The organism is Streptomyces sp. NPDC051776, assembly GCF_040681345.1.
GTDB lineage: Bacteria > Actinomycetota > Actinomycetes > Streptomycetales > Streptomycetaceae > Streptomyces.
The window spans coordinates 1-57,671 of sequence record NZ_JBFAYQ010000031.1; the positions used below are offsets into that span (position 1 = coordinate 1).

Annotated in this window: 43 protein-coding genes, 4 tRNA genes and 3 pseudogenes (1 of these 50 running past the window's edge); 14 read left to right on the forward strand and 36 right to left on the reverse strand. The window is 72.0% G+C overall.

Annotated features, from left to right (window positions below; all coding sequences use genetic code 11):
* Window positions 1-242 precede the first annotated feature (242 nt).
* Window positions 243-317: transfer RNA gene (locus AB0M26_RS22195), tRNA-Asp, on the forward strand.
* Between the two features lie 116 nt (window positions 318-433).
* Complete coding sequence (locus tag AB0M26_RS22200) at window positions 434-691, forward strand: DUF6274 family protein (protein WP_365263551.1); 258 nt, start codon at window positions 434-436, stop codon at window positions 689-691.
* A gap of 379 nt (window positions 692-1,070) precedes the next feature.
* Here AB0M26_RS22200 and bldC read toward each other — a convergent pair whose 3' ends face one another.
* On the reverse strand, window positions 1,071-1,277 hold the full coding sequence (bldC, locus tag AB0M26_RS22205) for a developmental transcriptional regulator BldC (protein WP_003949541.1): 207 nt from the start codon (window positions 1,275-1,277) through the stop codon (window positions 1,071-1,073).
* A 467-nt stretch (window positions 1,278-1,744) separates the two neighbouring features.
* Window positions 1,745-2,581: a hypothetical protein gene (locus tag AB0M26_RS22210; protein ID WP_365263552.1), complete on the reverse strand. Its 837-nt coding sequence runs from the start codon at window positions 2,579-2,581 to the stop codon at window positions 1,745-1,747.
* Window positions 2,582-2,772: 191 nt separating this feature from the next.
* Between AB0M26_RS22210 and AB0M26_RS22215 the strand changes: the two genes are divergently transcribed.
* Both AB0M26_RS22215 and AB0M26_RS22220 read left to right on the forward strand, forming a co-directional pair.
* Complete coding sequence (locus tag AB0M26_RS22215; protein ID WP_365263553.1) at window positions 2,773-3,879, forward strand: Glu/Leu/Phe/Val dehydrogenase dimerization domain-containing protein; 1,107 nt, start codon at window positions 2,773-2,775, stop codon at window positions 3,877-3,879.
* A 309-nt stretch (window positions 3,880-4,188) separates the two neighbouring features.
* The gene (locus AB0M26_RS22220) at window positions 4,189-4,446 is read left to right on the forward strand and encodes a DUF3073 domain-containing protein (RefSeq protein ID WP_365263554.1); all 258 of its coding nucleotides are present in this window, start codon (window positions 4,189-4,191) and stop codon (window positions 4,444-4,446) included.
* 116 nt (window positions 4,447-4,562) lie between these two features.
* On the opposite strand, the gene purM is transcribed toward AB0M26_RS22220, so the two are convergent.
* The 4 genes from purM to AB0M26_RS22240 all read right to left on the reverse strand — a co-directional run bounded on the left by purM (window position 4,563) and on the right by AB0M26_RS22240 (window position 10,782).
* Window positions 4,563-5,636: a phosphoribosylformylglycinamidine cyclo-ligase gene (purM, locus tag AB0M26_RS22225; protein ID WP_365263555.1), complete on the reverse strand. Its 1,074-nt coding sequence runs from the start codon at window positions 5,634-5,636 to the stop codon at window positions 4,563-4,565.
* A gap of 36 nt (window positions 5,637-5,672) precedes the next feature.
* Window positions 5,673-7,232 (reverse strand): amidophosphoribosyltransferase, encoded by a 1,560-nt coding sequence (gene purF / locus AB0M26_RS22230; protein ID WP_365263556.1) that lies wholly within the window; start codon window positions 7,230-7,232, stop codon window positions 5,673-5,675.
* A gap of 433 nt (window positions 7,233-7,665) precedes the next feature.
* A complete protein-coding gene (locus AB0M26_RS22235; RefSeq protein WP_365263557.1) occupies window positions 7,666-9,411 on the reverse strand; it encodes a hypothetical protein in 1,746 nt (581 codons plus the stop codon).
* A 573-nt stretch (window positions 9,412-9,984) separates the two neighbouring features.
* Entirely contained in the window at window positions 9,985-10,782 is a 798-nt protein-coding gene (locus tag AB0M26_RS22240; RefSeq protein WP_365263558.1) for a sterol carrier family protein, read from the reverse strand.
* A 116-nt stretch (window positions 10,783-10,898) separates the two neighbouring features.
* Here AB0M26_RS22240 and AB0M26_RS22245 point away from each other — a divergent pair, with 116 nt between their 5' ends.
* Entirely contained in the window at window positions 10,899-11,294 is a 396-nt protein-coding gene (locus AB0M26_RS22245) for a nuclear transport factor 2 family protein (RefSeq protein WP_365263559.1), read from the forward strand.
* Window positions 11,295-11,642: 348 nt separating this feature from the next.
* On the opposite strand, the pseudogene AB0M26_RS22250 reads toward AB0M26_RS22245, so the two are convergent.
* From AB0M26_RS22250 to purS, 5 genes and pseudogenes are all read right to left on the reverse strand, one after another.
* Window positions 11,643-12,437: pseudogene (locus AB0M26_RS22250) on the reverse strand (M23 family metallopeptidase); the annotation flags it as partial.
* 43 nt (window positions 12,438-12,480) lie between these two features.
* A complete protein-coding gene (locus tag AB0M26_RS22255) occupies window positions 12,481-12,993 on the reverse strand; it encodes a helix-turn-helix domain-containing protein (RefSeq protein WP_365263560.1) in 513 nt (170 codons plus the stop codon).
* Window positions 12,994-13,163: 170 nt separating this feature from the next.
* A complete protein-coding gene (gene purL, locus AB0M26_RS22260; protein ID WP_365263561.1) occupies window positions 13,164-15,413 on the reverse strand; it encodes a phosphoribosylformylglycinamidine synthase subunit PurL in 2,250 nt (749 codons plus the stop codon).
* An 88-nt stretch (window positions 15,414-15,501) separates the two neighbouring features.
* Complete coding sequence (gene purQ, locus AB0M26_RS22265; RefSeq protein WP_365263562.1) at window positions 15,502-16,233, reverse strand: phosphoribosylformylglycinamidine synthase subunit PurQ; 732 nt, start codon at window positions 16,231-16,233, stop codon at window positions 15,502-15,504.
* On the reverse strand, window positions 16,230-16,481 hold the full coding sequence (gene purS, locus AB0M26_RS22270) for a phosphoribosylformylglycinamidine synthase subunit PurS (protein ID WP_365263563.1): 252 nt from the start codon (window positions 16,479-16,481) through the stop codon (window positions 16,230-16,232). The genes purQ and purS overlap by 4 nt, the downstream gene beginning before the upstream one ends.
* Window positions 16,482-16,772: 291 nt before the next feature.
* Between purS and AB0M26_RS22275 the strand changes: the two genes are divergently transcribed.
* From AB0M26_RS22275 to AB0M26_RS22295, 5 genes and pseudogenes are all read left to right on the forward strand, one after another.
* Window positions 16,773-17,090, forward strand: a complete 318-nt coding sequence (locus tag AB0M26_RS22275) for an Lsr2 family protein (protein ID WP_365263564.1) — start codon at window positions 16,773-16,775, stop codon at window positions 17,088-17,090.
* A 162-nt stretch (window positions 17,091-17,252) separates the two neighbouring features.
* Window positions 17,253-17,324: transfer RNA gene (locus AB0M26_RS22280), tRNA-Gly, on the forward strand.
* Between the two features lie 77 nt (window positions 17,325-17,401).
* Window positions 17,402-17,477 (forward strand) — tRNA-Gly (locus AB0M26_RS22285).
* 216 nt (window positions 17,478-17,693) lie between these two features.
* Window positions 17,694-18,297 (forward strand): annotated as a pseudogene (locus AB0M26_RS22290) (response regulator transcription factor).
* 34 nt (window positions 18,298-18,331) lie between these two features.
* Window positions 18,332-18,404 (forward strand) — tRNA-Gly (locus AB0M26_RS22295).
* Window positions 18,405-18,541: 137 nt separating this feature from the next.
* On the opposite strand, the gene AB0M26_RS22300 is transcribed toward AB0M26_RS22295, so the two are convergent.
* The 4 genes from AB0M26_RS22300 to purD all read right to left on the reverse strand — a co-directional run bounded on the left by AB0M26_RS22300 (window position 18,542) and on the right by purD (window position 25,416).
* Window positions 18,542-19,441, reverse strand: coding sequence for a phosphoribosylaminoimidazolesuccinocarboxamide synthase (locus AB0M26_RS22300; RefSeq protein ID WP_365263614.1), 900 nt, complete (start codon window positions 19,439-19,441; stop codon window positions 18,542-18,544).
* Window positions 19,442-19,563: 122 nt separating this feature from the next.
* Entirely contained in the window at window positions 19,564-21,189 is a 1,626-nt protein-coding gene (locus tag AB0M26_RS22305; RefSeq protein WP_365263565.1) for a N,N-dimethylformamidase beta subunit family domain-containing protein, read from the reverse strand.
* A gap of 264 nt (window positions 21,190-21,453) precedes the next feature.
* Entirely contained in the window at window positions 21,454-23,469 is a 2,016-nt protein-coding gene (locus AB0M26_RS22310; protein WP_365263615.1) for a hypothetical protein, read from the reverse strand.
* A 693-nt stretch (window positions 23,470-24,162) separates the two neighbouring features.
* A complete protein-coding gene (gene purD / locus AB0M26_RS22315; RefSeq protein ID WP_365263566.1) occupies window positions 24,163-25,416 on the reverse strand; it encodes a phosphoribosylamine--glycine ligase in 1,254 nt (417 codons plus the stop codon).
* 689 nt (window positions 25,417-26,105) lie between these two features.
* Between purD and AB0M26_RS22320 the strand changes: the two genes are divergently transcribed.
* Window positions 26,106-26,858 (forward strand): SLATT domain-containing protein, encoded by a 753-nt coding sequence (locus AB0M26_RS22320; RefSeq protein WP_365263567.1) that lies wholly within the window; start codon window positions 26,106-26,108, stop codon window positions 26,856-26,858.
* Between the two features lie 191 nt (window positions 26,859-27,049).
* Here the strand turns inward: AB0M26_RS22320 and AB0M26_RS22325 are convergent, their stop codons facing one another.
* The 5 genes and pseudogenes from AB0M26_RS22325 to AB0M26_RS22345 all read right to left on the reverse strand — a co-directional run bounded on the left by AB0M26_RS22325 (window position 27,050) and on the right by AB0M26_RS22345 (window position 33,576).
* Window positions 27,050-27,700, reverse strand: coding sequence for a hypothetical protein (locus AB0M26_RS22325; RefSeq protein WP_365263568.1), 651 nt, complete (start codon window positions 27,698-27,700; stop codon window positions 27,050-27,052).
* A gap of 292 nt (window positions 27,701-27,992) precedes the next feature.
* Complete coding sequence (locus tag AB0M26_RS22330; RefSeq protein WP_365263569.1) at window positions 27,993-30,227, reverse strand: glycosyltransferase family 2 protein; 2,235 nt, start codon at window positions 30,225-30,227, stop codon at window positions 27,993-27,995.
* Between the two features lie 20 nt (window positions 30,228-30,247).
* Window positions 30,248-31,006, reverse strand: a pseudogene (locus AB0M26_RS22335) (dolichyl-phosphate beta-glucosyltransferase); the annotation flags it as partial.
* 222 nt (window positions 31,007-31,228) lie between these two features.
* Entirely contained in the window at window positions 31,229-31,945 is a 717-nt protein-coding gene (locus tag AB0M26_RS22340; protein ID WP_365263570.1) for a GntR family transcriptional regulator, read from the reverse strand.
* Window positions 31,946-32,214: 269 nt separating this feature from the next.
* On the reverse strand, window positions 32,215-33,576 hold the full coding sequence (locus tag AB0M26_RS22345; RefSeq protein ID WP_365263571.1) for an aspartate aminotransferase family protein: 1,362 nt from the start codon (window positions 33,574-33,576) through the stop codon (window positions 32,215-32,217).
* Window positions 33,577-33,998: 422 nt separating this feature from the next.
* Between AB0M26_RS22345 and AB0M26_RS22350 the strand changes: the two genes are divergently transcribed.
* Complete coding sequence (locus tag AB0M26_RS22350) at window positions 33,999-35,933, forward strand: DUF4328 domain-containing protein (RefSeq protein WP_365263572.1); 1,935 nt, start codon at window positions 33,999-34,001, stop codon at window positions 35,931-35,933.
* A gap of 202 nt (window positions 35,934-36,135) precedes the next feature.
* Entirely contained in the window at window positions 36,136-37,776 is a 1,641-nt protein-coding gene (locus tag AB0M26_RS22355; RefSeq protein ID WP_365263573.1) for a serine/threonine-protein kinase, read from the forward strand.
* Between the two features lie 321 nt (window positions 37,777-38,097).
* On the opposite strand, the gene AB0M26_RS22360 is transcribed toward AB0M26_RS22355, so the two are convergent.
* Together AB0M26_RS22360 and AB0M26_RS22365 are read right to left on the reverse strand one after the other, a co-directional pair.
* Entirely contained in the window at window positions 38,098-38,958 is an 861-nt protein-coding gene (locus AB0M26_RS22360) for an arylamine N-acetyltransferase (protein WP_365263574.1), read from the reverse strand.
* Window positions 38,959-39,344: 386 nt separating this feature from the next.
* A complete protein-coding gene (locus AB0M26_RS22365) occupies window positions 39,345-40,628 on the reverse strand; it encodes an adenylosuccinate synthase (RefSeq protein WP_365263575.1) in 1,284 nt (427 codons plus the stop codon).
* A 167-nt stretch (window positions 40,629-40,795) separates the two neighbouring features.
* On the opposite strand from AB0M26_RS22365, the gene AB0M26_RS22370 reads away from it, so the two are divergent.
* Complete coding sequence (locus AB0M26_RS22370; RefSeq protein ID WP_365263576.1) at window positions 40,796-41,824, forward strand: hypothetical protein; 1,029 nt, start codon at window positions 40,796-40,798, stop codon at window positions 41,822-41,824.
* Between the two features lie 274 nt (window positions 41,825-42,098).
* Here the strand turns inward: AB0M26_RS22370 and AB0M26_RS22375 are convergent, their stop codons facing one another.
* From AB0M26_RS22375 to AB0M26_RS22440, 14 genes are all read right to left on the reverse strand, one after another.
* On the reverse strand, window positions 42,099-43,316 hold the full coding sequence (locus tag AB0M26_RS22375) for a cytochrome P450 (RefSeq protein ID WP_365263577.1): 1,218 nt from the start codon (window positions 43,314-43,316) through the stop codon (window positions 42,099-42,101).
* Window positions 43,317-43,325: 9 nt separating this feature from the next.
* Entirely contained in the window at window positions 43,326-43,994 is a 669-nt protein-coding gene (locus AB0M26_RS22380; protein WP_365263578.1) for a response regulator transcription factor, read from the reverse strand.
* Window positions 43,991-45,298 (reverse strand): histidine kinase, encoded by a 1,308-nt coding sequence (locus tag AB0M26_RS22385; RefSeq protein WP_365263579.1) that lies wholly within the window; start codon window positions 45,296-45,298, stop codon window positions 43,991-43,993. Before AB0M26_RS22385 ends, AB0M26_RS22380 begins: the two co-directional genes overlap by 4 nt.
* A 461-nt stretch (window positions 45,299-45,759) precedes the next feature.
* Window positions 45,760-46,830: an alpha/beta hydrolase gene (locus AB0M26_RS22390; RefSeq protein ID WP_365263580.1), complete on the reverse strand. Its 1,071-nt coding sequence runs from the start codon at window positions 46,828-46,830 to the stop codon at window positions 45,760-45,762.
* A 117-nt stretch (window positions 46,831-46,947) separates the two neighbouring features.
* Complete coding sequence (kynU, locus tag AB0M26_RS22395; protein WP_365263581.1) at window positions 46,948-48,309, reverse strand: kynureninase; 1,362 nt, start codon at window positions 48,307-48,309, stop codon at window positions 46,948-46,950.
* The gene (locus AB0M26_RS22400) at window positions 48,302-49,168 is read right to left on the reverse strand and encodes a tryptophan 2,3-dioxygenase family protein (RefSeq protein ID WP_365263582.1); all 867 of its coding nucleotides are present in this window, start codon (window positions 49,166-49,168) and stop codon (window positions 48,302-48,304) included. The genes kynU and AB0M26_RS22400 overlap by 8 nt, the downstream gene beginning before the upstream one ends.
* A 280-nt stretch (window positions 49,169-49,448) precedes the next feature.
* Window positions 49,449-49,862: a DUF3151 domain-containing protein gene (locus AB0M26_RS22405; RefSeq protein ID WP_365263583.1), complete on the reverse strand. Its 414-nt coding sequence runs from the start codon at window positions 49,860-49,862 to the stop codon at window positions 49,449-49,451.
* A 206-nt stretch (window positions 49,863-50,068) separates the two neighbouring features.
* Window positions 50,069-51,745 carry an MFS transporter gene (locus AB0M26_RS22410; RefSeq protein ID WP_365263584.1) on the reverse strand — a complete coding sequence of 559 codons (1,677 nt, stop codon included), beginning with the start codon at window positions 51,743-51,745 and terminating at the stop codon, window positions 50,069-50,071.
* A gap of 149 nt (window positions 51,746-51,894) precedes the next feature.
* Window positions 51,895-52,917 (reverse strand): class II fructose-bisphosphate aldolase, encoded by a 1,023-nt coding sequence (gene fbaA / locus AB0M26_RS22415; protein ID WP_365263585.1) that lies wholly within the window; start codon window positions 52,915-52,917, stop codon window positions 51,895-51,897.
* A 249-nt stretch (window positions 52,918-53,166) separates the two neighbouring features.
* Window positions 53,167-53,706, reverse strand: a complete 540-nt coding sequence (gene pyrE, locus AB0M26_RS22420; RefSeq protein WP_365263586.1) for an orotate phosphoribosyltransferase — start codon at window positions 53,704-53,706, stop codon at window positions 53,167-53,169.
* 25 nt (window positions 53,707-53,731) lie between these two features.
* Entirely contained in the window at window positions 53,732-54,547 is an 816-nt protein-coding gene (locus AB0M26_RS22425; protein WP_365263587.1) for an aldose 1-epimerase, read from the reverse strand.
* 88 nt (window positions 54,548-54,635) lie between these two features.
* The gene (locus AB0M26_RS22430; RefSeq protein ID WP_365263588.1) at window positions 54,636-55,712 is read right to left on the reverse strand and encodes an SRPBCC domain-containing protein; all 1,077 of its coding nucleotides are present in this window, start codon (window positions 55,710-55,712) and stop codon (window positions 54,636-54,638) included.
* 178 nt (window positions 55,713-55,890) lie between these two features.
* A complete protein-coding gene (locus AB0M26_RS22435; protein ID WP_365263589.1) occupies window positions 55,891-56,541 on the reverse strand; it encodes a hypothetical protein in 651 nt (216 codons plus the stop codon).
* A gap of 37 nt (window positions 56,542-56,578) precedes the next feature.
* Window positions 56,579-57,671 carry the 3' portion of a spermidine synthase gene (locus tag AB0M26_RS22440; RefSeq protein ID WP_365263590.1) on the reverse strand. The gene runs 665 nt beyond the window's last position, so the window shows 1,093 of its 1,758 coding nt (coding positions 666-1,758); its start codon lies beyond the right edge, outside the window; its stop codon occupies window positions 56,579-56,581.

Consider the following 57,671-nt stretch of genomic DNA (forward strand, 5'->3'; position numbering starts at 1 on the left):
GCTACCTCGCCGGCCTCCACCTCCGTGCCTCCATGATCTGGATCAACGACCTCCTGAAGGCGACTGGCTGATCACAACATCACACAGGCCCTAGGGGTAGCGCCGCTGGTCCTGGCGCGATGACCCCGTGGCGGGACTGCGGCACGGTGGCTCCCGCGTCGCCAGGAGTGGGTTCGACCGCCCTCCTGAACTGCTGTAGAGTTTCTTCTCGCGGCGAGGCACCGGTTCAGCCGCGAAAACCTGGTCCTGTGGAGCAGTTTGGAGTGCTCGCCACCCTGTCAAGGTGGAGGCCGCGGGTTCAAATCCCGTCAGGACCGCTTCGACGCACAAGGCCCGGATCCTCTGGATCCGGGCCTTGTGCGTGTCTTGACTCGGGCGCGTACCAGAGGTACCCCAGACAACAGGGGATGCGGGGTACGGGAGGTATGCGCGCATGATGCCGACTGCGAAGCATGAGACCAGGGCCCTGTTGCGAGCTCATCTGTCGGCTGCGACCGGCTATCGACACCTCACTCGCCATTGCCCGATATGCCACCAGTTGCAGCGTCTTGCGATGGAGCCCACGGCAGCCGAGACGGCAGCGAACCGGAATACCCCGGAGGCAGCCGAGAACCCCTGTGAAGAGGGGCGCGAGCACTCCCGGGTCCAGGAGCGGAACCTCCATGAGGACGAGGGCCCTTCGGCCCATTGACCCTGGGACCGCTGGCTCGCGAGGCTCTCTACCGCACCCCAAGGCAACGGGACAAGCGGATGCTCATGTGATGGGAGTCACCAAAGAAGTTTCTAAACTTGCGGAACTCGACCCCCCTTCCCGCCCATCAATTTAATATGTGCAATTGCACTTGCTGGGAAAGCCTACCCGCGAGTCACCGAAGCGCGTAAGGGGCACATCCGGCCACCCCCCGCGGCGGACACAAAAAGATCGCGCTGGACCCGGCGGAGTCCAGCGCGATCGACGACGCACCCTCGATGCCGAGGAGATGGGCCTGTTGGGGCAGGCGCTCGTCGTATGGAGCTGTTGGGGCATTACGGGCTTGGGGGAACCCTGCATCGCCCCGCTATGGAGTTGTTCAGGCCTCGCTGCGCTGCTGCGGAATGCCTGCGAGCAGCGCACGCACCTCCGCTTCGCGGTAGCGGCGGTGCCCTCCGAGCGTGCGGATGGACGTGAGCTTGCCTGCCTTGGCCCAGCGCGTGACCGTCTTCGGGTCCACACGGAACATGGTGGCAACCTCAGCCGGGGTCAGCAGCGGCTCGGCATCAGGGGTGCGAGCGGTCATGAGCGGCCTCCTCGGGAGAACCGAACCATCACGGTTCTTTCCTCTAAATTCTGCACCTTGACCCGCGTTGCCCGAAATGGCGCACGCAGGCCGAGTCGGTTATAGGACGAACGGCTTGTCCTCGGCACTACAACTACACCATCTGTCCAGCCGCGTCGGCCAAACCGATGGATTTGCCCTCTCAGGTGTTCAACCTCGACGGAAGCCGATGGACCATGCCATAACGGACAGTCACGCGTCCGTGACGATCAGTCACAGCAAGTCTGGGGTCTTCGTCAGACCCCAGGAACAGAGTGCAATGCCAATCTTCCGCCCATAGTTGGACGAAGGGAGCCCTCCGGACTCCTTGTCCTATTTTGGCACGAGGGTATGGGATCAGGGCAAGACCCGTCTTAGTGCTGTCCGTCACGCTTGTGGCAATGGCCGGACCCGGAACGAGGCTCCCGGTACGCGGAACGCGGTCCGCATCAGCTCGCGAACTGCCGCTCCCGCACCGCACGCCAGCGGTCCGTCAGCCGCTCGTACGCCCGGCCGGCGCGGGCCCCGTCGCCCTCGCGCAGCGCCTGCAGTCCCTCGGCCACGTCCGCGGCCGAGTGGTCCTCGGCGAGCTGCCCTTCCGGTAGAGCATGCACCAAGCCGCCGTAGTCCAGCTCCACCAGCGACCGCGGATGGAATTCCTCGAGCCACCGGCCGACCCCTTCCAGACCGTCGATGAGCGGTCCTTCGTCCATGGAGTCGCGCAGGACGCGCAGTGCTCGGGCCACCCGCCGCCGCGCCTCCACCATCGGTGTCCGGTAGCGCAGCAACGACTCTGTGGCGTCCTTCACATACTCACGCTCGCCGGACGAGAAGAGCGCGAACCACAGGACCGGTACATGCCAGGTGGCCGTACGGATCCACGGGCGCGCATCCGGGTTGCGCTCCAGCCACCGTTCGTAATCGGCCGCCGCCTGGCGCCGCACCACCGCCGGCAGAACCGCCTCCAGTACGGGCTTGGGAAGTTGCTCCGCCAACTCCTCCAGGGCCAGCCACCCGCGCAGCCGGGTGCGCCAGGGGCAGACGCACGTCACCCCGTCCACCACCGCGACGAAGGCGTCACTGCTCTCGTGCACGGGCACGGGAATCGGAGGTACGGGCAGCAAGTCGGCGAGCGAGCGCCGGAGTTCGTCCTGCGCGGTGGGGATCTCCTTGCGCTCGGCGTAGCGATACCAATGGGACCGCTCGGGCTCGGGAAACGCGGCCAGCGGTTCGTAGACCCGCAGGTACGCCGCATACGGGACCACCACCGAAGACGCCACGCCCACGCGCCCACTCCTCCGCTCGCCGCCGGGAGTTGCCCCCGCTGACGCTATTGATCGTCCCACGTGTGTACGCCACACGGAGGTGATCCAGGGCACCTCGGTGCCGCGAGGGCCCGGCAGGATCTACGCTGTGGCCACCGGGCCCTCTCCCACCCCAGGAGGGCGTCTCCTTCGCGTCTCCAGGAGTCACCACCGTGACCGACGTACGTCACACCGCCGACGATCTCGGCGTGCTGTCCACCCTGTTCCGATCCGAGCAGGGGGGCCATGAGCAGGTCGTCCTCTGTCAGGACCGCGACAGCGGCCTGAAGGCCGTGATCGCGATCCACTCGACTGCCCTGGGCCCGGCCCTCGGCGGCACCCGCTTCCACGCGTACGCCTCCGAGGAGGAGGCCGTCCTGGACGCCTTCAACCTCGCGCGCGGCATGTCCTACAAGAACGCCCTGGCCGGTCTCGACCACGGTGGTGGCAAGGCCGTGATCATTGGGGACCCGGATGTGATCAAGACAGAGCGACTGCTGCTCGCTTACGGCCGGTTCGTTGCCTCGCTCGGTGGCCGCTACGTCACCGCCTGCGACGTCGGCACATACGTCTCGGACATGGACGTCGTTTCCCGTGAGTGCCGGTGGACGACCGGCCGCTCCCCGGCCAACGGCGGTGCCGGCGACTCCTCCGTGCTGACCGCCTTCGGTGTCTTCCAGGGCATGCGGGCCAGCGCCCAGCACCTGTGGGGCGACCCGACGCTGCGCGGCCGCAGGATCGGCATCGCGGGCGTGGGCAAGGTCGGGCACCACCTCGTCGAGCACCTCCTGGAGGACGGCGCCGAGGTCGTGATCACGGATGTGCGCCAGGACTCGGTGGACCGGGTGCGCACCAAGCACCCGCAGGTGACGGCGGTGGCCGACACGGACGCCCTGATCCGTACGGAAGGCCTGGACATCTACGCCCCGTGCGCGCTCGGCGGGGCCCTCGACGACGCGACCGTCCCGGCCCTCACCGCAAAGGTCGTCTGCGGCGCGGCCAACAACCAGCTCGCGCACCCCGGCGTCGAGAAGGACATCGCCGACCGCGGCATCCTGTACGCGCCCGACTACGTCGTGAACTCCGGTGGCGTGATCCAGGTGGCGGACGAGCTGCACGGCTTCGACTTCGACCGGGCCAAGGCCAAGGCGACCAAGATCTTCGACACGACGCTGGCCATATTCGACCGTGCCAAGGCCGACGGCATTCCGCCCGCAGCCGCAGCAGACCGCGTGGCCGAGCAGCGCATGGCCGAGGCTCGCGCGCGCAGGACGGCCTGATCGGTACACCCAGGCGGTCCGAAGGGAGAAACGGCGCGAACGGCCCGCCGACGGGTGACGAGACATGACTCACCACCCGTCGGCGGGTCGGTCCCGAGCAGAAGGTAAAATCAGAGCTGACCAGCGAGGACGGGGCTCCTCGCGGGTTGTCCGGCGTGTCGCGTCCTGCGGGCGACGTACCGTACGGCCGCGGAAGCAGGTACCGTTGAAGCCCTACGGACCGGTCTCTCCCTGGAGAGCCCGCTCCGACTCATGAACGCGTGTCAAGACTCTGGGGCCGTCGAGCCCCGTCGTTGAGGGGGTCGAGCCATGGGGCGCGGCCGGGCCAAGGCCAAGCAGACGAAGGTCGCCCGCCAGCTGAAGTACAACAGCGGTGGGACGGATCTCTCACGCCTGGCCGAGGAGCTGGGCGCATCGACTTCGAGCCAGCCGCCGAATGGCGAGCCGTTCGAGGACGATGAGCTGGACGACGACCCGTACGCACAGTACGCGGAACGCTACAACGATGAGGATGACGAGGACGACGACGAGTCGTCCGAGCAGTCCGCATACCGTCGGCGTGCTTGACGTCGCGCACGGCAGACGCCGTATCGCGCGCACAGCGAGCCCGACCACAGCACGACCACTCACCCGGTCCGGGGCTACCCCCCGGACCGGGTTCTGTGCTGCCCTTGCGGGTGCCCTCAGCCGGCGTAGTCACCGGTCAGGGCCACTGCCTCGGACCTGTCACCGCGCTCGGTGACCTCACCCGCGAGCCAGGCGTCGACGCCGCGGTCCGCGAGAGTTGCCAGCGCGATGTCCACCGAATCCCGGGGCACGACCGCGACCATGCCGACGCCCATGTTGAGCGTCTTCTCCAGCTCGGACCGGGCGACGTCACCGGCACGCCCGACCAGCTCGAAGACCGGGCCCGGGGTCCAGCTGGAGCGGTCGATGCTCGCGTGCAGGCCGTCGGGCACGACACGTGCCAGGTTGCCGGCGAGCCCGCCGCCGGTGATGTGCGAGAAGGCGTGCACCTCGGTCGTACGGGTCAGGGCCAGGCAGTCCAGAGAGTAGATCTTGGTGGGCTCGAGGAGCTCCTCGCCGAGGGTGCGTCCGAACTCCGGGATCTCGCGGTCCAGGGACAAGCCGGCACGGTCGAACACGACGTGACGGACGAGCGAGTACCCGTTCGAGTGAAGTCCGGAGGACGCCATGGCGATCACCGCGTCCCCCGTCCGGATACGATCCGCGCCCAGCACGCGGTCGGCCTCGACCACGCCCGTGCCCGCGCCCGCGACGTCGAAGTCGTCGGGGCCGAGAAGGCCCGGGTGTTCGGCGGTCTCGCCGCCCACGAGCGCACAGCCCGCGAGCACACACCCCTCCGCGATGCCCTTGACGATCTGGGCCACCCGCTCCGGGTGGACTTTGCCGACGCAGATGTAGTCGGTCATGAACAGCGGTTCGGCCCCGCACACCACGATGTCGTCCATGACCATCGCGACGAGGTCGTGGCCGATGGAGTCGTAGACGCCCATCTGCCGCGCCACGTCCACCTTCGTGCCGGCACCGTCGGTGGCGGAGGCGAGCAGCGGGCGCTCGTAGCGCTTGAGGGCGGAGGCGTCGAAGAGGCCCGCGAAGCCGCCGAGACCGCCGACGACCTCGGGACGGGTCGACTTCCTCACCCAGTCCTTCATCAGCTCGACGGCGCGGTCGCCCGCCTCGATGTCGACGCCCGCGGCGGCGTAACTGGCACCAGTGGTCCCGGACTCGGACATGCCTTGAGGTTCTTTCGTGTCGTTGGGTACGCCGGTCTACGGGCGGCGCAGCGCGTCGGCGCCGCCGACCCCGGCGGTCAGGGTCTGCACACCGTCCACGTCGGCCTTGGCCTGCCCCGCCGTCTCGGACTCCAGCAGGTGCTTGCCCAGCAGCTCCGGGTCCGGCAGATCCATCGGGTACTCGCCGTCGAAACAGGCCCGGCACAGATTCGGCTTGGCGATGGTCGTGGCCTCGATCATCCCGTCGGTGGAGATGTAGGCGAGGGAGTCCGCGCCGAGCGACTTGCCGATCTCCTCCACCGACAGCCCGTTGGCGATCAGCTCCGCGCGGGTGGCGAAGTCGATGCCGAAGAAACAGGGCCACTTGATCGGCGGGGAGGAGATCCGGATGTGGACCTCGGCGGCGCCGGCCTCGCGCAGCATCCGCACCAGCGCGCGCTGGGTGTTGCCGCGGACGATCGAGTCGTCGACGACCACCAAGCGCTTGCCGCGGATGACTTCCTTGAGGGGGTTCAGCTTGAGGCGGATGCCGAGCTGCCGGATGGTCTGGCTTGGCTGGATGAACGTCCGGCCCACGTACGAGTTCTTGACCAGGCCCGAGCCGTACGGGATGCCGCTCTGCTCGGCGTAGCCCACGGCCGCCGGGGTGCCGGACTCCGGGGTCGCTATGACGAGGTCGGCCTCGGCCGGGGATTCCTTGGCCAGACGGCGACCCATCTCGACACGGGAGAGATAAACGTTCCGCCCGGCGATGTCGGTGTCGGGGCGGGCGAGATAGACGTACTCGAAGACGCAGCCCTTGGGGCGGGACTCGGCGAAGGTGGTGCTGCGCAGCCCGTCCTCGTCGATGGCGATCAGCTCACCGGGCTCGACCTCGCGGATGAAGCTCGCGCCGACGATGTCGAGGGCGGCGGTCTCGCTCGCCACGACCCAGCCGCGCTCGAGGCGGCCGAGGACCAGTGGGCGGATGCCCTGCGGGTCGCGGGCGGCGTAGAGCGTGTGCTCGTCCATGAAGGCGAGGGAGAAGGCGCCCTTGACTCTGGGCAGCACCAGAGGTGCCGCCTGTTCCACGGTCAGCGGCTTGCCGTCCTCGCCGACCTGGCCCGCGAGGAGTGCGGTGACCAGGTCGGTGTCGTTGGTCGCGGCGACCTGGGTGGCGCGGCCGCCCGCGCTGGGGAGGTCGGCGACCAGCTCGGCCAGCTCCGCGGTGTTGACCAGGTTGCCGTTGTGGCCGAGGGCGATCGAACCGTGCGCGGTGGCGCGGAACGTCGGCTGCGCGTTCTCCCACACCGAGGCACCGGTGGTCGAGTAACGGGCATGGCCCACGGCGATGTGGCCCTGGAGGGAACCGAGGGAGGTCTCGTCGAAGACCTGGGACACCAGGCCCATGTCCTTGAAGACGAGGATCTGGGAGCCGTTGCTCACCGCGATGCCCGCGGACTCCTGTCCGCGGTGCTGCAGCGCATACAGCCCGAAATAGGTGAGTTTGGCGACCTCTTCCCCCGGAGCCCAGACGCCGAAGACACCGCAGGCGTCCTGTGGGCCCTTCTCGCCGGGGAAAAGATCGTGGTTGAGTCGTCCGTCACCACGTGGCACGCGACCGAGTCTAAGACAGGTCGGGGACTAACCCGAACCGGGTACGGTCCCGCCCCTGTCGGATCCGGCGACGCTGCGGGCGAAACGGCGGCCGGAGGCGTGGCCGGACGCGCCGTACGGGGCAGGACGAGGAGCTGCGTGCCTGGTGAGAGCGGTACGGCCGGGATCTTGCAGTGGGCGAATGACGTCTGCGTCACACTTGCGGCGCGCTGCGCGGCGAGGGCGCCTTAAGCCCGTCGTCGTACGGGATGGGGCCGGGCGGACGGCCCGGACTGGACGAGACTCGTACGGGGTGGGGCGGGGCGGACGGCCCGGAGTGGACGAGACGGCGTAGGGGGTGGCGCCGGGCAACCAGTCGGGAGTGGACGAGGCGGCGTAGGGGGTGGGGCCGGGCGAACGGCCCGGAGTGGACCGGGCGTCGTACGCGGGCGGCTCACATCACGTACAGCGCCCAGGCCGCCCATACCAGCAGCGGCACGGCGATCAACGGGGCCACCGGCCATCCGCGCTCCCGGCGTGTGCTGCTCCGGGAGGGCCGCAGCTGCGGGTGCACGCGCATGGCCGTGACCTCGTCGGCCGCACGGCGGCCGGGGTCGCCCTCGCTCTCGCGGCGGCGCCAGAACCTGGACGGCGCGACGCGCAATCTCCAGACGACGCCTTCGCCGCGCGCGTTCACCCGCAGCTCACCGTTGTCGTACCGGGCGACGCCGAGCTGGTCCCACGACAGATGGTGGACCCGCCACGCTCCGGTCAGCCACAGCCCGTCGCGGTCGGCGGTGGCGCGCCAGTTCAGCATGCCCGCGGCCATCGTGAGCACGGAGCCGAGGAAGATGACGAGCAGGGCGTACCACCAGGGGAAGTCCTGGTCGTTCAGGTAACTGCCGAGCACGGCGATCACGAAGAAGAGGGAGAGGAGCCCGAACGCCCGGTCGGCGAGACGCGGCCCCCAGTGGGCCGGCTCCTCGCGGGGGGCGAGGCGGGCGGCGGTGCGGAGGGTGGCGGCGACGGCCTCGAGTTGTTGGGTCGTGTCGACGCTGCCGCCGAGGAGGGCGTCGAGGGCTTCGTCGTCGCGGGCGAGCGGGGCCGCGGGCGTACGTCGGGAGGACCGGGCGGGGCGTACCGCCTGGAAGGTGTACTCCGTGATGAGCTCGCCCCCGGTGGTGGCGGAGACCAGGGCGACCTCCGCGCGGGCGCAGGGCAGACCGAACAGGACGGCCTCACGGGGGCGAGTGAGGGTGCGCAGGCGGGCGGCGGCTTCCTCCGGGCTGGACGGCTCGTGCTCCGCGGAGCCGTCCGCGTGTTCCGCATCCGCCGAGAGCTCGTCGTCATCGTCCTCGTCGCCATCGTCGTCGTCGGATTCCTGGGCGACGACGCACGAGAAGAGGGGGTCGCGCCCCTCGGGGTCGTCGGCGGCGTAGACCCAGGTGTCGGCTTCGACGTCCTCCTGTATGCGCACCTTCAGGACGGGGACAGGGCCGCGGCGCAGCCCGGAGGCCTTGCGGCGCGCGGAGACTGCGTAGGTGAGCACGGAGACGCCGGAGGCGGCTATCGCGGTGCCGACGAGCTGCCAGGAGCTGAACTCGACCATGTCGAACGGTGCCGCGCCGTTCCCCGCGTACCGGAACGCCGCCGCGCCGGCGGCGCACAGCACCACGCCGGTGGGAATCAGCACGATGCCGCGGGTCAGCCGAGGGAGCGGCTGCGGGAGCGGGCGGGTGCCGGGGCCGGCCGCTGCCAGCGCGGCAAGCCGCTGGAGGCGGCGGTGCCGCAGCCGGACCAGGGCGACCGCCCAGCCGTGGAGGAGGGCGAGCAGGATCAGTGCGTGGCCGGCTGTCCGTGCCGCGTCCTCGGTGGCGAACCCGTCGTACGCGACGAGCGCGCCGAGCAACGGCGCGGTGACGACCGAGAGTTCGGGCAATCGCAGGAACCAGTAGATCTGGGCAAGGGCCAGCGCGGTCTGCGCGACACCGGTCCAGTCGGCGGAGCCGGACGAAGGGGGATCCGCGCCGACGGTTGCGACCGCCATCGCGGCCAGGACCGCCAGGGCGAACGCGGTGGCCGAGCCCAGCGGGTTCGCCCAGCGCGGCGGGGCCGCCGCCCGCCAGTTCTCCGCTTCCCGCGTCGTCCACGGACGGACAGCATCGAACTCTGCCGGCAGGGGCGCTTGGGTCGAACTCATGCCGGGGATTATTGCTCCCGCAGCGCGGCGAGGAAGGAACATTAGTGCTATCCCTGGTCCTCGCTCCGGGAGCTGTTCCGTCTTTGACGGCGAAGTCCCTGCGTATGGCAGGGGAGACCGGATCCGGAAGACCGGATCCGGTCGGATGCGTCCCTCCTGCCCCTGGCGCCGCACCTGACGCGGACCCTCATCCCCTGCGGCATCACGGCCCGGTACGGCTCAGTGCGCTCAGTGCGACTCGGTTCGGTTCGGGTTCGGCAGGGACCGGCTCGGCAGGGCCCGGTTGCGGGACAGCCCGGTTCGGCAGGGACCGGTTGCGGCCGGTACTCGGCACCGCCTGGCCCGGTTGCGGCGCGGTACGGCTCGGCACCGCCCGACCCGGTTCAGTGCGGCTCGGTTGGGTTCGGGGCCGCCCGGTTCGGCTTGGTTTCGGCTCGGGAGCGTGGCTCTGCGTCGAGTCCGGTCCGCGGCCTGGCGTAGATCTGCGACAGGGCACGGTCTGCGGCCGGGCGTGAACACGGTGCCGGTGATGGCCTGGGCCTTTTCGTCTGCCGAGAGCTCGCCTCAGCCCGCCTACCCCAGCAGAGGCAGCAACTCCGACAGGTCGGCGCGCTCGCCGCTGGCGGTGAGCGCCGCTGCGTCGAGCGCGTCCGCCCAGCTCGTACGGCCCGTGGCCAGACGGAGCCAGGTCAGCGGGTCGGTCTCGACGACGTTCGGGGGTGTGCCACGGGTGTGCCGCGGGCCCTCGACGCACTGCACCACGGCGAAGGGCGGGATCCGCACCTCCACCGAGCCGCCTGGCGCCTTTGCCGCCAGGGTGTCGGCGAGTACGCGCGTCGCGGCGGCGAGGGCCTGGCGGTCCAGGGGCAGTGCCGCACCCAGAGCCGCCGCCAGGTCGTCGGAGTGGACGGCAAGCTCAACGCACCGCGTGACCAGGAAGTCGTCGAGACGCATCGCCCCGAGGCGGGCGGCCAGCAGGCGTTCGGCGGGCGCGGAGGCCAGCGCTTGGGACAGACGCTCGGCGACGCGGTCCAGGAGTTCCCGCGGTTCGGTGGACGCGGCGACGGTCCGCGCCCGCTCGTCGACCGCGGGCGCGACGGCGGCCGTCGCGGAGGGCCAGTCGAGCACCGCGACCTCACGCGCGAGCGGCGGGGGCTTTTCGAGATAGGAGCACACGGAGTCCGCGCCGAGCGCGATGTGGACGACGAGGTCGCGGACGGTCCAGTCGCCGAGCCTCGTGGGCAGCCGCCACTGTTCGTCGGAGAGTGCCGCCACCGCTTCCCGTACGTGTGCGAGCTGCGCCCTGACAGCGCCCCGTATCTTCGCGGAGTCGTAGGTACGGGCACGGGTTCTGCGCTGGGCGGGAGGCATGCCGCCGAGCATAGCCACGCAGCGAAGTCGCCCGTCACTGCCGTGGACAGCCTTCCGGACGCGGGCCGATGATGGAACGGCGGGGGGACAAATCAGGATGGAAGGCGTGAATCACTATGGCCGAACACCCCGACTGCACCGTGGTACGCCAGGGCTACGAAGCGTTCGGCAAAGGTGCCATGGAGACCCTGGCCGGGCTCATGACTTCGGATGCCACCCACCACGTGCCCGGCCAGCACATCCTGTCGGGCCACCACAAGGGCCGCGAGGCCTGCCTTCAGCTCTACAGCCGCATCATCGAGGAGACCAACGGGACCTACCGCGTGGAGCTGCAGGACGTGTTCGCCGATGGCCGGGGGCATGTGATGGCCGTGCACAAGACGTACGCCGACCGCGGGGACCGCGGGGTCGAGATGCCCGGCGGCATATTCTTCACCATCGTCGGCGGGAAGGTCAGCGACCTCGACGAATGCGTAGGGGACATCGACGTCGAGAACGAATTCTGGCGCTGAGGGCGGGAGTTCGTCCGCACACCCGCCGGCCCCGCCGCCTGGATGATGGCGGGGTCGCGCCACGCCCGCCCCTTACCCCGCACCTGCACGCCCGCCCCGTATCGCCACGCCTGCCCCTTATCACTGCCGCGGCACGATCTCCGCGTCCTCCGCCGACTCCGCCGACTCCGGCTCCGTCGCCGTCTCCACGCCCGCGCCCGGACCCACGCCCACGCGCACGCCCACGCCCGCGCCCGGACCCACGCCCACGCCCACGCCCGTGCCCGGACCCACGCCCACGCCCGTGCCCGGACGCACGCCCACGCCCGAGCACAGACCCACGCCCGACCCCGCGTCCGTCTCCGTCGCGAACGGTTCGTCGCTCTTCGGCACCCCGATCCCCCTCCACCGGAACGGAACTCCGTTCGCCACATAGGGGTCGGCGTCGTCCATGAGCTGGAAGTGCAGATGCGGTTCGGTCGAGTTGCCGCTGTTGCCGACACGAGCGATCTCCTGGCCCTCGCTCACCCTCTCCCCCTCGTGGACCGATATCGAGCCGCGCCGCAGATGGGCGTAGAGCGCGTAGGTGCCGCCCCCGAGGTCGAGGATCAGGTGGTTCCCGACGAGGCCGCCGGCCCCGGCCAGGTCCCGGAATGATCCCTCGACGAAGAACGGGATCAGAGCGGGCCACGAGTTGCGGCTGAGGCACTGGTCGCGACGACCGGCGCGGACGCGGACGACGGTCGCGTCGGCCACAGCCAGCACCGGCTGTCCGTACGACGGGAAATCGCGGCTCGGGCGGACGACCGGCCAGAAGCCGAAGCGCGGACGCGATCCGTCCTGGGGTTCACTCACGATGTCGATCGCATACGCCTGTCCATAGCTTCGGACGCCGTGGCTGGGGACCTTGTCGGCCGGGCTGTTGAGCGCGCTCCACCGGCCGCTGACCGGCGGCGCGACCTCCAGCGGCGAGGGCTCCGGCGGCCTGGCCCTCCCTGCCGCGTACCGCACAAGCCCTGTGGACAGCCCGAGCGCCAGGGAGCCGAAGAGCGCGACCGGCGGGACCCGTACGAAGATGTCGACGACGACGAGCGCACCGAACAGGCCGAAGAGACAAGGGCGGAGCCATCGCAGCGCTCGCAGCGCCGGGCGATACACGGACATCGGTTTCCTCCTCGGTCGGGTTGTGTGTGCACGAAGGCCGCGGTCAGGACTTGGCAGTGGCGGCCAGGGCGACCAGCAACGGGACCACCCGTGTCGGCGGGATCTCGTACCGCCCGCGCACCGCCGCGTGCAACCAGCCGGCGGCGGTCAACTGCCGCAGATGGTGGTAGATCTGGCCGGATGTGCCGACCCCGTCGAGCTCGGTCAGCTCGGCGGCGGTACGGCGGCCGCCGAGGATCTCCCGCAGCAGACGCAGACGGACCGGCTGGCCGAGCGCGGCGAACGCCTCAGCGGCGTCCGTCCAGTCGCTCTCGACCAGATCATCGGTCGTGCGGCCGTACTGCCACTCGTACTGCTCGCCCGACGGCAGGTGGACCACGCCGGTGAAGAGCACACCGCCGTTCGGCTCCCCCGCATCCGAGAGCTGGGCCTTGAGCCCTTCCAGCGCCCAGAAGTCGGCTCCGCTGGGGAGGGCCGGGCCGCCCCCGTGGCGGCCCGACTCCTCAAGAGCGGCGAGCCGCCGCTCCAACGCTGTGACTCGCTTCTCCAGGCCCATGGCTCGATATTACGTAGTTACGTAGAAGCCGCAAGACCCGGCCGGAAGGTTGTGGAAAACGACTGCGGCCCCGCTCTTCCCTCCCGGGATGAGCGGGGCCGCAGCCCATGTCGCACGCAGCCGGCGACCAAGCCCCTCGGGGCCGGGCAGCGCAAGGACGTCCGGCGCCATCAGGCCAGCAGCGCGGGAATCGTCCCCTCGTGCGCTTCGGCCAACTCGGACAGCGGAATGCCGAACTGCCCCTGGACGTCCAGGACATCGCCGTCCACCACACCGATCCGCGCGGTCGGAAGCCCTCGTGCCGCGCACATGTCCGTGAAGCGCAGCTCCTCGCTGCGCGGCACGGCCACCACCGCGCGCCCCGCCGACTCCGAGAAGAGGAAGACGAACGGGTCGATGCCGTCCGGCACCACGATCCGGGCTCCCTTGCCACCCTTGACGCACGATTCGACCAGGGCCTGGACGAGCCCGCCGTCGGAGAGGTCGTGCGCGGCGTCGATCATGCCGTCGCGCGAGGCGGAGATGAGGATCTCGGCGAGCAGCCTCTCGCGCTCCAGGTCCACCTTCGGCGGCAACCCGCCCAGGTGGTCGTGGACGACCTGCGACCAAGCCGAACCGCCCAGCTCCTCCCGGGTGTCGCCGAGGAGGTGGAGGAGGTGGCCCTCGTGGGCGAACGCCATCGGCGTGCGGCGCGTTACGTCGTCGATCACGCCGAGCACGGCCACCACCGGCGTCGGGTGGATGGCGGCCTCACCGGTCTGGTTGTAGAGCGAGACATTGCCGCCCGTCACCGGGGTGCCCAGCGTCCGGCAGGCGTCCGCGAGACCGCGGGTGGCCTCCGCGAACTGCCACATCACTGCCGGGTCCTCGGGGGACCCGAAGTTGAGGCAGTCGGAGACGGCGAGCGGCCGGGCGCCGGACGCGGCGACGTTGCGGTACGCCTCGGCGAGCGCCAACTGCGCGCCCTCGTACGGGTCGAGCTTGGTGTACCGGCCATTGGCGTCCGTCGCCACGGCGACACCCAAATTGGTGTCCTCGTCGATCCGGACCATGCCGGAGTCCTCCGGCTGCGCCAGGACCGTGTTGCCCTGCACGAAACGGTCGTACTGATCCGTGACCCAGGCCTTGGACGCCTGGTTCGGGGACGCGACGAGGCGCAGGACCTGCTCGCGCAGCTCCTCACCGGTGGCCGGGCGCGGCAGCCGGGCCGCGTCGTCGGACTGCAGCTCGTCCTGCCAGGCCGGCCGGGCGTACGGGCGCTCGTAGACAGGACCCTCATGGGCAACGGTGCGCGGCGGGACGTCGACGATCTGCTCGCCGTGCCAGTAGATCTCCAGGCTGTCCCCGTCGGTCACCTCCCCGATCACCGTGGCGATGACGTCCCACTTCTCGCAGATCTCGAGGAAGCGACGGACGTTCCCGGGCTCGACGATGGCGCACATGCGCTCCTGCGACTCGCTCATGAGGATCTCCTCGGGCGAGAGGGTCGCGTCGCGCAGCGGAACAGTGTCCAGCTCCACGCGCATACCGCCGGAGCCTGCGGAGGCCAGCTCGGAGGTCGCGCAGGACAGACCGGCGCCGCCGAGATCCTGGATGCCGGTGACCAGGTCCTCCTTGAAGATCTCCAGGGTGCACTCGATGAGCAGCTTCTCCTGGAACGGGTCGCCGACCTGGACGGCGGGGCGCTTGGCCGGTCCGGTGGACTCGAAGGTCTCGGACGCCAGGACGGACACGCCGCCGATGCCGTCGCCTCCGGTCCGTGCGCCGTAGAGGATCACCTTGTTGCCCGCGCCCGCAGCCTTGGCGAGGTGGATGTCCTCGTGCTTCATCACGCCCACGCACAGGGCGTTGACCAGCGGGTTTCCCTGGTAGCAGGAGTCGAAGACGACCTCACCGCCGATATTGGGAAGCCCCAGGCAGTTGCCGTAGCCGCCGATGCCCGCGACCACACCGGGCAGGACTCGTCGGGTGTCGGGGTGGTCGGCGGCGCCGAAGCGCAGCGGGTCCATGACCGCGACCGGCCGCGCGCCCATGGCGAGGATGTCGCGGACGATGCCGCCCACGCCCGTGGCCGCCCCCTGATACGGCTCGATGTACGAGGGGTGGTTGTGAGACTCGACCTTGAAGGTGACGGCATAGCCCTGGCCGACGTCGACGACGCCCGCGTTCTCACCGATGCCCACGAGCAGCGCGTCGCTCTCGGGGGCCTTCTCGCCGAACTGCTTCAGGTGGACCTTGCTCGACTTGTACGAGCAGTGCTCGGACCACATGACCGAGTACATGGCCAGCTCGGCGCCGGTCGGGCGGCGGCCGAGGATGGCGTGGATGCGCTCGTACTCGTCCTTCTTCAGGCCGAGTTCGGCCCACGGCTGATCGACATCGGGCGTCTCGGCGGCGTGCTTGACTGTGTCGAGGGTCACGCTCGGTCGCTCCTTCGCGCGTGGTGGTGCTGTCGTCGCGGTTCGGGGCGCTCCATCGCTCCCCCGGCTGATCCGGTGTCGAGCGTCATCAGGCGTTGACCAGCTTCTTGAGGATCGAGGTGAAGAATCCGAGCCCGTCCGTGCCGCCGGTGCCGATCAGCGGCTCCACGGCGTGCTCGGGGTGGGGCATGAGACCGACGACATTGCCCGCCTCGTTGGTGATGCCGGCGATGTCGCGGAGCGAGCCGTTGGGGTTCACGTCCAGGTAGCGGAACGCGACCCGGCCCTCCGCCTCCAGCATGTCGAGCGTGCGCTCGTCGGCGACGTAGCGACCGTCCATGTTCTTCAGGGGGATGTGGATCTCCTGGCCGGCGGAGTAGTCGGCGGTCCAGGCGGTGTTCGCGTTCTCCACGCGCAGCTTCTGCTCGCGGCAGATGAAGTGCAGGTGGTTGTTGCCGAGCATCGCGCCGGGCAGCAGGTGCGCCTCGGTGAGGACCTGGAAGCCGTTGCAGATGCCGAGGACCGGAAGTCCCGCCCGGGCCTCGTCGATGAGGCTGTCCATGATCGGCGAGAAGCGGGAGATGGCTCCGGCCCGCAGATAGTCGCCGTAGCTGAACCCGCCGGGCAGCACGACCGCGTCGACCTGCTTCAGCTCCTTCTCTCGGTGCCAGAGCGCGACCGGCTCCGCGCCGGCCCGGCGGATTGCGCGCTGGGTGTCCCGGTCGTCGAGGCTGCCGGGAAAGGTGACGACGCCGATACGGGTATTGCCGCGGCCCGCAGGGCCACCGTTGGGGGTGGCGGTGGGCGACGGGGAGGTCACGACTCGACCTTCACGGTGAAGTCCTCGATCACGGTGTTGGCGAGGAAGGTCTCGGCCATCTTGCGAACCCGGTCCAGGGCGGCGTCGTCGGCCGGCCCCTCAAGCTCGAGTTCGAAGCGCTTTCCCTGGCGGACGTCGGAGATTCCCTCGAAACCGAGGCGGGGCAGCGCACGCTGCACCGCCTGACCCTGAGGGTCGAGGATCTCCGGCTTGAGCATGACGTCGACTACGACGCGTGCCACTGGCACTCCCGGTGGTGTGGTGCGTAAGGCGGTTCCCTCAGCGTACCCCGGAGAAATTTCTACGCGAGTAGATATCCACAGTCCGGTCACGTTTGCGCATCGTCGCCAGTTCCCCCTGTGGAAAGTCAAGGGAAAACCGTATGGTCACCGATTGCAGCATGACACGCGGAGCGAATTCACAGGGCTTCGCATAGCAAAGGCTGCCGCTGTAAAAATGAAAAAGAACTGTCCCCGAACTCCTGGCGACCCGCATCTGCCCACGTCAATGCGGCACGCCACAAGAAAGGACCGATATCCGTGGCTCAGCGCGTAGTGGTCACACTCTCCGACGACATGGACGGCGGGGAAGCGGCGGAGACGGTCACCTTCGGCCTCGACGGCAGGTTCTACGAGATCGACCTCAACACATCCAATGCGAAGAAACTGCGGGGAGCCCTCGCCCCTTATGTGGAGGCGGGCAGAAAGCGGTCCAAGTCGGGCAAGACCTATCGCCGCACCGCCGTGGCACCCGACCCCGCGGCCGTGCGCGCCTGGGCGAAGTCGCACGGCATGGAGGTCCCCCCGCGGGGCCGCATCCCCAAGAGGGTCTACGAGGCGTTCAACGCGTCGAGTTGAGCGGACCCGGGTGAGGGAACGAGCTGACCCCGGGCGCCTCTGGGCGCGTACCTCGTCCGGGTGGAGTCCGGCCACGACCCGACTTGCACGGGACCCCGGGCGATCAGCTAAAGTCTGCAGCGCACCGCGGGGCGAGGCCGAGGCCGCACCTCACGGAGTTGCGCGGGTGTAGCTCAGTAGTAGAGCGCCCCCTTTCCAAGGGGGAGGCGCAGTGTGCGATCCCTGTCACCCGCTCTCATCACTTTCCGTCCCCCTCCATGGATCGGGTACAGTGATGGACGCACCGGGCGGTGAAAGCCGGTCGGGAGCATGCGGACGTAGCTCAGTTGGTAGAGCGCAACCTTGCCAAGGTTGAGGTCGCGAGTTCGAGCCTCGTCGTCCGCTCCAGCGAGAAGGCCCTGGTCACTGGACCAGGGCCTTCGCCGTTTCCGGGGCCTCCGTGGTCACCGGGGCCTTCGCCGTTGCGGAGGTCCGGGGCCTCCCCTGCCGTACGGCACATGCGCTTCTCCGTGGCCGCGGAGAGATGTCCGCCCTGGTCGGGACGACGGCGCCGGGAAGGCCTCGACGCTCTGCTGGGTCTGGGCCGCTACCGAGCGCGTACAGGTGCTCTCGGCCGATGACGAGCACCTCATTCGGGCAGTATTTGGCCGGCGCTGCTCGCCCTGGCGGACGATCTGCTCATGGTCACCGAAGTCCGTCCGGGCCCGGGGCGGTCGTCATGGCGCGGGACCACCGGCCCGATGTGGCGGTTCTGGACCTGCGGATGCCCGGCGCGGACGGTGTTGCGGTCGCCACATCGCCGCGGTCCGAACTGCCCGGCTGCCGGACGATGATCGTGACGAGCCACGCCAGGCCCGGACATCTGAAGCGGACACAGGCGGCCTGGGTGCGCGGGTTCGTACCCAGGACGGTCGCGGTCCGGCGCTTCGCCGACCGCGACACCGTCCGCACCGTGCACGGCGGAAACCGTTACCCGGCACCGGACTTGGCGGCCGAAGCGATCAGTGCCCACGACTCCCCGCTCACGGCGCGCGAGGCGGAGGTGCTGCAACTCGCCGCCGACGGCGCACCGGTGGCGGAGATCGCCGGGCGGGCCGCGCTGGCGCAGTGAACCGTCCGCAACTACCTCTCGTCCGCGGCCTCGAAGTTGTCCGCGGAGAACCGTCGTCCGGCCATGGGCACGGCACGCGAGCGGGGTTGGATATAGTGGGTCCGCACACGGCGCCCAGGGCGCCGGGCGCGCGGACGTGGCTCAGTTGGTAGAGCATCACCTTGCCAAGGTGAGGGTCGCGAGTTCGAATCTCGTCGTCCGCTCCGTACGAAGGAGCCCCGGTCATTCCAGTGACCGGGGCCTTTCCCTGGGGGGCCGAGCGGCGGGCCCGGCTCTCCGACCCGTCCTGCAGGCCGGCCGTCCCGGCGGAACGCCCTTGTCCTGCCGGGACCTGGGGCCGTTACGACCAGGGCCGGCCGGTCAGAGCCTCGTACGCCTCCACGTACTTCGCCCGGGTCCGCTCGACGACCTCCATCGGTAGTGCCGGGGGCGGCTGCTCGCTGTGCCGGTCCCAGCCGGAGGCGGGCGAGGTCAGCCAGTCGCGGACGTACTGCTTGTCGAAGGACGGCTGCGCCTGGCCAGGCTCCCAGGTGTCGGCGGGCCAGAAGCGGGAGGAGTCCGGCGTCAGCACCTCGTCGGCGATGACGAGGGTGTCGGCGTCCATACCGAACTCGAACTTGGTGTCGGCGAGGATGATCCCGCGCTCCCGTGCGACGTCACGGGCGCGGCCGTAGACGGCGAGCGTGGCCTGGCGCAGGTCGGCCGCGATCTTGGGGCCGACCTGACGAGCCACCTCCTCGTACGGGACGTTCTCGTCGTGGTCGCCAACCGCGGCCTTGGTGGCGGGGGTGAAGATCGGGGCGGGCAGTTCGGAGCCGTCGACCAGGCCCTCGGGGAGCGCGAGACCGCAGACCATACGGCTCTCCCGGTACTCGGCGAGGCCGGACCCGGTGAGGTACCCGCGGGCCACGCACTCGACGGGGAGCATGCTGAGGGACTTGCAGACGAGCGTGCGGCCGGTCCAGTCGGCGGGCGCACCTTCGGGGACGTCGGCGCCGATGACGTGGTTGGGGATCAGATCGGAAAGCAGATCGAACCACCACAGGGAGAGCTGGGTGAGAACGCGCCCCTTGTCCGGGATCTCGGTGGGCAGCACCCAGTCGTAGGCGGAGATACGGTCACTGGCGACCATGACCAGGTCACCTGTCGCGTTCTGGTACAGGTCCCGCACCTTGCCGGTGTGCAGGTGCACCAGGCCCGGCACCTGGACAGGCTCGGGCTTTTCCACGAATCCGGACACACTGCCTCCGCGTTGATCGTTCCTGGAGTCGGTCACGATTCTCCCGTATCGGCCCCGCTCCCTCTCTCCAGGGTGCCGCTCGGCAGCGCGAGGGCGGCGGTGCTGCGGTGTGGAGCCGTCGGTCAGTCGCGCTTGCAGATGCGGTCGAGCAGGTTTGCTGTGGCGCGCTGGACACGGGCATCGACATGGCCGGGGCGGTCGAGCGCGGGCGACCATGCGAAGGTGCCCGAGGCGAAGACGATGGCACCGCTGGGTGCCTCGTACAGGGACGTCTCCTGGAAGCGCACTTCGCCTTCGGTGTCCTCGTAAGGGGAGTGGGCGAGCAGCATGCGATGGCTGTGGTCGGGAAGGGGCGTACGGGGGAAGTAACGGTCCGCCTCACCGGCGACGAGTCCGGGCAACTCGTCGTTCTCCGTGGCTCCGGTTGCCTCCCAGAGCCAGTGGCCCGCGTTGCGGACGACCATGGGACGGGGCTCGGGGACACGGCCCGCGTACTGGATGCCCAACAGCATCTGTTCCGGGCGCCCCAGTTCCCGCCACAGCGCTGGTCTCCCCGGGCCGCGGCGCTTGCGGCAGGTGAGGAGGCGATCGGGGGCCCCCGAGGGGGACGGGGACAGCTCGACCTGCCAGTACATGGTGTTGGCCGAGAGAAAGACGAGGGAGGTGCCGCTGTCACGGGCCTGCTCGACCGTGCGGCGCATGGGGACCGACCAGTACTCGTCGTGCCCGGGAAAGACCAGGCCGCGGTAGCGGGTGGGGTCGACGCGGCCCGCGTGCAGATCGCGGCTGTCGGCGTACGCGATGTCGTAGCCGTAGCGCTCGGCCCAGCGGATGAAGTCGTAGGCGTGGCCCACGTGCAGGGGCAGGCCCGCCCCCGCGAAGGGGCGGTCGAAGGAGACCGTAACGGCGGCGTCCTTCTCGCCGAGCAGCCGGCCCTCCTCGTCCCAGGCGTGGTAGAGGCTCGCGCCCGTGTGACCGTCCTCCGGATACAGGTTGTACGCCTGCCACGTGATGTCCGGGAGCAGGAGGAGCAGATCGGCGACGGGAGGGGCGGTGCGCTCGCGCTCGCTCCGCACGAAGTCCGGGTGGACGTCGGGGGACGGGGCGTGGGTGACGGGCGGGAGGTCCCGGACGGTGAACGGGATGTGGCTGCGGTAGCCGTCAGCGGTGGTGAGCACGGCGACATAGGCGCCGTCGGACCAGTGTGTGGGGACCTGCAGGCGCCAGGACAGCCACCAGTGGTGGCAGGAGACGGTGCGGTCCGCGGTGAGCGGGGCGGGCTGGATGATGCCGGAGAGCCGTGGGCTGGTGGTGATCTTCGCGGCGCCGTCGCCGCCGTAGTGGCCGATGCGGTAGACGTCGACGGAGAACTGCTGGGGCGGGTCGACGGTGATCCGGAAGTCGATCGCCTCGCCGGGGGCGACTGCGCCGGTGGAGGCGAAACCTTTGATCTGACGGTTCACATCGTCGGCGGTGCGGGGGCCGGGCGCGCCGGCGGGGCCGCCGCCGGGTCTGCGGCGTGCGGTGCGGGGGCCGGGGATCGCGGGGTCGACGGCACCGGTGCCCCGGCCGTCGCCCTGCCCGTCGGTGGCGACCGACGGGTCCACGTACCACGGCACCATGTGGCCGGTGTCGTCGAAGTAGCTCTCGCTGCCCCGCAGCCAGGGCAATGGGCCTTGACCGAACGGGTCGGAGACGGCGTGTGCGAGTGCGCCCGACTCCCAGCGGCGGATCCGATCCGTAGTCACGGACGATCCCTCCCCTCCCGGACCTGGTGCTCCCCTGACCGCTTACAGCACATCACACTCAGCGCCGTGTTCGTAACTGTTCGTGGTGATTCGATGTCAGTCAGTGTGGTGTCAAGCGGTGATCGGATAGTGGAAATGGGATGTCCGTACTGATGTGTCCTGATTCTGCGGACTGGTGGGACATGTGGGGCCACTGGTACGAGTGCCCGGATCGCTGGGCGTAGGCGGTCGCATATGCGCGTTTGCGCGGCGGCGCGGTTGCGGTCAGACGAGGCGGACCGGTTTCTCCGGCCGTACGCCCGCAGCCGCGAGCCATTCGCGGAGCGGTCCCGGGTCGCCGTCCTCCAGCAGGTTCAGCACCGGCGTCCCGAGGTCGGCCCCCCGCTTTCCCGCGACGAGGAGAACCGGCCCGTCCAGCCAGTCGAGACCAGGAGCCGCCCCCGCGGTGTCCACGGCGGCGCAGCAGACCATGGCGGTGATGTGGTCGGCGAGCAGTTCGCGGCCCGAGCGGGGCGCCTGCACGGGGAAGAGCGGAGCGGCGGGCGCGGTCGCATCGCTCCACACGGCCCCGTCGAACGGCGGGGGAAGCGGGACGGGCTCCTCCGCGCCCAGCTCCGTTGCCGCGGCTGCCGCCGCGCGCCGGCCCGCCGCCTCCTCGCGGGCCATCTCCGCGCTGAGCCGCTCGGCCAGCTTCTCGCCGATCCCGACGCCGTCGGCGGACGCGAGCCGATCGACGACCCGGGCGAGGGTCGGCCCGAGCAGCGGCGCCCCGGTCGGAGTGCCGGGGCCGGGGGCCGGGCCGTCCGTCGGCTGTGCCGATGCAGAGGTCGCGAAGTCCGTCGCCTGTGCTGCCCGGTGTCCGGCCCTCGGAACGCCGTCCTCGGCGGCGGGGCCCTGCGGCGCTTCGTGCGCACCGCGCGTGGACGCCGCCCCCGGCGCGTCTCCGCCGGGCGAGGCGGTACGCGGGTCGGCGGGGGGCCCGTCGGGCCGTACGGCAGGGGCGGCTTCCGCGAGCGTGTGCCCGTCAGCGGCCGCCGGATCCGGCGCCCCGGCACCCGTCGGATCCGGCGCCCCGGCGTGCGACTCCGGCGCACCGACCGCACCGGGACCGGCGGCGCCCTCGGGCAGGCCCGGGGCGTGCGGGGGCAGCTCGTCCAGAACGCGGTGGAGGCGGGCGGCCTCCAACCGCCATTTGCGGTCGACGACCTCCTCCGGATACGCCGCCCAGTCGACGGGGCTCCAGTCCGGGCCGGGTCGCGCGGGCCCGCCGTGGAACAGGCGGGCGGCGAGCAGCGACGCCGCCTCGTCCACGATGCCCGGCTCCTCCAGCAGATCGCAGGCGGGCCGCTCCCCCAGGCGTGTGGCGAAGCCCTCCGCCAGCCGGTCGCGCCGGGAGAGTTCGGTGAGCGCCGAGACCACTCCCGCGTCCAGGCGGGACGGCCAGCGCCCCATGCGCCACGCGGGCATGGCCACACGGGTCAGCAGCCGGTCCCAGCCCGCGTAGGCGAGGCCGACCTGCTCCTGGGCGACGATCCTCAGCCCGTAGTCCACAGCCTGTGCACGACTCGATGCCGCCGCGGCGACGCCGCGCTCCATCTCGGCCGCCCTGTCCCGGCAGCCCCGCAGCATCAGCCGCACCAGCCAGCCGACGAAGGCCAGGTGTCTGCGGCGGGCCGTGACGGCCACGGCCGCGTCCAGGTCCCGTACGAATCGGCGGGCGGCCGCTATGTCCGGATGCGCCGAGGGGCCCGTACCCGCGACGACCGGCGCGAGTATCGCGCGCAGCTCGGCCACCCGCATCCACCACAGGAACGGCGAGCCGATGACCAGGACCGGCGCCTCCTGTCCCCGTCGACCGCCGCTTCCGCCGGGCCTGCCCGCGGGCGGGCGCGCTTCGCCGAGATGGGCGCGGTCCTCCAGCCAGCTGTCGCAGTCGGGGGTGAGCGCCATGGCGGAGGGCGCCGGTACGTCGAGGCGGTCGGCGAGGTCACGGACGAGGCGGTAGAGGTCCGGGGCCGCGGTCTCCGGGATCGGCACGGTGGGGCTGACCGCGGGACTGGCCCGTACGAGCACGGAGGCGACGGCGAGGGCCAGCAGCAGCACGGCGACGGCCACACCCGTGACCGTCCAGCGCACAGCGTCCCAGGCGGCGCCCCCGATCCTGCCCGTGGCGTCCGCGGCGAACAGCACCACGGCTACGGCCGCGGGGAGAAGCGCCACGGTCAGCGCGGCGCTGCGGGTGCGCAGCACGGCCAATGCGCCGGTGCGCGCGAAGTGCATGCCCGGCTCCGCACCGGACGTCTCGGACACGATCGAAAGTCACCCCCTGCTCGCTTACTGGTGCACCACCGGCCTCCGGTCCTTGCGACCGCGGCCGTTTGCGGCTTGCTCGCTTCCCCCACTGTGGCACCGGGATCCGACATCGCAATGCCGGTGGGCCAGTTGCCGGACGTACGGCACGACCGACGACGGCGGCTCTGGTGCTCCGCCTCCGCGGAACCCTAGTTGGGGGGTGCGGGTGCGTCAGCCGTATGACGGAGCGGTCACTCGATTGAATGGCTTTGGTCAAAGCCGGTTCCGCCGGACTTGGCCCACAGGGCACGTAGGCCCGGCGGACCCTGATTTCGGCTCTGGCACGACCTGGGAGAAAACGTTCCATCGCCACGGTCACGTACCGGCCGTCCACGGTCGCGGGCAGGGGCCCGCGAGGGCCGCACCACGTCAACCGGAGCCATGTACGACGTCGCGAGCCGGCGCCGGGACCGGTACGGCGTTCGACACTCGCGCCGGCGAACGGGTGCCGATGGCCGTACCGGTTGCCGTACTGGGGCCGTACTGGGGCCGTGCCGGGGAGGCGCCGTTCGGCCGCACACCGCACGACGGCGTTCGCCACGACCCACCACCCGCGCCGCGGCGTCGCAACGAGCCCGCCGCGCCCCCGTGAGACCGCTCCGGCGGAGCAGTCCGGAAGGCTCAGGCCTCGCCCGCCGCCTTGGCGGCGATGTCGGCGCGGTGGTGGGAGTCCGCCAGGCGGATCAGCGACACGGCACCGTACGCCCGCGTACGGGCGGCGGTCAGATCCGGGCCCGTCGCCGTCACCGACAGGACGCGGCCGCCCGCGCTCAGGATCTCGCCGGACTCGGCCCGCTTCGTCCCCGCGTGCAGCACGTACGCGTGCCCGTCGTGCTGCTCCGCCTCGTCCAGGCCTTCGATCGGGTCGCCCGTGCGCGGCGTCCCCGGGTAGTTGTGGGAGGCGATGACGACCGTGACGGCGGCGCCGTCGCTCCAGCGCAGGGGCGGGAAGGAGATCAGCGCGTCGGTCGCCGCGGCGTACAGCAATCCGGAGAGCGGCGTTCTGAGGCGCGCGAGGACGACCTGGGTCTCGGGGTCGCCGAAGCGGGCGTTGAACTCGATGACCCGCACGCCGCGCGAGGTGATCGCCAGCCCGGCGTACAGCAGGCCGGAGAAGGGCGTGCCTCGGCGGCGAAGCTCGTCCACGGTCGGCTGGAGGACGGTCTCCATGACCTCGTCGACCAGCTTCGGATCGGCCCACGGCAGCGGCGAGTACGCGCCCATGCCGCCGGTGTTCGGGCCTTCGTCGGCGTCGTAGGCGCGCTTGAAGTCCTGGGCGGGCTGGAGGGGGACGACCGTCTCGCCGTCCGTCACCGCGAACAGCGAGACCTCGGGCCCGTCGAGGAACTCCTCGATGACGACGCGGTCGCATGCGAGCGCGTGGCGGCGGGCCGCCTCCACGTCCTCCGTGACGACGACGCCCTTGCCCGCGGCGAGGCCGTCGTCCTTGACGACGTACGGCGCCCCGAACGCGTCCAGGGCCTCGTCGACCTCCTCCGGGGTGGTGCAGACGTACGACCGTGCGGTGGGCACGTTGGCCGCAGCCATGACGTCCTTGGCGAAGGCCTTGGAGCCCTCGAGCCGCGCGGCCTCCGCGGACGGCCCGAAGGCCGCGATGCCGCGGGCGCGTACGGCGTCGGCGACCCCGGCGACGAGCGGCGCCTCGGGGCCCACCACGACCAGGTCGGCGCCCAGCTCGGCCGCGAGAGCGGCCACGGCGGGGCCGTCGAGGGCGTCCACCTGGTGCAGCTCGGCGACCTCGGCGATGCCGGCATTGCCCGGAGCGCAGTGGAGGGCGCTGACGTCGGGGTCGTGGGAGAGGGAGCGGCACAGGGCGTGTTCGCGGGCGCCGCCGCCGATGACGAGGACCTTCACACGCTTCAGGGTAATGGCCCGCGCCCAGGGCCCCTTCGGCCGCCCCTCCCCGGCCCGTCCGACCGGGCGCTCCCGGGCCCCTCCGGCCGCCCCCCTCCCAAGCCCATCCGGCCGCCCCTCCCCGGCCCCTCCGGCGGCACCTCCCCGGCCCGTCCGACCGGGCGCTCCCACCCCCTGCCACGACGCCTCCCCCGTACGAACGCGTTCCGGTTTTCGCGCAACGCGTCCCGGCTTCGCAGGGCCGCGCGGTCCGCGGTCCGCGGTCCGCGGTCCGCGGTCCGCGGTGCGCGGTCCGCGAGGGTCGGCAGCCGGGCAGCGCACGGGCGGGGCCCGTCCCCTCGCCTCTGCCCTTCCGTACGGAAGTGGGTGACCCCGCGCCGGGCACTCTTTCGGGTGAGCTGTCGGCCGCGTCTGTCCCGGACACAGCACTCCTTCCGGGCGGAAATCCCGCGTTCCCCGGCGCGTTGCGCGCGCTTCGGCGGTAGGAATGTGGGCCGCGCAGCGCATCCGGCGTCGCGTGGCCGCGGCCCCCTGTCGGCCTCACGCCGCAGATCGCCCGCGCCCGCATCGCGTCGCACCGCACCACCCGTGGGGCACCGCAGGGTGCTGTACAGGTGGCGCCGCCCCGCGTCGCGCGATCGCATCGGATCGGATTCGCATTGCACCGCCATTGCAGAGGGAGCGCACGGGTGAGCCAGCCGGAGATGCAGCCCGAAGGGCTTCCGCGGGAGGAGGGCGGAAACAGGCAGAGCGGTACGGGCCAGGGCGACCTGCTCGGGCGGCCTTTCCCGCACGGCGACTGGGGCGAGCCCGCTGAGCGCCTCGAGGAGCTCTACCTGTGGGTCGAGGAGCGCGCCCTGCGCACCGCCGACTGGTATCTGGCCGACCGCCGCTGGAAGCGGCGCGCAGCCCGCGCCCTGCGCCTGGGCACGGCCGGCACGGGCTCGGTTGCCCTCGCGTTGCCCCTGCTCGATGTGACGGGCGTCCTCGGCGACGGCACCGGCTGGGGCTTCCTCGCCCTCCTCGGCGCCGTCGCGTGCGCGGGATGCGACCGCTTCTTCGGCGTGACGTCCGGGTGGATGCGGAGTGTGGCCACGGCCCAGGCGGTGCAACGGCGGCTGGAAGTGCTGCAGTTCGACTGGGCGTCCGAGTGCGTACGCGAGGTCCTGGGACCGACCGAGGGCACGGCGAGTGAGGCCGCCGAGCGCTGTCTGACGGTGCTGCGCCGCTTCTCGGAGGACGTGTCGGAGCTCGTACGGTCGGAAACCGCGGACTGGATGGTGGAGTTCCGGTCGACCCCGGCGCCGCTGCACACCCAGTCGCTGGTGCCGTGGGCGCCGCGGCCGGAGCAGAGCGGGCAGCACGTGAGCCGCTTCCCCCTCCCGCCGCCCACGGCCCGGCCGAGCATGCCGCGCCAACGCCCCCCGGAGGCACCGCGCTGAGCCGTGTCCGCCGGTGCACGCCTTGCGGCCGAGCCGCCCCCTCGCCGGTCAGCCCAGCCCGGTGACCAGCCGAGCCGCCCCCTCGCCAGTCAGCCCAGCCCGGTCGGCCCGGGGCGGCCCGCCGTCCTGGGCAGGCGGCCGACGACGCGCTCGGACGAGACGAGGGTCCGGACGACGGGCCGGGAGAAGGCTCAGCTGAAGACGATCATCGACCCCTGGCCCAGGCTGCGCGTCGCCGCGGCGTGGAGCCCCAGCCAGACGTGCCTTTCGCGCGCGTAGGGACTGTCGTCGTACGGCGCGGTGGCCGCGGGCTCCTCCAGCGACGTGGGGCGGACCGGAGCGGCGGGCGCCGCGGGCGGATTGGCCGGGTCAATGCCGATCGACGGTGCGACCGCCTCCAGTTCGCGCAGCAGTGCGTTGCTGGACCCCAACGGGCCGCCGCCCGCCATGAGTTCGTCGTTCGCCAGCGGCCGGCCGAAGTCGACCGGCACATAGGCACCCGCGTGGTCGTAGTGCCAGACGAGGTGCGACTGCTGGGCCGTGCCCTCGAACATCTCCAGCAACTGCTCGTAGTCGCCGCCCAGTTCGTCGACCGGGGTCACGGGGAGCCCGCAGATCTGCAGCAGATAGGCCCGGCGCAGAAAGTGCAGCGCGTCGTAGTCGAATCCCGCGACGGGGGCGACCTCCCCGGACAGACCCGGCATGTAGCCGAAGACCGGAACCGGTGGCAGGCCCGCTTCGTTCAGGGCCTGGTTGTAGATCGCCAATTCGTCGGCGAAGGGGTTGTCGGGGCTGTGGCACAGCACATCGACGAGGGGGACCAGCCACAGGTCACAGGCCACGGGCGCTCTCTCTCGGTCGCTTCTTGTCGGTCTCGGTCATCGCGGCGACGGCTGCCGCCGCCGAAGCTCTTCCTGTCAAGCGTGTACCCAGGCTCGGTACCAGGGATGATGCGACGGACGTGCCAGCGTAGTCCCCTGCCCGCACCGCGCGTCGAGCGACGTCCCACGACCGGCGTCGGCCGTCGCACCACCACCGTCGCGCGTCTGCCGTCGCACCACCACCATCGGCCGTCCGCCCGACGCGCGTCTGCCGTCGCACCACCACCATCGGCCGTCCGCCCACCGCCCGGTGTCAGCCGACGTCCCACAGCCAGGCGTCGCCCACGCGCTCGCCCCGCCGCCCCAGCAGCCGCTCGACGGTGAGGCGCAGCGCCTCCTGGTACGGCTGCGGCCCGATCACCAGGGCTCCGGCGCGCCAGAAAGCGAGGTCCGCTTGTGCGGCCCGCTGTTCCCGGGGGCCGATGGGCGGGACTCGGCCGGTCCAGCCCACGTCCCGGAGCAGATCGTTGGTGGGGCGGGGCGGGGGGCCGTAGATACCGGTCTTCTCGGGGCCGAAGGGCCCGTTGAAGTAGCCCCCGGGCAGCGGGAAGCCGAACCCGCCGTCGATCTGCCACTTCAGCGCGCTCGCCTCGGCCGGTGACGGCAGCGGTACGGGTACGAGGGACCGGCCCGGTTCGACGTACGACCGCCAGGTGCCGTCGGCGACGAGGCTGGGTACGAGGGGCCGTTCGACCGTCTCCAGCGGCCTGGGCACGATGGGCAGCAGTGCGGCGAGGAGCGCCAGTCCGCCCGCCACCCGGACGACCAGGGCGCGGTGGCGCCTGTCCTGCTCCTCGTCGGCCCCTGCCCTACGGATCTCCGCGGCGGTATCGGCCACGACGGTCCACGCCAGGGCGAGGAGCATGCCGATGACGGGGGCGCACACCATCGCGTAGCGCGACTCGATGACCGACTCGAACAGGGGCAGCCGGTCGAAGATCCACCAGGGGCCGGGGGTCGCCGCGTCGGTCCACGGCAGCGGGATCCGTGCACCGAGGGAGAGCAGCGCGGCCATCAGACCGGTCCAGGTGAGGACGCGGACGGCCACGCGGTCCCACAGGACGACGGTGACGACGAGCAGGAGTGAGACCAGCGGCCAGCCGTAGAAGGCGTTCTGCTCGGTCGGGTTGATCGAGAGCTCGGAGGCACGCTGTTCGTCACCGGCCAGCGCCTGCTCGGAGAACTCGACGAAGGCCAGAGGCGGGTTGCCGGTCGGGCCGTGCAGGATGCTGCCGTAGCTCTGGTCTCCCTGGAACTGCCAGTAGAGCGGGTACGCAACGAGGGGCAGGCAGACGACCGCGGCGATCGCGAGACCGCGCAGCAGGGGTGGGGCGGCCGCGCGGGCGGCGGCGGGGCGGATGCAGGCGTAGCCGACGGCGAAGAACAGCATGCCCGTCGCCGCGAGCAGCAGCGCCTCTTCGCCGAGGAAGACCTGCCAGGTCAGCAGGAGCCCGAGGATCACTCCGTGCCGTACGGTGCCGCCGCGGGCGGGCGCGGACGCGTCGGGCTCTCCGGGTGCGAACTTGCCGGGCTCCGCGTGTGCGTATGCGCCGGGCTCCCCGGGTGCAGGTGCGCCGGGCTCCGCGTGTTCGTACGCGCCGGGCTCCCCGGGCGCGAACTTGCCGGGCTCCGCGTGTGCGTACGCGCCGGGCTCCCCGGGTGCAGGTGCGCCGGGCTCCCCGGGTACGGGTGTGCCGGGCTCCCCGGGCGCGAACTTGCCGGGCTCCGCGTGTTCGTACGCGCCGGGCTCCGCGTGTGCACGTACGCCGGGCTCCCCGGGTACGGGTGTGCCGGGCTCCCCGGGGGCGAGCGGGGTCACGACGGTTGGCGGGCACAGGCGCAGCGTCCGGTCGATGATCAGGGGGATCACGAACAGCACGACCAGGTTGGGGTGGGCATTGGCGTGCGAGATCATCGGCGGCGCGAACGCGGCGACGGCGCCGCCGAGGACGGCCGCCCCCCGCCGGCGGGTGAGGTACTTCCGGATGAGCCAGTACCAGGCGGTGGCGGTCGCGGCGAGGCCGCCGGTGAGAGCGGCCGCGAAGGCCGCGGTCGCGCCGAAGAGGGCGGTCACCGGGGCGAGGGGCACGGACAGTCCGAGCATGACGGTGTTCGCCATCAGGTTCACACCGAGCGGGAAGTTCTGGAGGATCGTGAACAGCGGGTCGTCGCCGTGCAGAACGTTGTGGCCGGTGACGGCGAAGAACCACTCCCACTGGTTCTGGTCGCGCATGCTGTCCGCGAGATAGGCGCGGTCGAGGTCGGACCACAGGTTCACGTAGAGCAGGAGGGCCGCGAGCAGATAGCCCGCGGGGACGGCAAGGGACGCGGGGCGCATCCGGCCGCGGAGGCGGAGGCGGAGGCGGACGACGCGCGGGGAGCCCGGAGTCCGGTCGGGGGGCGCCTGGTGCGCGGCCGTCGCAGCCGGGTCCTTCGGAGGCTCCGTGCCGTCCGCGGGGTCCGCCTGGTGCGTGGTGCCGGCGGTCACGGCGTCCCCGTCGCGCCGAGCCGGACCCGGATGACCTCGGCGAGCACCTTCGCGTAGTCGAGGGGGCCGACCTTGGACCCCGGGCGGTGTGCCCAGCGCACCGGGACCTCGGCTATCGGCCAGCCGCTGGCGTGGAACATCCGCAGTATCTCGACGTCGAAGCCCCAGCCGTCCGTACGGGCGAGGGCGAAGGCCGTACGGGCCTTGTCGCCGTCGAAGAGCTTGAAGCCGCACTGGGTGTCGCGGATCCCGGGCACTGCCACGGCCTGAATGAGCCGGTTGCCCGCTTTGCCGAGGAGTTCGCGCAGGATGTGCTGGCGCGCCTCGATGCGGGCGCCGGGGCGGGCGCGCGAGCCGATCGCGGCCGCGTAGCCCTGGTCCAACCGGTCGTGCAGCAGGGCCAGTTCCTCGATCGGGGTGGCACCGTCGGCGTCGCAGAAGAGCACGCGCCGCCCGCGCGACGCCCGCATCCCGATGCGTACGGCGTGACCCTTACCGCGGTTGACGGGCGCGCGCAGCAGACGGATACGGGGCTCGGCGTCCGCGGCCTCGGCGGCGACGGCGGCGGTGCCGTCCGTGGAGCCGTCATCGACGACGATCAACTCCCAGCGGCGTCCGGTGGCCCGCAGATAGCCGCACACCTCGTCGATGCCGGGCCGCAGCCGCTGTTCCTCGTTGTAGGCCGGGATCACCACGGTGAGGTCGATGACCGCCGTCGTCGACTCGGCAGCGGTCTGCTGCCTGGGCGCGGGCAGCGCCGCCCGGTCTACGGCGTCCATGCCTAGCCTCCCCCTTTGCGGTCGACCGTGTGTACGGTACCGGCCCTTGACGCCGTTCTTCAGGGGTCCCGGGCACCGATCTCCGGTATCCGGATCATCGGGAAGCACTCCCGGGTGGTGCGGATGCGCGGCGCGGCGCACGTGGCGGACGCGTGCGGGCCGTGGTGGACACGGGCGCGGGGCGGGGGGCGTCCGCGCGCCTGAGAGGCGGGAGTTCGGGCATCAGTCGCCCTGCATCAGCTTCTTGAGGAACCTCAGGGAGTGGTCGTCGTACTCGGCGATCAGGCGCTGGGCGGCTGCCGGGTCGCGCCGCTCGACGGCCTCGATGAGCGTGCGGTGCCCGCTCCACAACCGCCCCTTGAGATCCGGCTCCTGACGCAGGTACGGCACGGCGAACGCCCAGCACTGCATCCGCATACGGTGAAGGAAGTCCGAGATGTACGGGTTTCCGGCGAGAGAGGCCAACTCGCGCCAGAATCGCAAGTCGTACCCGATGAGGATGTCCAGGTCCCCGGCCTTCGACGCGCGCTCGGCCTCCTCGGCCCTGCGGCGTACGGAGGCGAAGGCGCGCGCGGTGGCGCCGCGCAGCAGATGCTCCGTCCCGTACTGGAAGATGCCGTCGACTATGAGGGCGCGGGCCTCGACCATGTGACGGAAGTCATCGAGTGTGAAGGAGTGCACCTGGAAGCCGCGATGGTGCTCCATGTCGACGAGCCCCTGAGCGGCAAGGTCGACGAGCGCCTCGCGGACGGGGGTGGCGGAGACGCCGTACTGCTCGGCGATCTCTTTGACCGTCACATGACGGTCGGCGGGGAGGCGGCCGGCGAGGATCTCGTCGCAGAGCGCCTCGGCGATCTGCTGGCGCAGCGTGTTGCGAGTGACAGTGACGGCGGAACGGTCCCCGCCGCCCTGCTGGTCGCGGCCACTGCCACCCCGCATCGGTCCGTCTCCTTCCACGGGCCGCGGGTCAGGAGCGGCCCGCGCTCACCCTATGTGCTGACTGGCCCGGCCGCGCGACCGCGGACCGTGCGCGGACGGCGGTGTGCGGCGAGCGAAGGGGCACCCGGCCCTACGACCGCGGGCCGATCTGCTGTGGCCGCGCCCCGGGCCGTCTGCCGCGGCCCGAGCTCAGCCCATCTGCCGCGGCCCGCCCCCGGCCGGACGGACGTCCGGCCGGGGGCGGGCCGCAGAGGTGCGTGGGATGCGGATCAGGCGGTTGTGGTGTGCCCGTCCGCCACCGACAGCGCCGCGTCCAGGGCCGAGAGACCCTCCTTGGCCTCGGCCTCGGTGATCGTGCACGGCGGTACGACGTGCGCACGGTTCATGTTCACGAAGGGCCACAGGCCGTTCTTCTTGCAGGCCGCGGCGAAGGCCGCCATCGGCGCGTTGGCGTCCCCCGCAGCGTTGTACGGCACCAGCGGCTCCCGCGTCGCCTTGTCCTTGACCAGGTCGAGCGCCCAGAAGACGCCGAACCCGCGCACCTCGCCCACCGACGGATGGCGCTCGGCGAGTTCGCGCAGCCCCGGTCCGAGCACCGTCGCGCCGATGCGGTCGGCGTTCTCGACGATCCGCTCCTCCTCCATCACGTTGATCGTCGCGACGGCGGAGGCACAGGCCAGCGGGTGACCGGAGTAGGTCAGGCCGCCCGGGTACGGACGCCGGTCGAAGGTGGCCGCGATCTCCGAAGAGATCGCGACGCCGCCGAGCGGGACGTAGCCGGAGTTGACCCCCTTGGCGAACGTCAGCAGATCGGGCACGACGCCGAAGTGGTCGGCGGCGAACCAGCGGCCCGTACGCCCGAAGCCCGCCATCACCTCGTCGAGCACGAAGACGATGCCGTGGCGGTCGCAGATGTCGCGGACGCCCGCGAGGTAGCCGGGCGGCGGCACCAGAACGCCCGCCGTGCCGACCACGGTCTCCAGGATGATCGCCGCAATGGTCTGCGGGCCCTCGAACGCGATGGTCTCCTCGAGGTGGGCCAGCGCGCGCTCGCACTCCTGCGCCTCGGTCTCGGCGTGGAAGTGGGAGCGGTACAGATGCGGGCCCCAGAAGTGCACGACCCCGGCCGAGGCCGTGTCGGAGGGCCAGCGGCGCGGGTCACCGGTGAGGTTGATCGCGGCGGCGGTGGCGCCGTGGTACGAGCGGTAGGCGGAGAGGACCTTGGTGCGGCCGGTGTGCAGACGGGCCATGCGCACCGCGTTCTCGACCGCCTCCGCACCGCCGTTGGTGAAGAAGATCTTGTCGAGGTCGCCGGGCGTGCGCCCGGCTATCAGGCGGGCGGCCTCCGACCGTACGTCCACGGCGAAGCCGGGTGCGATGGTGCACAGCTTGCCGGCCTGCGCCTGAATGGCCGCGACGACCTTCGGGTGCTGGTGGCCGATGTTGGTGTTGACGAGCTGCGAGGAGAAGTCGAGGTAGCGGTTGCCGTCGTAGTCCCAGAAGTAGGAGCCTTCCGCACCGGCCACCGGGAGGGGGTCGATGAGCCCTTGTGCGGACCAGGAGTGGAAGACGTGGGCGCGGTCGGCGGCCTTGACAGCCTTCCCGACCTGGGAATCTGCAGGAGGGTTCATGCAGACCAGCGTATGAATCCGCACCGGGCGACCGACACCGCCAATGTGTATGGCTTCCGCCACGCCGCCCGGCACCCTGTCGGGTCGCGGGGCAGCGGACGATCTTCGCGGGGCGACTTCGCGGGGCGACGGACGATCTTCGCGCCCCGGGCCGTCCGCACCCGGGATCTCCACACGCGCGTACCGCATTCCGCTCCATGCATCCCGTACGGCGTCCCGCCCGCCTCCGTCACTGTCCGGTCCGTGGGCGCCCCGCACGGACAAGAGCGCGCACACCTCGCAACAATCAGGAGGAATACGGACGTTGAGCCCGACCGTACGACGACACGGTCATCATCGGGCGACCGCACCGTTGGGACGCCGTTCCGGCGGGGCTCTATCCTCAGTCGCACCGCAACCGCGACCGGGGGAGACCACCCGCTATGGAAGAGCTGCGAGCCGAGGATCCGCAGTGGATCGGCGCGTACCGGCTGCTCGGCAGGCTGGGCGCCGGCGGCATGGGGGTCGTGTACCTGGCGCGTTCGGACCGCGGCCGCACGGTCGCGGTGAAGCTCGTCCAGGCCGAACTGGCCCGACAGCCCGACTTCCGGCGGCGGTTCGCGCACGAGGTGGAGGCGGCACGACGGGTGGGTGGCCGGTGGACGGCGCCCGTCCTGGACGCCGACACCGAGGCGGAGACCCCCTGGGTGGCCACCGGCTACATCGGCGGCCCGACGCTGCACTCGGTCGTCGCCGACTACTTCGGCCCGTTGCCCGAGCACTCCGTACGCACCCTTGCGGGCGGTCTCGCCTGCGCCCTGCGCGACATCCACGGCGCGGGCCTGGTGCACCGCGACCTCAAGCCGTCCAACGTCCTGGTAACCATCGACGGCCCGCGCGTCATCGACTTCGGCATCGCCCGAGCCACGGAGACGCTCGCGGGGGGCGGTCTCACGATGACGGGCGCGGTGGTCGGATCTCCGGGCTTCATGTCGCCCGAGCAGGTGCGCGGCGAGCGCGTCACGACCGCCAGCGACCTGTTCTGCCTCGGCTCGGTGCTCGCCTTCGCGGCGACCGGGCGCCAGCCGTTCGGCACCGCCAACAGCGGTATGCACGCGCTGATGTTCCGTATAGCCGAGGAGGAGCCCGACCTGACGGGGCTCCCCGACGGGCTGCTGGACCTCGTACTCGGCTGTCTCGCCAAGCAGCCGGAACAGCGCCTCACCGTCGACCATGTGCTGGAGCTGACCGGCAGCGCCGGTGACGAGCCGTGGCTGCCCGGCGGATTGCTGGCCCGGCTCGGGCGGGAAGCGCTGCAGCTCCTGGACACGGAGACGCCCCAGCACGCCGGTCACGCCGACGCCTCCCCGTACGGGCCGTCGACTCCGCCGCACGCCACGGGCCACGGCTCCTCTCACGGCACGCACCACGCCACCGGCTTCGCGGCAGGGCCCGCGACCGGCGCGATACACCCGCCGTCCACCCCTCCGCCCGGCCCTACGGCCTCCACCCCACCCCCGCGCTCCGGGGCCGGGACGCCTCCCCCGCACTCCGGGGCCGGGACGCCTCCCCCGCACTCCGGAGCGTCCACGCCCCCTCCGCCGTACGGGCCGTCGACTCCGCCACCCGGCCCTCAGGGCGGGCCCTGGGGCTTGGGGGGCGGGGCCACCCCCTACGGCCCGGCTCCCGCGCCGGGCCCCGCGCCGTACCGCCCGCACGTGGGGGCCCCGCCGCTGTGGAAGTCGGGGCGCAGCCTGGCCAACGCGCTCTCCGTCTTCATGGCGCTGACGCTCGTCCACGCGCTGATCGATCTCTTCCTCAACTTCGCGCTCTACGGGGCCTACGACAGCGACTCCCCCACCGACGTCGACGACGTCACGGCCATGATCGAGGCCCTCGCCGGGTTCGGCGCGCTCACCGCGCTGCCGACGGTGGTGCTGTGGCTGGTCTGGTTCTGGCGCCTGTCGGTGAACACCGAGGTCATCGCGCCCGGTCGGCAGCGGCTCAGCCGCGGATGGGCCGTCGGGTCGTGGTTCACGCCGGTCGTGCAGCTCTGGTTCCCCAAGCAGATCGCCAACGACATCTGGCACCTCATGGCGCCCGGGCAGCACGGGCAGCCCGCCGGCCCGTACGGCGCCCCGGCGCCCTCCCGTGCGCTGCTCAACTGGTGGTGGGGAACGTACTGCACGATGTTCGTGACCGGCTTCCTCGCCACGTTCGTCGAGGTGGCGGCCGAGACGAACGACGAACTCGCGGGTGTCGCGGCGTGGACGATCATGTCCGACCTCTCGGCGCTCCTCGCCGGCGTCCTGGCTCTCGGTTTCATCCAGCGGCTGACGTCCTGGCAGGAGAGGCTCGCCCCGCACCGGCCGTACTGACCCGGGCCCGCGCAGGTCCACGACCGCGAGCTGTTCACGGCGGGAGCCGGCCCCGGCCGAATGCGCCCGCACGGTACGGGTTTCGGAGCGTCCGTCCCGTGCAGTGGAGGCCGCTGGGGAACCATGGGCCTCCGTCCATCTATCCTTCTCCGCTGACACGGTTGTGACATGACACGCGGGCCGGGGGGAGAGCGACGGGGACATGGACGAGCTGAGGGCCGGCGACCCGCAGCGGATCGGGGCGTACCGGCTGCTGGGCCGGCTGGGCGCGGGCGGCATGGGCGTGGTCTACCTGGCCCGCTCGGACCGGGGCCGCACGGTCGCGGTCAAGCTGGTCCGGCAGGAGCTGGCGGAGCAGGACGAGTTCCGTGGTCGCTTCCGGCAGGAGGTGGCGGCCGCGCTACAGGTCGGCGGCGCGTGGACGGCGCCCGTCCTGGACGCCGACACCGAGGCGGCGGTCCCCTGGGTCGCCACGGGCTACATACCCGGGCCGTCCCTGCGCGCCGTCATCGGTGAACAAGGACCGCTGCCCGAATACGCCGTGCGCGTACTGGCCGCCGGGCTCGCCCACGCCCTCCAGGACATCCACGCCGCCGGCCTGGTCCACCGCGATCTCAAACCGTCCAACGTCCTCATCACTCTCGACGGGCCCCGCGTCATCGACTTCGGCATAGCCCGCGCCCTGGAGACCGTCACCGACGGCGGCATCACCCGCACCGGCGCGATGGTCGGCTCCCCCGGCTTCATGGCCCCCGAGCAGGTGCGCGGCGAGCGCATCACCCCGGCCTGCGACATCTTCTGCCTGGGAACGCTGCTGGCCTACGCGGCGTCGGGGACGATGCCGTTCGGCTCGGGCAGCGGGGTGCACGCCACGCTGTTCCGGATCGCCGAGGAGCCCCCGGACCTGTCGAAGGTGCCCGCCGGGCTGCAGGGGCTCCTGACCGCGTGTCTCGCCAAGGACCCGGCCCAGCGGCCCACTCCCGGGCAGGTGCTGGAGGCCGCGGGAGTACCGGCGCAGACGTACGGGGAACCCTGGCTGCCCGGCGGTCTCATGGCCCAGCTCGGCCGGCACGCCGTGCGGCTGCTGGAGGCCGAGAACCCGGAGACGGCCGAGATCCCGGTGGTGCCGGATCAGAGGACCGGGCCGGGCGCGCCCACGGGGACGGCACCAGGGGGCCGGGGGAACGGTCGCGGGACTCCCGGGACCGGTCATGGGACTCCCGGGACCGGTCATGGGACGAATCCGGGGACACTTCCGGCGACGGCCTCCCCGACGCCGACGGCATCCGTGCACGCGGCGTCCCGGGCAACGCACCCCGCGACCAGTCCCCATGCCTCCTCGCCCGGCATCCCCGTGGCAGGCGCTCCGAGGGCGCCACGACGTCGCAGGGCCGCGACCGGCGTGCTGCTCGCGGTGGCGCTCGCCGTGACCGCGCTGGGCGGCGTGACCATCTACAGCCGGATGCACCACTCCGGCACGTCCGGGCCCCCGGCCTCGGTCAGCCGCGGCGAGGTTCCCAGGAAGAACCTCGGCACATGGGAAGCCCGGTTCGGTGCTTCCAGCACCGACGTGCGACGCTTCACCCTGCGCCAGGGATCGCCCGGCGACCGGGTCTTCACGATGACGGCCGAAGGCGCCTCGTACCACTGCGAGTTCGCCGCCACGCTGACGTCCGCGGGACCGCCCGTGGAGCTGGGCCGGTCCGAGGTGACCAAGGGGCCGGCGGCCTCCTGCAAGCCGGGGCCCGCGACGACACTGGAGCTGACCCGCGGAGGCGCGCTCCGGCGCACCTTCTCCGACGACAGCGCGGCCCCGCTCACGTACCGGAGGGTCGGCCGCTAGGCCCGGCCGGGTTCACCCCGCCCCCGCCGGGGGGCCGGTCCGTGCTCGGGCCAGGGCTGCGCTCGGGGGCCGGTCCGTGCTCGGGCCAGGGCTGCGCTCGGGAGCCGGGATGCGCTCGGGGGCCGGTCCGTGCTCGGGCCAGGGCTGCGCTCGGGAGCCGGGATGCGCTCGGGGGCAAGGCTGCGGTCGGGGGCAGGGCTGCGCTCGGGGCCGGTCCGTGCTCGGGGGCCGGGGATACCCTCGGGAGCCGGGATGCCCTCGGAAGCAGGGCTGCGGTCAGGGGCTGGGCTGCGGTCTCTGGTCGGCCCTGGCGGTCGGCCGTCAGGCCCGCGCGGCAACCGTCAGTGCCGCCGACTCCTCCGCGTCGAGCCCGATCCCGAAGACCTCCTCGAGCGTCTTGGGCAGCTCACCCGGTTCGAGCCGCCTCCTGTCGGCCGAACCGTCGGGGTACAGAGCCGTCAGCTCCGTCCTGTCCAGCAGGTACGTGACCTGGGGCCGCATCTGCTGGACGAACAGCCGCCCCACGAAGGGCGAGCGAGGATCGGTCGCGGTGTAGTGGTTGATCACGTCGAAGTCGACCGAGTAGTGCGGGTCGAGCGTGAAGCCGTGCAGGTCGAACCAGCCGTCCTCGCGCAGCGTGTGCAGAACCCACTGCTCCACTCCCGGACCGGAGGTCTGCAGTTCGAGGCGGTAGTGCCAGCCTCCGCGCGAGGACTCGGCGCCGTCGAGGAGTTCGATGGGGCCCAGCGGGCCTCCGCCGAACCCGATGTCGGAGAGCCACAGCCGGCCCGTGTCCGACGTCTCCGCGGTCTCGACATGCACCAGCGCGTGCGTCGCGGGCCGGAGCTTGCCGGTGGCCATGCGGACCCGGGAGGCGATGCCGGTGACCCCGAAGCCGAGCCGTTCGAGGGCGGCGGCGAAGAGCTTGACGTGCTCGTAGCAGTAGCCGCCGCGGGGCCGGCGGACCATCTTGTCCTGCAGCCCGGCGACGTCGAGGCGGAGGGTACGGCCCAGCAGGATGTCCACGTTCTCGAACGGGATCGTCGAGACGTGCCCGAAGTGCAGGGCGCGCAGCGTCTCGACCGTCGGGGCGAGATCCCCGTCGAAGCCGATGCGGGCGAGATAGGCGTCCAGGTCGAGCAGCTCGCCGTCCCATCCGAATCCGGCGTCGGAGTGTTCCATGTCTACGACGCTAGAACCTCGGGCCCGGCTCCGCTCGGCGCGGGACGCAGGCGGCCCGGGCAGGACGCTGCTCTGCCGGGAGCAGGCGGCCCCGGGCAGGACGCTGCTCTGCCGGGAGCAGGCGGCCCCGGGCAGGACGCTGCTCTGCCGGGGCGCATGCTCCCGTCGCCCACCGGCCCGGACGGAAGACCCGGGGGCCCCGGGGTCCCTCCTCGGCCCGTGCCCGGGATTCCTGGCCCCCCAAGTTTTGCCCGGTAGCGAGGCGTCCTGGGGCGGTCGGACGCAAGGCGCCGGATCGTCCTCGTAGTGGACCTGCTCGGCTGATCCGGCACCGCAGCGGACGGACGTGCCAGGGCAGAGCGGGGCAAACCTCGGCGGGGGCGGCACTAGAGGAAGGAGTTGATCTCGATGGTCTCGGTGCGGCCCGGGCCGACGCCGATCGCGGAGATCGGGGCGCCCGACATCTCCTCCAGCGCCTTCACATAGTTCTGGGCGTTCTTCGGCAGGTCGGCGAAGGTCTTGGCCTTCGTGATGTCCTCGGACCAGCCCGGAAGCATCTCGTACACCGGCTTGGCGTGGTGGAAGTCGGTCTGACTGTACGGCAGTTCCTCGACGCGCTCGCCGTCGATCTCGTACGCCACGCAGACCGGGATCCGCTCCCAGCCGGTGAGCACGTCGAGCTTGGTCAGGAAGAAGTCGGTGAGGCCGTTGACGCGGGTCGCGTAGCGGGCGATGACCGCGTCGAACCAGCCGCAGCGGCGGTCCCGGCCCGTCGTCACACCCCGCTCGCCCCCGATGCGGCGCAGCGCCTCGCCGTCGTCGTCGAACAGCTCGGTCGGGAAGGGGCCGGCGCCGACGCGGGTGGTGTACGCCTTGAGGATGCCGATGACCCGGTTGATCTTCGTCGGACCGACTCCGGCGCCCGTGCAGGCGCCGCCCGCGGTCGGGTTCGAAGAGGTGACGAACGGATACGTGCCGTGGTCGACGTCCAGCAGCGTGCCCTGGCCGCCCTCGAAGAGAACGACCTTGCCCTCGTCGAGCGCGTCGTTGAGGACGAGCGTGGTGTCGGCGACGTACGGCCTGATCTGCTCGGCGTAGCCCAGCAGCTCCTCGACGATCTTCCCGGCGTCGATGGCCCGCCGGTTGTAGAGCTTGGCGAGGATCTGGTTCTTGAAGTCGAGGGCGGCCTCGACCTTCTGCGCCAGGATCGACTCGTCGTAGAGGTCCTGCACACGGATGCCGACACGGTTGATCTTGTCGGCATAGGTCGGGCCGATGCCACGGCCGGTGGTGCCGATCCGGCGCCTGCCGAGGAACCGTTCCGTCACCTTGTCGAGGGTGGTGTGGTACTGCGTGATGAGGTGCGCGTTACCGCTGACCAGCAGCTTCGAGGTGTCGACGCCGCGTTGCTGAAGCCCGCTCAGCTCGGAGAGCAGGACTGCCGGATCCACGACGACGCCGTTGCCGATGACCGGAGTGCATCCCGGCGACAGGATTCCGGAAGGGAGGAGGTGCAGGGCATACTTCTGGTCGCCCACGACCACCGTGTGGCCGGCATTGTTGCCGCCCTGGTAGCGCACCACGTAGTCCACGGAGCCGCCGAGCAGATCGGTGGCCTTTCCCTTGCCCTCATCACCCCACTGAGCACCGAGCAGCACAAGTGCGGGCACAGGCGTACACCCCTTCCGGGCGGGGCATGTCCAACGTGCCGGACGGCTCGCCACCTTGGGCGGCGGCCGCCCGGGAGCCGTCGAAGCGGTGCCCCGGATAGACGAAGCCCCTGACGCAACAGCGACAGGGGCTCTTGCACCGAGAGATTACCTGAGGAAGGACCGAGGTGTCGGCTCCAGGATCCAGCGGGCGCCCGCTGCTCGTGGTCATCGACCCGGCCGCGCGGCGAATCGACGGCGAGGCCGTCCGGATCGCGAAGGATGTGCTGTGTGCGGGCGCGAGCACGAAGATCTGCCTGCCGGAGGATCCGGAGGAGATCGCGCGGGCGCTCGCCCGCCGCGGCAGCCGCCGGCCGGTGGTCGTGGGCGACGACTCGGCGCTGCTGCGCATCGTCGGCCTCCTCCACCGGGAACGGGCCCTGGACGCCGCGGCGCTGGCGCTTGTGCCGGTCGGGGAGTCGGCCACGGAAGTGGCGCTGGCCCGCACGCTCGGCGTTCCGGCCAGTCCCGTCGAGGCGGCACGGGCCGTGCTGGACGGAGTGGACCGCCAACTCGACCTGCTCGTGGACGAGAGCGACGGGGTCGTCCTCGGCGGGCTGCACATCCCGGAGATCGGCGAGGCGGGCGGTCGCGGGGCGGAGCGCGGGCGGTGGTGGGAGCCGGGCCTGCGGACCTGCCGCAGTCTGGTCCGGTCCCTGGCGCCGGGCGGCGCAGGCCAAGACTCCGGCGCTGCCCGGGCCCGCAGGTACGCCTCGGCGGAGCTGCCGGCCCAGGGCGGGGACCCGGGGGAGGGATCCGGCCGCACAGAACGGGGCGAACCAGGCGGAAGGGGCGGACGTACGAACCGGGGCGACCGCGCAGGCCGGGCCGACCGCACGGGACGGACCGAGCGCGGGGTCCACCGGTTGAGGGTCGAGGCGGACGGAGTGCTGCTCGCCGATCTCGACCACCCGGTCGAGGCGGTGTCGGTGACCACCGCCGGACCGCACGCGGAGGACGACGGACTGGCCCGGGTCGTGGTACGGCCGAGCGCCGGCGGCGGGAGCGCGGCGCCTCGTACGGTCCGGGCACGCGCGATCACCGTCTCCGGGCCGGACTTCCACTACCGCGCGGACGCGCAGGTGGGAGGACCGGTGAGGACCCGCACCTGGACCGTGCATCCCTCTGCCTGGCGCCTCACGCTTCCGCGCAGGTGAGGGTGCGCACCGGACGCCTCAGGCCGGGGGACGGCCCGCGTCCGCAGCCGCGGGCCGTCCGGACGCGGCAGTTCCTTCGTCTCGAGCGGCTTTGTGCCGGGCGGTACGGCGACCGCGTCCCCGTACGTGTGGCTGCTGGTGCTCACCGCGTTGATGACGGCCACGGGACTCGCCGCCTTCCGGTGCCGCGACCTCGGGTGAGCCGGGCCGCGACTCACCGGCCGGCCTTCCGGTGCATACGTCAGTGGGAAGGGCGGAGGAAGGAGGAGGAGCCTCAGACCTCCACGAGCAGTTCCTGCAGCCCACGGATCACATAGCCCGGTTTCCACTCCGGCTCCGCCACGAGCCGCAGCCGCGGCGCCCGCTTCAGCAACGCCCCGAAGGACGCGACGAGTTCGATACGGGCGAGCGGCGCGCCCAGGCAGTAGTGGATCCCGCCGCCGAAAGTGATGTGCGGGTTGTCCTCGCGTGTCAGGTCGAGCCGGTCGGGGTCGGCGAACCTGGCGGGATCACGGTTCGCGGAGCCGAAGAGCAGCGCGACCTCCGAGCCGCGGGGAATGACCTCCCCGCCCAGCTCGATGTCGTCCATCACCCAGCGCTCGAACATCTGCAGCGGCGTGTCGTACCGCATCAACTCCTCGACGGCGCGCGGGAGTATCGCGTCCGGGGCGGCCCGGAGCGCTGCGAGCGCTACGGGGTGTCGGAAGAGCGTCAGCCAGCCGTTGGCCGTGGTGTTGACGGTCGCCTCGTGGCCCGCGTTCAGCAGCAGCACACATGTGGAGATCATCTCCTGCTCGCTGAGCCGGTCCTCGGCGTCATGCGCGTCGATCAGCGCGCTGACCAGGTCGTCGCCGGGTGATCTGCGCCGCTGCGCGATCAACTCCCGGAGGTAGGCGGTGAATTCGACCGACGCCCGGACCGCCTTGCGGGCCGCCTCCTCCGTCGGGTTCAGCTCGAACATCCCCACGATGTCCGCAGACCAGGGCCGCAGCAGCGCCCGGTCCCCGGGCGGCACCCCGAGCATCTCCGCGATCACCGCGACCGGCAGCGGCTCCGCGACCCGGGCGAGCAGATTCCCGCCGCCGTCGGCGACCAGACCGTCGGCCAGCTCCGCCGCCAGCCGCTCGACGGTCGGCGTCAGCGCCTGCACCGTACGCGGCGTGAACGCCTTCGAGATCAGGCGGCGGATCCGGCTGTGGTCCGGTGGCTCCAGCTCCAGCAGACCGTAGCCGTTGAGCACATGGAACGGCTCGTGCTCGGGCGGCGGCGGGGTCCGCCCGAACTCCTCGTGCGTGAAGCGGTGCGTATACGTCCGCGCGAGCCGGCGGTCGCGCAGCAGCGCGCTCACGTCGTCGTAGTGCGGGACGAGCCACTGGCGGCTGCCCTTGAACCAGTGCGCACGACCGGCCTCACGCAGCCGCGCGTACGCCGGATAGGGATCCGCGACGAAGGCCGGGGACCACGGATCGAACCACGAGACCGCTGCATCCATGTACCGACGCTACCCGCCCGGGGTGACCAGGCCGATCTCGTAGGCGAAGACGGCCGCCTGCGTACGGTCCCGCAGGCTCAGTTTGACCAGAATCCGGCTCACATGCGTCTTCACCGTGGCCTCGCTGACGATGAGACGCATGGCGATCTCGCCGTTGGACAGTCCCTGGGCGATCAGGGCCAGCACCTCCGTCTCCCGCTCGGTCAGGGCCTCGATGCGGTCCATGCGCGGGGCCTTGGGGGCACCGAGGCGGGTGAACTCCGACAGAAGCCGCCTGGTCACGGTCGGCGCGAGCAGCGCCTCGCCCGCCGCCACGACCCGTACGGCGTCGGCGAGCTGCCGGGCGGAGGCGTCCTTCAGCAGGAAGCCCGAGGCACCGGCGCGCAGGGCCTCGAAGACGTACTCGTCGAGGTCGAAGGTGGTGAGGATGAGGACCCGGGTCCCGGCGTCCTCCTCGCGGTCGCCGGCGATGCGGCGGGTGGCCTCCAGGCCGTTCATGCCGGGCATACGAACGTCCATCAGAACCACGTCCGGCCGCAGTTCGCCGACCTGGGCGACCGCCTGGTGGCCGTCGAGTGCCTCGCCGACCACCTCGATGTCTGGCTGGGCCCCGAGCAGCACGGAGAAGCCCTCACGGACCATCATCTGGTCGTCCGCGATCAGTACCCGGATCGTCATGCGCGGCCCTCCTCGGCGGCGTCGGTCTGCCCGACGGGAAGGAAGGCGGCGACCTCGTAGCCGCCGTCGGCGGTGCGCTCGGCGGTCAGCTCGCCGCCGAGCATCGACGCCCGCTCGCGCATGCCCATCACACCGTGGCCGAGGCCCGGCGAGGGCTGGACATCGCCGGTGGGACGCGTGTTGACGACGCGCACCCCGACACCGGTGAGGACGTACGCGACCTCGACGCGGACCTGCGAACCGGGTGCGTGGCGCAGGGCATTGCTCAGCGCCTCCTGGATGATGCGGTACGCGGAGAGCTCCACGCCCTGCGGCAGCGGCCTGGGGGCTCCCGTCCTGGCGATCTCCACATCCAGGCCCACCGCCCGTACGCCGTCGGCCAGTTCGTCGAGGCGGGAGAGGTCGGGCTGCGGGGCGTCCGGGACGGCCGTGCCGTCGGGGCTCTCGAAGCGCAGGACGCCGAGTACGCGGCGCAGCTCTGCCAGGGCTTCGACGGCGCTGCCGCGGATGGTGGAGAAGCTTTTCGTCAGCTCCTCGGGCGGGTTCGGCACCCGATAGGGCGCCGCCTCCGCCTGGATCGCAATCACCGACATGTGGTGCGCGACGACGTCGTGCAGCTCCCGGGCGATCCGGGCGCGCTCCTCCAGCAGCGTCTGCTGTCCGCGCACGTCGGCGACCAGCGTCTCCTGCTCGGCGACCCGGCCGCGGGCGAGCCACCAGCCGCGCAGGGCGACGGCAGCGCCGAGGACGAGACCGGAGACGATGGCGAGGCCGCCCACATCGGTGTTGTCATCCGCGACGGAGCTGAAGACGCCCATGGCGACCGCCGAGATCACCCACATCTCGATCGCCACGCGCGGCCTGGACCGGAAGGTGACCAGGGCCATGACGACGACGTGCGCAACGTAACTCTCCTCGTACGCGTACGGGATGGAGAGGGACGCGACGGTGGGGGCCAGGGACAGCCACCACGCGCCCACGGGCCTGAGGAGGACGAGCACGAGCGATGCGGCGTGCAGGGCCGGGAGGAGCAGGGAGATCAGATCGGTCCAGGCCGACCAGGTCGTGCCGACCAAGTCGTGCGCCAGGAGGAAGGAGAACGCGAACGCGAGGATGGCGGCGTGCGGCAGCCAGCGCACCCCGCGCCGCTCCAGCATCGGCCACGTGGCGAGCCGTTCGGCGCTGATCGGCGGCAGGGGGTCGAACGCCCACGCCGGACGGAGCAGATCGTCGCGCAGGGCGCGCCAAGCGACCCGGGCTATGCGGGACTCGGTCCACGCGGAGGGTGTCGTCGTCTCGTTCACGCGCAGAACGCTACGCATGAGTCGGGCCCGCGTCGTCACCGGTGCAGCCGACTTTCCGGCATCCGTCTCAAGGATGACGTGCCGGTACCGCGTCCGACGGGCCGGTGGGTGGGCGCGGGGCAGGAGCAAGGGCGTCGTACGCGGCCGCGCGTCGGTACGCAGGCGAGACGGCCGGCGGGCGAGGAGCCGCAGGGGCACGGCGGGCCGGGCGGACGGACCGGCGGACAGGTGGGACGGACGGATGGGCGGGAACGGACGGACGGGCCGGACAGGTGGGACGGACCGATCGGGCGGGAACGGACGGACGGGCGGGCGGACAGGTGGGACGGACGGATCGGGCGGGACGGGCGGACGGACGGACGGGACGGAGGGCGGATGGGCGGGACGGGCGGGCGGACGGACACGGGCCGTACCGTCGCGGGCAGTGGCAGCCGGACGGCCCGGCTGAGTCTCGCCGGGGCTCAGCCCGTGAGGCGGCGGAGCTCGCCGATGACAACCCCCGCCTCGGGGCAGTACGGGTCGATGAGCGGGAAGTGGCCCGCGCCGTCGAGGAGTACCAGCCGTACCCGCTCACCGGCCCGCTCCGCCTCCGTCGCGAAAGCCCGCGCGACCTGCGGCGGCACGACGTCGTCCACGGCACCGTGCACGATCGTCGTCGGGATGCCTGTGGGGAGCAGAGCCACGGGGTCGGCGTACGCACGACGGGACGCGTAGCCAGCCGGTCCGCCGAGGAGCTGGACGACGGCATCTGAGCACACGTCGAGCTCCCGCGATGTCGCGAAGTCCGCGATGGGGGCGAGGGCGACGACGCCGCTGACAGGGGGACGCGCAGCCCAGTGCCAACGGGAACCGGACGGCTGCCGGTGCCGGGCGGCGGCCCACAGCGCCAGGTGCCCGCCTGCTGAGTGCCCGGAGAGCACAAGACGCCCGGTGTCGACGCTGCCCCACCGGTGAAGACCGGGCCGGGCTTCGGCGCTCGCGCCTCCGTGCGGGGAGTCGGTGCGTACCTCGCTGCCCGCTGCCTCGCCGTACGCGTACGGCGAGGCACCGCGGACGCCAGGCGCCGCGGCGGCCAGCTCCGCGACCATCGCGGGGATGCGGTCGACTGCCAGGGCGACATCGTCGAGCGTCTCGGGCCACCGCCCGGCGGGATGGTCCACGGTCACGCCGGGAGCGTCCGCGACCACCGGTGCGCCCCCGCCGACCGCTGCCCCGGTGGCCGGGGCGGCCCGCCGCCCCCCGCCGTGCTGTTCCGGCGCCGGGCCGCGGCGGTACTCGACCGACGCCACGGCGAAGCCGTGCGCCGCCAGATGTGCCGCGAGGGGCGAGATGTGCTGCCGGTCGTACGGAGCGCGCCAGGCGCCGCCGTGGAAGAGGACGACGAGCGGGGCCGGTCCCTCCCCTCCGCGGGGGGTGAAGAAGTCGACGATCTGGTCGGGGAGTTCGCCGTAGGGGAGGGTCGCGTCGGGGGGTACGGGCGGGTACGCCAGCACGGCCTCGGGGTCGCGCCGATCCGCAGTCTCCCGGGCCAACGCCCGCCCATCGGCGTCCGCATCCGCATGCGAGCCCGTGGTGCGGACGGCCCCGCTCCCCCGCCCGATCAGAGGCGGGGGAGCGGGAAGGCCCGAGGCGTCTGCGCCGGGCACGTGTCAGACCCCGTTCCGCTCGTCGGCGGGCACGCCGGCCCCGGCGCCCCCGTCCGGCCCGCCGCCCCCGTCCGGCTCGGCAGCGGCACCCGGCCCGGCAGGGGCACCCGGCTCGGCAGGGGCGATCTGTACCTCCAGGACGTCGGCCAGGACGCGGGCGGCGCGCTCCGCGTCCGCGAACGACGTGTACAGCGGTGTGAACCCGAACCGCAGCACATCCGGACGGCGGAAGTCCCCCACCACGTCCCGACCGACGAGCCCCCGCATCACCGCACCCGCGTCTGCGCAGCGCAGCGCGATCTGGCTGCCGCGCTCCGTATGCGCCGCCGGCGTGACCGACTCGACCCGACCAAGCGGCACGTAGTGCCCGACACAGCGCAGGAAGAAGTCCGTCAGCGCGAGGCTCTTGCTCCGTACCGCCTCGATTGCGACACCGTCCCAGACGTCGAGGGCCGCCTCCAGGGCGAGCATCGAGAGGATGTCGGGCGTGCCCACGCGGCCGCGCAGGGAGCCGTCGGCCGGGGTGTAGGACGCGGCCATGCCAAACGGGTCGGCATGCGAATTCCAGCCGGGGAGCGGCGAGTCGAAGGCCGGCTGCAGTTCACGCCGGACGTAGAGATACGCCGGTGCGCCCGGACCGCCGTTGAGGTACTTGTACGTGCAGCCGACCGCGAAGTCGACGCCGTGCTCGTCGGTTCCGACCGGCAGGGCCCCCGCGCTGTGGCACAGGTCCCACACCACCCGCGCCCCCGCCGCGTGCACGGCGGCCGTGGTGCCGGGCAGGTCGTGCAGCCGCCCGGTGCGGTAGTCGACGTGGTTGACGAGTGCGGCGGCAGTGCGCGGACCGGCCGCTTGGCCGACGTCCGCCGGCTCGACGGCGCGCACACGGCAGCCGGTCAGCCGGGCGGCGGACCGGGCGATATAGCCGTCGGTGGGGAAGGTCGAGGCGTCGACGAGCAGTTCGTCCCGCCCCTCACCGGCCATCCGCACGGCGGCGACGACGGCCTTGAAGACATTGACGCTCGTCGAGTCGCCGACGACGACCTGACCGGGCGCGGCGCCGATGAGCGGGGCGATCCGGTCGCCGATCCGCTCGGGCGCGGTCCACCAGCCGCTCTTCTCCCACGCGTGGATGCGCAGCCGGCCCCACTCGCGCTCGATGACGTCCGCCATGCGCCCCGGCACGGCACGCGGCAGGGCGCCCAGCGAGTTGCCGTCCAAGTAGGTGACCCCGTCATCGAGCGCGAACCGGTCGCGCACCGCGGCCAGTTCATCCGCAGCGTCCAGCCGCGCGGCCTCGTCCGCGAGCGCGCCGCGGGCGGATTCCTCGTGTGCCGTGGCAGTACGGCTCGGGGCGTCAGACATGGCTGCGCGCCGTCCACAGCTCGGGGAAGACGTGTTTCTGCGCCCGCTTCTCCAGCCAGGCAACTCCCGCGGAACCGCCGGTCCCGGTCTTGGCGCCCATCGCCCGCCGGGTGGCGACGAGATGGTCGTTGCGCCAGCGCCAGACCAGTTCTGCGACCTCGGTCAGTGCCTCGCCGAGCTGCACCAGCTCATCGCCGGGCTCCCCCGCATAAACCTTTTGCCAGGCACGCTCCACCTCCGGGGCGGACTCGTGGCGCATGCTCGGATCGCGGTCGAGGACGGCGTTCGGGATGCCGTACCCGCGGCGGGCGAGGAGCCGGATCACCTCGTCGTAGAGGCTCGGCTCGGTCAGCGCCTTCTCCAGTTCGGCGTGGACGCGCGGGGCGCCCCGGTGCGGTACGAGCATGGACGCGGACTTCTCGCCGAGCAGGAACTCCATCCGGCGGTACATCGCGGACTGGAAGCCGGAACCCTCACCGAGCGCACTGCGGTACGAGTTGAACTGCGCGGGCGTCAGATGCGCCAGCGGCTTCCAGGAGGCGTTGAGCGATTCCAGCTCCCACGCGGAACGCCTGAGGGCCGCCATCGCGACCGGTACGTCGTCCTGGCGCAGCGCCTCGGCGGCCGTCAGCCACTCGTGGACGATGACGGTGAACCACAGCTCCATCACCTGGGTCGTGACAAGAAAGACCATCTCGCCGGGGTCATCGGAGAGGGGGTGCTGGAGGTGGGTGAGGACGTCCGCCTGGACGTAGTCCTCGTACGGCGTCGTGCCCGCGAAATCCAGGTTCGGGGCTTGGATGCCGGGGTCCGCGCCGTCCTCGGGGCCGGTTCCGGGCGCGTTGGGGTGGTGCGACATCGCTGTCTCCTCGTGCGTGCTACCGGGTAGCGGTCCGCTCCTTCCTCTCGGCATCGGAGCCCCGGTCCCCTCGCCAGCGTCGATATACGGATCGCGCCGACCAGAGCATCATCCGTGGCCCCCGCGCCGTACGGCAAGGGCCTGCCCGGGGGACGGCCGGGCAGGCCCTGGGAAATCCGCGGCCCTGCATGGCGCGACCGCCGGGGCCGATCAGCAGCATTGATCAGCCCGGCAGCCCGTATGCGCGCAACGAGGTCCGGTTCTCGCGGTGTTGCGGCGATCAGGTGAGGGTGTCGGCGGCGGTGGGCGACGACTCGCGCAGGAAGGTGGCGCAGCGCTCGTACTCGTCCTGCTCGCCGATGGCCTGGGCGGCGCGTGCGAGGGCGTGCAGCGCCCGGAGGAAGCCGCGGTTCGGCTCGTGCTCCCACGGCACCGGTCCGTGGCCCTTCCATCCACTGCGCCGCAGCGCGTCGAGCCCCCGGTGGTAGCCGGTCCGGGCGTACGCGTAGGACTCGACGACCCGGCCGTTCTCGAACGCGCCGTCGGCGAGCTGTGCCCAGGCCAGGGAGGAGGACGGGTACTTCGCCGCAACGTCGGCGGGAGCCGTGCCCGAGGCGAGCAGGTCGCGCGGCTCGGGGTCGTCCGGGAGGTGCGTCGGGGGCGGACCCCCGAGAAGGTTTTCGTGAATGGCCATGACCTCAAGTCTGCCGGACGGCACGAGGTCCGTGGCACCCGGCGCACACACTGCGGACCGGTACCACGGACAGCACACGACCGTGCGCGCGCTGCGCAGTCTCGCCTGCCCGGAGGGTGTACCGCGCGGGTGGCACTACGCGGAGGGCGCGCGGAGGGGAGGGCGAGCGGAAAGGCGGCCATCGCGGATCGGCGCCCGCCCCGCCGCTACGCCGGGCTCTCCCCCGTCGCCGGGGCCGGCCGCGGCTCCCCGGGCTCCGGGGGTTCCCCCGGGTCGAGCGGCGGAGAGTTGACCGCGCAGTACGTACGGCACTGGGCGCGGCAGCGCGACGGCTCGCCCGCCGGGGCGGGCGCCAGGACGTCGGACCGTACCGCCAGCCACGCGATTACCGCCCCCACCAGCAGCACCCCGGCGCAGATGGGCATCGCCCGCCGGAAGGACTCGTTGAACTCCGTCGCCGACCGGTACGCCTCGGGCCCGGTACCGGCCAGCAGCGGCAGCGCCGCCACGGCGATGAGCCCGGCGGCGCGCGCCACCGCGTTGTTGACGCCGCTCGCCAGTCCCGCCCGCGTCACCTCCACCGACGCGAGCACCGTCGCCGTGAGCGGGGCGACCAGCAGCACCATGCCCGAGCCCATGACCAGCAGTGCGGGCAGGACGTCCGCCCAGTACGAGGAGCCGGGTCCGACCCGCAACATCAGCAGCATCCCCGCCGCGCACAGCAACGGACCGACGGTGAGCGGGATGCGCGGCCCGATGCGCTGGCCCAGCGCCCCGGCGCGCGAGGAGAGCGCCAGCATCATCAGGGTCGTCGGCAGCAGCGCGGTCCCGGCGGCGAGCGCGGAGTAGCCGACGGCGACCTGAAGCTGCAGCACGGAGAGGAAGAAGAATCCGGCGAACGCGGCGTACACGCAGAAGGTCACCGCGTTGACGGCCGTGAACTGCCGGGAGGCGAAGATCCGCGGCGGGAGCATCGGATTGCTCCGCCGCCGCTCCAGCCGGATGAAGGCCGCGCCCAGCAGCACCCCGCCGACGGCCGCGCCGACGACGGCCGGTGACGCTCCCTGCCCGGAGGCGTCGATCAGCGCGTACGTCACCGCGCCCAGCGAGAGCGCCCCGAGCACGGCACCGAGGACGTCGAACCGGCCGTGGGCTTCGGGGTCGCGGGTCTCCGGCACGTGGCGCAGCGCGATCGGTGCGCACACCGCGGCCAGTGGCACGTTCAGCAGGAACACCCAGCGCCAGCCGGGTCCGTCGACCAGCCAGCCGCCCAGGAACGGTCCGATCGCGGCCGCCACGCCGCCCAGACCGGACCAGGCGCCGACCGCCCGCGCACGGTCCGCCGGATGGAAGGTGGCCTGGATCAGCGCGAGGGAGCCCGGTGTGAGCAGCGCGCCGCCTATGCCCTGGAGGGCCCGCGCGGCCACCAGCACGGCCGCGTTCGGCGCGAGCCCGCACGCCAGCGAGGCCAGGGCGAACCACACGATGCCGACGACGAAAACCCGCCGCCGCCCGTACCGGTCGCCGAGCGCACCACCGAGCAGGATCAGCCCGGCGAGCGTCAGCAGGTACGCGTTGACGGTCCACTGCAGCACGGCCAGGTCCGCGCCCAGGTCCGCGCCGATCTTGGGAAGGGCGACATTGACGACCGTGCCGTCGAGCAGAGCCATCCCGGATCCGAGCACGGTCGTCAGTACGATCCAGCGCCCGGCGGCCTCGGAGATCCGGATCCGTCCGGCCTCGCCACCCGACGGGGCCGCCGCACCGTCGAGTGCCGCCGACGCGCCGGATGCCGCCGCCCCGTCGCCCGGCACCGCCTGCGACCCGGTCTCGCTGGGGTGCGACCCGGTCTCGCTCGGGGGCCGCCGCGAGGAGTCGCTCATACCGGGGATGATCCTCGCGTTCCCCTCCCCTGGCCAGCCCACCGGGCCCCCGGCCCCGCCCCGGAGGCCGCGCGGGCGGGAGCGTACGGGAACGGGCCCGGCGCCCTCCGGGGAGGTGCCGGGCCCGTCACCGTACGGAGCCTGGGCGCTTACTTCAGCTTGGTGCCCGTGGAACGCAGGTTCGCGCACGCCTGCGTGACGCGCTCGGCCATGCTCTTCTCCGCGGCCTTGCCCCAGCTGCGCGGGTCGTAGGTCTTCTTGTTGCCGACCTCGCCGTCGACCTTCAGCACACCGTCGTAGTTGCGGAACATGTGGTCCGCGACGGGGCGCGTGAAGGCGTACTGGGTGTCCGTGTCGAGGTTCATCTTCACCACGCCGTTCTCCAGCGCCGTGAGGATCTCCTCCTCCGTGGAGCCGGAGCCGCCGTGGAAGACGAAGTCGAACGGGTCCGTCTTGCCGGCCTTGGCGCCGACGCCGTCCTGGAGCTGACGCAGCAGGTCGGGCCGGAGCACGACGTTGCCCGGCTTGTAGACGCCGTGGACGTTGCCGAAGGAGGCGGCCAGCAGGTAGCGGCCCTTCTCGCCCAGACCGAGGGCGTCGGCGGTGCGCTCGACGTCGGAGACGGTCGTGTACAGCTCGTCGTTGATCTCGTGCGAGACGCCGTCCTCCTCACCGCCGGTCGGGGTGATCTCGACCTCGAGGATGATCTTCGCCTTGACGGCCTCGGCGAGCAGCTCCTGCGCGATGCTGAGGTTCTCGTCCAGCGTCTCGGCGGAACCGTCCCACATGTGCGACTGGAACAGCGGGTTCCGGCCGCCCGCCACCCGCTCCTGCGAGACGGCGAGCAGCGGACGGACGTAGCCGTCGAGCTTGTCCTTGGGGCAGTGGTCGGTGTGCAGCGCGATGTTCACCGGGTACTTCGCGGCGACGACGTGCGCGAACTCGGCCAGCGCGACCGCACCGGTCACCATGTCCTTGCTGTACTGGCCGCCCAGGAACTCGGCGCCGCCCGTGGAAATCTGGACGATGCCGTCACTCTCCGCCTCGGCGAAGCCGCGGAGCGCCGCGTGCAGGGTCTGCGACGAGGTCACGTTGATGGCCGGGTAGGCGAACCTGCCTGCCTTCGCCCGGTCGAGCATCTCGTTGTAGACCTCGGGGGTTGCGATGGGCATCTGTCCGCTCCTTGTGATGTGCGGGTTCTCGGATAGGGCCCTGACCTAGGGGGGCGACGTCATCGTCGGGGCCCATCTTCCCAGACGCGGACGCAGGATCCACCCGACCCGTACCCCGAGCTGCGCCGATCACGATGGCGAGGGGTGGAGAGTTTCACGTGAAACCCTCCACCCCTCGGTGAACCCGCAGGTCGGAGCGTGGCCCGGACTCTCCGCCGAGTCGTGTCCGCCTGCGTCGTGTCTTCCGAACTAGTCGAGACCCAGATCCGCCAGTCCGTACGCCGGGACGTAGGGCAGTCCGGCCTCCGCGATCGCCGGCGCGGCACCCCGCTCGACGATCACCGCGACAGCGACGACCTCGGCACCCGCCTCGCGAGCCGCCTCGACCGCAGTGAGCGGCGAGCCCCCCGTGGTGGAGGTGTCCTCGACGATCAGGACGCGCCGCCCCGCGATGTCCGGCCCCTCGATGCGGCGCTGCATCCCGTGCGTCTTCTGCGCCTTCCGTACGACGAAGGCGTCCAGCTTGCGGCCGCGCGCCGCGGCGGCGTGCAGCATCGACGCGGCGACCGGGTCGGCGCCCAGCGTCAGCCCGCCCACGGCCTCGTAGTCCAGGTCCGCGGTGGTGTCCAGCATCACCTGACCGACGAGCGGGGCCGCCTCCGCGTCCAGGGTGATCCGGCGGAGGTCGATGTAGTAGTCGGCCTCCATCCCGGACGAGAGGGTCACCTTGCCGTGGACCACGGCCTTGTTCCTGATCTGCTCCAGCAGGGCGTCACGCGCATCGGTCATGTCCACGAGCCTAAGCGGTCGCCGGTTACAGCCTGCGCCAGGTCCAGGTCGTGGAGACCTCCAGCGGATCGACGGGCGTCACCAGGCGCGGCATGGTGTTGAGGCCGTTGGGCGGTCCGGACTGCGGCTCGACGCAGACGGCCTCGGCCTGTTCGTCGTACAGGACGACCCATTCGGCCCGGCTGGTGACCCGCAGTTCGAGCCTGCCGGGCCAGGTCAGGGTGACGTCCACGCCGTCCGGCATGCCGAAGCAGTCGTCCCAGGGGCCGGGCTTCGGGGGGATCCGGCGACCGGTCGGCAGATGGTCCTCCCCGCGCTCCTCCTGCCACTCGGGCGTGAAGGAGACCTGGGCGTCACCGGTGCCGTCGCCGAGGTTGCGCAGGAACCACGGGTGCCATCCCGCCTGTGCGGGGAAGGAGTCGCCGATCGTCTCGATCCCGAGCGTGAGGGTGACCGAGTCCTCGGCGAGCTCGACGAGTTGCGTGACCCGGCCCGGGTACGGCCAGGGGTCTACCAGGTCGTACGTGAAAACGGCGGAGGTCTTGTCGGTACGAGCCGTACGCCAGACCGTGTCCCGACCGGTGCCGTGGATCGCATGCGGTGGGTTGTTGACGGGGAGGTGCCGCACCTCGGCGCCGTCACGGAACCGGCCGTGGTCGACCCGGCCGCACCACGGCACCATCGGGAACGCGCCGTATTTGGGGCCCTGCCGCAGCAGCTCCGTGCCGCCGACGCGCAGCGAGCCGACGCGGCAGCCCAGGGCGGGGAGCAGGGTCAACTCGGCTTCGCCGGCCTCGAGTCGGACGCCGGGGCCGGGTTCCGTGGTGTCGTGGGTCGTCACATCCCCGACCCTAGAGCCTCGCCCACGGAAGGGGACGGAGCGGAGGACCGGTGTCCGGACCGGGTGGGCCGCCCTCCTCCCCGGTGCTTCAGCGGCGGCGGCGCAGGATCCGGCTGACGACGACCGCGGAGGCGACGAGCGCCGCGGCGGCCGGGGCGGCCCAGCGCAGGGACACGGTGGTTGTCGCGGCCTCGGGCGCGGGAACCGGGGCGTACCGACCGCGCGGCGGCGCGTGGTCGACCTCCTCGGCGCTGCGACCGATCATGGTGCGGCGCGCGTGTGCGGCCTCGGCGGGCGGCTCGGTGCCGAGCCCGTCGTCGAGGGCGTCGTCGAACTCCTCGTCCAAGTCGTCCCGGAGAGCATGCGCCGCCTCGTCGTCGTCACCGGCGTCCCGCTCGTCGGAGGCTCGGTCGTCGTCGCCCACGGCCTCGAGGTCGGAGAGCGGGTCCAGCGACGGGGGCGGCACCTCGGCCTCGAAGACCGACGGCGTTCCCGGCGGGGCGTCCGGCCCGACGTCCGCCGCGTCCTTCCCCTCGTCCGGCCCTGCGTCCCGCTTGTTCTCAGGGCCGGGCTCCTGCGCGCCCCGCTGGTCCGCCGGCTTCTCCGCCTGCCGGTCGCCCCGGGGGCGATCGGGCTTGTCCGGTGACGGGATACCGGGGATGACGCGCTGGTTGTCGTCGTCCGGGTCCCCCGTGCCGATCGGCGACGATTCGAGACCCGAGGCCATGTCCGCGGCGAAACGGTCCAGCAGACGGCGCCCGGCCGTCTCGGCCGCGGATGCGCCGGCCTCGGCCAGACGGCCTTCGCTGTGCACGGTCCCGGTGCATGCGAGACGCGTACCGCCGTCCGCCGCCGACAGCCGTACGTTCAGGGCGACCTTCACGGAGCCGCTGCCGCGCGACTCCGTGCCTTCGCCCTCCACCGCCAGGTCGCCGCCGTCCTGTTCGGTGACACGGAGACGACCGCGGTAGGTGATGGTCGAGTGGCCGATGCGCAGTCTCAGCCGACCCGCGAACTCCAGGGGCCCACCGGGGGTGTCATGCGTCCCCTCCGCATCCTCGGCATCACTCTGGAACCCCGGGATGCATCGTGAGACACGGGCGGGATCGGCCAGCGCCTGCCGCACGGTGCCGACGGAGAACGGAACGAACACCTCATGCTCCATGGAGACCGAGCCTACCCAGCCATCCCCGTAAGGCACCCTCATCGGACCGACATCCGCCCGCATCGGCTTCCGGGGACCCGCCCGCATCGGCATTCGGGGCCCGCCCGTATCGGCTACCGGGCACCCGCCCCGGCACGCCGTACGGCCGGCCCCGCCGTCCGGTCCGTACCCTCCCGTCTCAGTCGTCCGCCCCCGGTGTCAGGACGTTCCCCGTCGTGGCGTTGATGAGCACCACGCGCCCCTCGTCGTCGTCGGCGGCGCCGGGCGCGGTCTGCGTGACCTGCCAGACGATCCTGCCGTCGTCGCTGGTGTCGATCTCCAACGAGTCCAGTTCGGAGGGCCGGTACGCGTAGGCCAGACGTACGGCCTGGTGGGCGGTCGTCTTGGAGAGCCGCATCCTGGCGACGTCGTCGTCCGGCGTCATGTCGCGTTGGCGGGAGAGGAGCTCGGAGCCGTCACCGGAGACGGTGACGTCGTACTCGTCGACGTAGTCGTCGTTGTCCTGGTCCTTGCCCTTGGACGCGACGACGATCTCCCAGATCCGGTTCCCCCGCGCGTCGCGCTCCCCTTCGAGCTGGAAGGACGCACCGCGGGGCACGGACACATCGGCGGTGCTCAGTGCGCGCAGCGCGTTCTCGACCGACTCCGGCGTGGACGCGGGTGCCGGCATCGTGCTTGGTGCACGGTCGTGCTCGCGGTCCCAGGCCCGCGGGGCGGAATCGGCACGGGAGTCGGAGGAGGACGAGTTCGCGCAGCCGGTGAGGACGGCCGCTGCCGCCAGTGCGATCGCGCCGGCGCGAAAGCGGGCAGAAGTCCGGATTGCTGGCATGTGTCGCATGAGACCCGTTTCTACACCCGTCGGACCGTCAGTCGAGGTAGCGCGGGTGCATCAGCATGGAAGCGGGCAGTCCGGTCACCCGCTCGCGCTCGGCGGCGCGCTCGGCGCTCCGCAGCGAGCCCGGGGTCAGCGAGCGCAGCCGGGGCCCGTCGGCGGGCAATTCCAGTGATGGGGGGCTGCGGCGGGCCGAGGCGAGGACGAACCCCCAGTCCCTCGGCTGACGCCCGCGCCGGGACACCGGACCCGCCCCCCGCGACAGCGCCGGGAGCCGCCCGTCCACCCGGTAGGCCACCGTCCGCAGGCCCGCCGCGCGCACGGTCGCGTCCACGGTCCAGAACTGGTGCGGCCGGTCCGACAGCGCCCCGGCGTGGACGGCGAGCCTCCCGCCCGGGGCCATGACGCGCCGCACGAGACCATAGAACTCCAGCGAATAGAGCTTGGTGCTCGTGGTGATGTCGGGGTCGGGCAGGTCGGAGAGCACGACGTCGTACGAGCCGCGGCTCCGCACCGCCCCTCGCAGCCAGTCGAACGGGTCGGCCCGCACCACCCGGGCCCGCCGGTCGCCGAGCGCGTCGCTGTTCAGGGCGGACAGGCCCGGGTCGGTGCGGGCCACCCGCAGCAACTGCGGGTCGGGTTCGACGAGCGTCACCGAGACGACGCCGGGGTGGCGCAGCACCTCGCGGAGCGCCAGCCCGTCGCCTCCGCCCAGGACCAGGACACGGCGGTGGGTCCCGGCCATCGCCGGATGGACCAGCGCCTCGTCGTAGCGGAACGCGTCCCGGCCGCTGACCCGCAGTCGCCCATCGAGGAAGAGGGACAGCGACGCCGCCGGGCGGCCGCCGGGACCTGACCGTGAACCTGCCTGCTCCTGCGTGCTGTGCACGTCCGCGGAAGCCGGGGCGCGGCCGCCGCCCGGGCGGCCACGGTCCGTAGCCCTTCCGCTCGCGGCGGCGCCTGGTTCGCCCGTGACGACGACCTCGTTCGCGCCCGTGCCGACGGCGACCCGCACATCGGCCCCGTACACCGCGCGACGTGCCGCCCGCTCGAACGGCTCGACGAGGAGGGTGCAGCCCGCCAGCAGCGCCAGCACCAGCACATTGACGCCCAGGAGCAACCACCGT

Excerpts from the sequence above, each read along its gene's own strand:
- AB0M26_RS22240 (WP_365263558.1), bottom strand. The coding sequence starts at position 10,782 with ATGCCTCCCGCCCAGCGCAGAACCCGTGCCCGTACCTACGACTCCGCG.
- bldC (WP_003949541.1), bottom strand. The coding sequence starts at position 1,277 with ATGACCGCTCGCACCCCTGATGCCGAGCCGCTGCTGACCCCGGCTGAG.
- AB0M26_RS22200 (WP_365263551.1), top strand. The coding sequence starts at position 434 with ATGATGCCGACTGCGAAGCATGAGACCAGGGCCCTGTTGCGAGCTCAT.
- AB0M26_RS22380 (WP_365263578.1), bottom strand. The coding sequence starts at position 43,994 with ATGACGATCCGGGTACTGATCGCGGACGACCAGATGATGGTCCGTGAG.
- AB0M26_RS22375 (WP_365263577.1), bottom strand. The coding sequence starts at position 43,316 with ATGGATGCAGCGGTCTCGTGGTTCGATCCGTGGTCCCCGGCCTTCGTC.
- kynU (WP_365263581.1), bottom strand. The coding sequence starts at position 48,309 with ATGTCTGACGCCCCGAGCCGTACTGCCACGGCACACGAGGAATCCGCC.
- AB0M26_RS22310 (WP_365263615.1), bottom strand. The coding sequence starts at position 23,469 with ATGCACTTCGCGCGCACCGGCGCATTGGCCGTGCTGCGCACCCGCAGC.
- AB0M26_RS22220 (WP_365263554.1), top strand. The coding sequence starts at position 4,189 with ATGGGGCGCGGCCGGGCCAAGGCCAAGCAGACGAAGGTCGCCCGCCAG.
- AB0M26_RS22435 (WP_365263589.1), bottom strand. The coding sequence starts at position 56,541 with ATGCCAGCAATCCGGACTTCTGCCCGCTTTCGCGCCGGCGCGATCGCA.
- AB0M26_RS22410 (WP_365263584.1), bottom strand. The coding sequence starts at position 51,745 with ATGAGCGACTCCTCGCGGCGGCCCCCGAGCGAGACCGGGTCGCACCCC.
- AB0M26_RS22400 (WP_365263582.1), bottom strand. The coding sequence starts at position 49,168 with ATGTCGCACCACCCCAACGCGCCCGGAACCGGCCCCGAGGACGGCGCG.
- AB0M26_RS22430 (WP_365263588.1), bottom strand. The coding sequence starts at position 55,712 with ATGGAGCATGAGGTGTTCGTTCCGTTCTCCGTCGGCACCGTGCGGCAG.
- AB0M26_RS22350 (WP_365263572.1), top strand. The coding sequence starts at position 33,999 with ATGGAAGAGCTGCGAGCCGAGGATCCGCAGTGGATCGGCGCGTACCGG.
- AB0M26_RS22235 (WP_365263557.1), bottom strand. The coding sequence starts at position 9,411 with ATGAGTTCGACCCAAGCGCCCCTGCCGGCAGAGTTCGATGCTGTCCGT.
- fbaA (WP_365263585.1), bottom strand. The coding sequence starts at position 52,917 with ATGCCCATCGCAACCCCCGAGGTCTACAACGAGATGCTCGACCGGGCG.
- AB0M26_RS22340 (WP_365263570.1), bottom strand. The coding sequence starts at position 31,945 with ATGCGGGGTGGCAGTGGCCGCGACCAGCAGGGCGGCGGGGACCGTTCC.
- AB0M26_RS22405 (WP_365263583.1), bottom strand. The coding sequence starts at position 49,862 with ATGGCCATTCACGAAAACCTTCTCGGGGGTCCGCCCCCGACGCACCTC.
- purM (WP_365263555.1), bottom strand. The coding sequence starts at position 5,636 with ATGTCCGAGTCCGGGACCACTGGTGCCAGTTACGCCGCCGCGGGCGTC.
- AB0M26_RS22255 (WP_365263560.1), bottom strand. The coding sequence starts at position 12,993 with ATGGGCCTGGAGAAGCGAGTCACAGCGTTGGAGCGGCGGCTCGCCGCT.
- AB0M26_RS22355 (WP_365263573.1), top strand. The coding sequence starts at position 36,136 with ATGGACGAGCTGAGGGCCGGCGACCCGCAGCGGATCGGGGCGTACCGG.
- pyrE (WP_365263586.1), bottom strand. The coding sequence starts at position 53,706 with ATGACCGATGCGCGTGACGCCCTGCTGGAGCAGATCAGGAACAAGGCC.
- AB0M26_RS22345 (WP_365263571.1), bottom strand. The coding sequence starts at position 33,576 with ATGAACCCTCCTGCAGATTCCCAGGTCGGGAAGGCTGTCAAGGCCGCC.
- AB0M26_RS22360 (WP_365263574.1), bottom strand. The coding sequence starts at position 38,958 with ATGGAACACTCCGACGCCGGATTCGGATGGGACGGCGAGCTGCTCGAC.
- AB0M26_RS22245 (WP_365263559.1), top strand. The coding sequence starts at position 10,899 with ATGGCCGAACACCCCGACTGCACCGTGGTACGCCAGGGCTACGAAGCG.